The sequence below is a fragment of the Kribbella sp. NPDC054772 genome (genome assembly GCF_053611945.1).
In genome coordinates, this window is the sequence record NZ_JBSHBJ010000006.1 from 132,732 (window position 1) to 190,402 (window position 57,671).

The 57,671-nt window shown below is 69.3% G+C and carries 48 protein-coding genes (2 of these 48 cut by a window edge); 26 read left to right on the forward strand and 22 right to left on the reverse strand.

The window, feature by feature from the left end:
* The 5 genes from ACWGID_RS12820 to ACWGID_RS12840 form a co-directional block, all read left to right on the forward strand.
* On the forward strand, nt 1-239 hold the 3' portion of the coding sequence (locus tag ACWGID_RS12820) for an urease subunit alpha (protein ID WP_452196606.1). It extends 1,459 nt beyond the left edge of the window; 239 of the gene's 1,698 nt are visible here — the last part of the coding sequence; the start codon falls outside the window, past its left edge; it ends in the stop codon at nt 237-239.
* The gene (locus ACWGID_RS12825; RefSeq protein WP_452196607.1) at nt 239-1,660 is read left to right on the forward strand and encodes an urease accessory UreF family protein; all 1,422 of its coding nucleotides are present in this window, start codon (nt 239-241) and stop codon (nt 1,658-1,660) included. Before ACWGID_RS12820 ends, ACWGID_RS12825 begins: the two co-directional genes overlap by 1 nt.
* Nucleotides 1,653-2,369 carry an urease accessory protein UreG gene (ureG, locus tag ACWGID_RS12830; RefSeq protein ID WP_452196608.1) on the forward strand — a complete coding sequence of 239 codons (717 nt, stop codon included), beginning with the start codon at nt 1,653-1,655 and terminating at the stop codon, nt 2,367-2,369. Before ACWGID_RS12825 ends, ureG begins: the two co-directional genes overlap by 8 nt.
* Nucleotides 2,353-3,039, forward strand: a complete 687-nt coding sequence (locus tag ACWGID_RS12835) for an urease accessory protein UreD (RefSeq protein ID WP_452196609.1) — start codon at nt 2,353-2,355, stop codon at nt 3,037-3,039. The genes ureG and ACWGID_RS12835 overlap by 17 nt, the downstream gene beginning before the upstream one ends.
* A 74-nt stretch (nt 3,040-3,113) precedes the next feature.
* Nucleotides 3,114-5,900 (forward strand): ATP-binding protein, encoded by a 2,787-nt coding sequence (locus ACWGID_RS12840; protein WP_452196610.1) that lies wholly within the window; start codon nt 3,114-3,116, stop codon nt 5,898-5,900.
* On the opposite strand, the gene ACWGID_RS12845 is transcribed toward ACWGID_RS12840, so the two are convergent.
* Genes ACWGID_RS12845 through ACWGID_RS12855 form a run of 3 tightly spaced genes read right to left on the reverse strand, consistent with a single transcriptional unit; the run spans nt 5,897 to nt 8,477 of the window.
* The gene (locus tag ACWGID_RS12845; RefSeq protein WP_452196611.1) at nt 5,897-6,625 is read right to left on the reverse strand and encodes an SDR family oxidoreductase; all 729 of its coding nucleotides are present in this window, start codon (nt 6,623-6,625) and stop codon (nt 5,897-5,899) included. The genes ACWGID_RS12840 and ACWGID_RS12845 overlap by 4 nt on opposite strands.
* Before the next feature lie 32 nt (nt 6,626-6,657).
* Entirely contained in the window at nt 6,658-8,184 is a 1,527-nt protein-coding gene (locus ACWGID_RS12850) for a DHA2 family efflux MFS transporter permease subunit (RefSeq protein WP_452196612.1), read from the reverse strand.
* Complete coding sequence (locus ACWGID_RS12855; RefSeq protein ID WP_452196613.1) at nt 8,181-8,477, reverse strand: muconolactone Delta-isomerase family protein; 297 nt, start codon at nt 8,475-8,477, stop codon at nt 8,181-8,183. Before ACWGID_RS12855 ends, ACWGID_RS12850 begins: the two co-directional genes overlap by 4 nt.
* Nucleotides 8,478-8,663: 186 nt before the next feature.
* Between ACWGID_RS12855 and ACWGID_RS12860 the strand changes: the two genes are divergently transcribed.
* On the forward strand, nt 8,664-10,028 hold the full coding sequence (locus ACWGID_RS12860; RefSeq protein WP_452196614.1) for a dihydrolipoyl dehydrogenase family protein: 1,365 nt from the start codon (nt 8,664-8,666) through the stop codon (nt 10,026-10,028).
* A gap of 6 nt (nt 10,029-10,034) precedes the next feature.
* Here the strand turns inward: ACWGID_RS12860 and ACWGID_RS12865 are convergent, their stop codons facing one another.
* Nucleotides 10,035-11,972 carry a LuxR C-terminal-related transcriptional regulator gene (locus ACWGID_RS12865; RefSeq protein ID WP_452196615.1) on the reverse strand — a complete coding sequence of 646 codons (1,938 nt, stop codon included), beginning with the start codon at nt 11,970-11,972 and terminating at the stop codon, nt 10,035-10,037.
* A gap of 300 nt (nt 11,973-12,272) precedes the next feature.
* Here ACWGID_RS12865 and ACWGID_RS12870 point away from each other — a divergent pair, with 300 nt between their 5' ends.
* Genes ACWGID_RS12870 through catA form a run of 3 tightly spaced genes read left to right on the forward strand, consistent with a single transcriptional unit; the run spans nt 12,273 to nt 15,162 of the window.
* Complete coding sequence (locus ACWGID_RS12870; RefSeq protein WP_452196616.1) at nt 12,273-13,214, forward strand: LysR substrate-binding domain-containing protein; 942 nt, start codon at nt 12,273-12,275, stop codon at nt 13,212-13,214.
* Nucleotides 13,211-14,317, forward strand: coding sequence for a mandelate racemase/muconate lactonizing enzyme family protein (locus ACWGID_RS12875; protein ID WP_452196617.1), 1,107 nt, complete (start codon nt 13,211-13,213; stop codon nt 14,315-14,317). Before ACWGID_RS12870 ends, ACWGID_RS12875 begins: the two co-directional genes overlap by 4 nt.
* Nucleotides 14,318-14,319: 2 nt before the next feature.
* Nucleotides 14,320-15,162 (forward strand): catechol 1,2-dioxygenase, encoded by an 843-nt coding sequence (gene catA, locus ACWGID_RS12880; protein ID WP_452196618.1) that lies wholly within the window; start codon nt 14,320-14,322, stop codon nt 15,160-15,162.
* Here catA and ACWGID_RS12885 read toward each other — a convergent pair.
* Both ACWGID_RS12885 and ACWGID_RS12890 read right to left on the reverse strand, forming a co-directional pair.
* Complete coding sequence (locus ACWGID_RS12885) at nt 15,148-16,575, reverse strand: GntT/GntP/DsdX family permease (protein WP_452196619.1); 1,428 nt, start codon at nt 16,573-16,575, stop codon at nt 15,148-15,150. The genes catA and ACWGID_RS12885 overlap by 15 nt on opposite strands.
* A 121-nt stretch (nt 16,576-16,696) precedes the next feature.
* Entirely contained in the window at nt 16,697-17,806 is a 1,110-nt protein-coding gene (locus tag ACWGID_RS12890) for a heavy-metal-associated domain-containing protein (RefSeq protein WP_452196620.1), read from the reverse strand.
* A gap of 171 nt (nt 17,807-17,977) precedes the next feature.
* Between ACWGID_RS12890 and ACWGID_RS12895 the strand changes: the two genes are divergently transcribed.
* A complete protein-coding gene (locus ACWGID_RS12895; protein ID WP_452196621.1) occupies nt 17,978-20,218 on the forward strand; it encodes a family 43 glycosylhydrolase in 2,241 nt (746 codons plus the stop codon).
* Entirely contained in the window at nt 20,215-23,040 is a 2,826-nt protein-coding gene (locus tag ACWGID_RS12900) for an alpha-glucuronidase family glycosyl hydrolase (RefSeq protein ID WP_452196622.1), read from the forward strand. Before ACWGID_RS12895 ends, ACWGID_RS12900 begins: the two co-directional genes overlap by 4 nt.
* 89 nt (nt 23,041-23,129) lie before the next feature.
* Here ACWGID_RS12900 and ACWGID_RS12905 read toward each other — a convergent pair whose 3' ends face one another.
* Complete coding sequence (locus tag ACWGID_RS12905) at nt 23,130-24,143, reverse strand: LacI family DNA-binding transcriptional regulator (protein WP_452196623.1); 1,014 nt, start codon at nt 24,141-24,143, stop codon at nt 23,130-23,132.
* A gap of 67 nt (nt 24,144-24,210) precedes the next feature.
* Entirely contained in the window at nt 24,211-24,480 is a 270-nt protein-coding gene (locus ACWGID_RS12910) for a hypothetical protein (protein WP_452196624.1), read from the reverse strand.
* Nucleotides 24,481-24,518: 38 nt separating this feature from the next.
* Here ACWGID_RS12910 and ACWGID_RS12915 point away from each other — a divergent pair, with 38 nt between their 5' ends.
* Nucleotides 24,519-25,271, forward strand: coding sequence for a MerR family transcriptional regulator (locus ACWGID_RS12915; RefSeq protein ID WP_452196625.1), 753 nt, complete (start codon nt 24,519-24,521; stop codon nt 25,269-25,271).
* A gap of 3 nt (nt 25,272-25,274) precedes the next feature.
* Here the strand turns inward: ACWGID_RS12915 and ACWGID_RS12920 are convergent, their stop codons facing one another.
* The 3 genes from ACWGID_RS12920 to ACWGID_RS12930 form a co-directional block, all read right to left on the reverse strand.
* On the reverse strand, nt 25,275-27,233 hold the full coding sequence (locus ACWGID_RS12920) for an amino acid transporter (protein WP_452196626.1): 1,959 nt from the start codon (nt 27,231-27,233) through the stop codon (nt 25,275-25,277).
* Nucleotides 27,234-27,329: 96 nt separating this feature from the next.
* On the reverse strand, nt 27,330-28,646 hold the full coding sequence (locus ACWGID_RS12925) for a DUF4041 domain-containing protein (RefSeq protein ID WP_452196627.1): 1,317 nt from the start codon (nt 28,644-28,646) through the stop codon (nt 27,330-27,332).
* 440 nt (nt 28,647-29,086) lie between these two features.
* Nucleotides 29,087-30,916, reverse strand: coding sequence for a flavin-containing monooxygenase (locus ACWGID_RS12930; RefSeq protein ID WP_452196628.1), 1,830 nt, complete (start codon nt 30,914-30,916; stop codon nt 29,087-29,089).
* Between the two features lie 147 nt (nt 30,917-31,063).
* Here ACWGID_RS12930 and ACWGID_RS12935 point away from each other — a divergent pair, with 147 nt between their 5' ends.
* Nucleotides 31,064-32,260, forward strand: coding sequence for a GAF domain-containing protein (locus tag ACWGID_RS12935; protein ID WP_452196629.1), 1,197 nt, complete (start codon nt 31,064-31,066; stop codon nt 32,258-32,260).
* On the opposite strand, the gene ACWGID_RS12940 is transcribed toward ACWGID_RS12935, so the two are convergent.
* The gene (locus tag ACWGID_RS12940) at nt 32,253-33,410 is read right to left on the reverse strand and encodes an NAD(P)/FAD-dependent oxidoreductase (protein WP_452196630.1); all 1,158 of its coding nucleotides are present in this window, start codon (nt 33,408-33,410) and stop codon (nt 32,253-32,255) included. The genes ACWGID_RS12935 and ACWGID_RS12940 overlap by 8 nt on opposite strands.
* Nucleotides 33,411-33,484: 74 nt before the next feature.
* On the opposite strand from ACWGID_RS12940, the gene sigJ reads away from it, so the two are divergent.
* The gene (gene sigJ / locus ACWGID_RS12945; RefSeq protein WP_452196631.1) at nt 33,485-34,348 is read left to right on the forward strand and encodes an RNA polymerase sigma factor SigJ; all 864 of its coding nucleotides are present in this window, start codon (nt 33,485-33,487) and stop codon (nt 34,346-34,348) included.
* Between the two features lie 21 nt (nt 34,349-34,369).
* On the opposite strand, the gene ACWGID_RS12950 is transcribed toward sigJ, so the two are convergent.
* Together ACWGID_RS12950 and ACWGID_RS12955 are read right to left on the reverse strand one after the other, a co-directional pair.
* Complete coding sequence (locus tag ACWGID_RS12950; protein ID WP_452196632.1) at nt 34,370-35,431, reverse strand: Gfo/Idh/MocA family protein; 1,062 nt, start codon at nt 35,429-35,431, stop codon at nt 34,370-34,372.
* Nucleotides 35,428-36,255: a sugar phosphate isomerase/epimerase family protein gene (locus ACWGID_RS12955; RefSeq protein WP_452196633.1), complete on the reverse strand. Its 828-nt coding sequence runs from the start codon at nt 36,253-36,255 to the stop codon at nt 35,428-35,430. The genes ACWGID_RS12950 and ACWGID_RS12955 overlap by 4 nt, the downstream gene beginning before the upstream one ends.
* Before the next feature lie 131 nt (nt 36,256-36,386).
* Between ACWGID_RS12955 and ACWGID_RS12960 the strand changes: the two genes are divergently transcribed.
* A complete protein-coding gene (locus ACWGID_RS12960; protein ID WP_452196634.1) occupies nt 36,387-37,649 on the forward strand; it encodes a GAF domain-containing protein in 1,263 nt (420 codons plus the stop codon).
* Nucleotides 37,650-37,677: 28 nt separating this feature from the next.
* Here the strand turns inward: ACWGID_RS12960 and dhaK are convergent, their stop codons facing one another.
* The 5 genes from dhaK to ACWGID_RS12985 form a co-directional block, all read right to left on the reverse strand.
* Nucleotides 37,678-38,673, reverse strand: a complete 996-nt coding sequence (gene dhaK, locus ACWGID_RS12965) for a dihydroxyacetone kinase subunit DhaK (RefSeq protein ID WP_452196635.1) — start codon at nt 38,671-38,673, stop codon at nt 37,678-37,680.
* Nucleotides 38,670-39,323 (reverse strand): dihydroxyacetone kinase subunit DhaL, encoded by a 654-nt coding sequence (dhaL, locus tag ACWGID_RS12970; RefSeq protein WP_452196636.1) that lies wholly within the window; start codon nt 39,321-39,323, stop codon nt 38,670-38,672. Before dhaL ends, dhaK begins: the two co-directional genes overlap by 4 nt.
* Nucleotides 39,320-40,123, reverse strand: a complete 804-nt coding sequence (locus tag ACWGID_RS12975) for an HAD-IA family hydrolase (RefSeq protein WP_452196637.1) — start codon at nt 40,121-40,123, stop codon at nt 39,320-39,322. Before ACWGID_RS12975 ends, dhaL begins: the two co-directional genes overlap by 4 nt.
* On the reverse strand, nt 40,120-40,977 hold the full coding sequence (locus tag ACWGID_RS12980; protein ID WP_452196638.1) for a class II fructose-bisphosphate aldolase: 858 nt from the start codon (nt 40,975-40,977) through the stop codon (nt 40,120-40,122). Before ACWGID_RS12980 ends, ACWGID_RS12975 begins: the two co-directional genes overlap by 4 nt.
* A 67-nt stretch (nt 40,978-41,044) precedes the next feature.
* Nucleotides 41,045-41,605, reverse strand: coding sequence for a DJ-1/PfpI family protein (locus ACWGID_RS12985; protein WP_452196639.1), 561 nt, complete (start codon nt 41,603-41,605; stop codon nt 41,045-41,047).
* A 112-nt stretch (nt 41,606-41,717) separates the two neighbouring features.
* On the opposite strand from ACWGID_RS12985, the gene ACWGID_RS12990 reads away from it, so the two are divergent.
* Complete coding sequence (locus tag ACWGID_RS12990; protein WP_452196640.1) at nt 41,718-42,455, forward strand: VOC family protein; 738 nt, start codon at nt 41,718-41,720, stop codon at nt 42,453-42,455.
* Nucleotides 42,456-42,477: 22 nt separating this feature from the next.
* Here ACWGID_RS12990 and ACWGID_RS12995 read toward each other — a convergent pair whose 3' ends face one another.
* On the reverse strand, nt 42,478-43,563 hold the full coding sequence (locus ACWGID_RS12995) for a sensor histidine kinase (protein WP_452196641.1): 1,086 nt from the start codon (nt 43,561-43,563) through the stop codon (nt 42,478-42,480).
* A complete protein-coding gene (locus ACWGID_RS13000) occupies nt 43,556-44,239 on the reverse strand; it encodes a response regulator transcription factor (RefSeq protein WP_452196642.1) in 684 nt (227 codons plus the stop codon). The genes ACWGID_RS12995 and ACWGID_RS13000 overlap by 8 nt, the downstream gene beginning before the upstream one ends.
* A gap of 87 nt (nt 44,240-44,326) precedes the next feature.
* On the opposite strand from ACWGID_RS13000, the gene ACWGID_RS13005 reads away from it, so the two are divergent.
* From ACWGID_RS13005 to ACWGID_RS13050, 10 genes are all read left to right on the forward strand, one after another.
* On the forward strand, nt 44,327-44,938 hold the full coding sequence (locus tag ACWGID_RS13005) for a M15 family metallopeptidase (protein ID WP_452196643.1): 612 nt from the start codon (nt 44,327-44,329) through the stop codon (nt 44,936-44,938).
* Nucleotides 44,935-46,077, forward strand: a complete 1,143-nt coding sequence (locus ACWGID_RS13010) for a lipid II:glycine glycyltransferase FemX (protein ID WP_452196644.1) — start codon at nt 44,935-44,937, stop codon at nt 46,075-46,077. Before ACWGID_RS13005 ends, ACWGID_RS13010 begins: the two co-directional genes overlap by 4 nt.
* A gap of 79 nt (nt 46,078-46,156) precedes the next feature.
* Nucleotides 46,157-47,200: a D-isomer specific 2-hydroxyacid dehydrogenase family protein gene (locus tag ACWGID_RS13015; protein WP_452196645.1), complete on the forward strand. Its 1,044-nt coding sequence runs from the start codon at nt 46,157-46,159 to the stop codon at nt 47,198-47,200.
* Nucleotides 47,191-48,228: a D-alanine--(R)-lactate ligase gene (vanA, locus tag ACWGID_RS13020; protein WP_452196646.1), complete on the forward strand. Its 1,038-nt coding sequence runs from the start codon at nt 47,191-47,193 to the stop codon at nt 48,226-48,228. Before ACWGID_RS13015 ends, vanA begins: the two co-directional genes overlap by 10 nt.
* Nucleotides 48,225-48,836, forward strand: coding sequence for a D-Ala-D-Ala dipeptidase VanX (gene vanX, locus ACWGID_RS13025; protein ID WP_452196647.1), 612 nt, complete (start codon nt 48,225-48,227; stop codon nt 48,834-48,836). Before vanA ends, vanX begins: the two co-directional genes overlap by 4 nt.
* A complete protein-coding gene (locus ACWGID_RS13030) occupies nt 48,833-49,069 on the forward strand; it encodes a hypothetical protein (RefSeq protein WP_452196648.1) in 237 nt (78 codons plus the stop codon). Before vanX ends, ACWGID_RS13030 begins: the two co-directional genes overlap by 4 nt.
* A 420-nt stretch (nt 49,070-49,489) precedes the next feature.
* Nucleotides 49,490-50,794, forward strand: a complete 1,305-nt coding sequence (locus tag ACWGID_RS13035) for a globin domain-containing protein (protein ID WP_452196649.1) — start codon at nt 49,490-49,492, stop codon at nt 50,792-50,794.
* Nucleotides 50,742-51,287 (forward strand): DivIVA domain-containing protein, encoded by a 546-nt coding sequence (locus ACWGID_RS13040; RefSeq protein ID WP_452196650.1) that lies wholly within the window; start codon nt 50,742-50,744, stop codon nt 51,285-51,287. The genes ACWGID_RS13035 and ACWGID_RS13040 overlap by 53 nt, the downstream gene beginning before the upstream one ends.
* 6 nt (nt 51,288-51,293) lie before the next feature.
* Entirely contained in the window at nt 51,294-52,457 is a 1,164-nt protein-coding gene (locus ACWGID_RS13045) for a nitric oxide synthase oxygenase (RefSeq protein WP_452196651.1), read from the forward strand.
* A 152-nt stretch (nt 52,458-52,609) separates the two neighbouring features.
* Nucleotides 52,610-55,996 carry a beta-N-acetylglucosaminidase domain-containing protein gene (locus ACWGID_RS13050; protein ID WP_452196652.1) on the forward strand — a complete coding sequence of 1,129 codons (3,387 nt, stop codon included), beginning with the start codon at nt 52,610-52,612 and terminating at the stop codon, nt 55,994-55,996.
* A gap of 6 nt (nt 55,997-56,002) precedes the next feature.
* Here ACWGID_RS13050 and poxB read toward each other — a convergent pair whose 3' ends face one another.
* Nucleotides 56,003-57,671 carry the 3' portion of a ubiquinone-dependent pyruvate dehydrogenase gene (gene poxB, locus ACWGID_RS13055; RefSeq protein ID WP_452196653.1) on the reverse strand. It continues 125 nt past the right edge of the window, so the window shows 1,669 of its 1,794 coding nt (coding positions 126-1,794); its start codon lies off the right edge, out of view — the gene reads right to left on this strand; its stop codon occupies nt 56,003-56,005.

The window sequence follows — 57,671 nt, forward strand, 5'->3', positions numbered from 1 at the left end:
ACACGTTCGTGTCTCCGGCCGCGCTCGAGGACGGGCTCGGCGAACGGCTCGGGCTGCGGCGACAGCTGCTCGGGGTTCGTCCGACGCGGGACGTCGGCAAGGCGGACCTGAAGAACAACGATGCGCTGCCGGCGATCGACATCGATCCGGAGACGTTCGCGATCCAGATCGACGGTGATCTGGTGCAGCCGGCGCCGGCCGAGGTACTGCCGCTCGCTCAGCTCTACGCGATGTTCTGATGGGCGCCGCGGAGCTGGTCGCGCTGATGCTCGCCGACGGGAGGTTGCCGACCGGCGGGCACACGCAGTCCGCCGGTCTGGAGCCCGCGGTGCGCGCAGGGTTGGGTGCTGAAGGCAAGGAGTTGGCTGACGTGGCGGCGTACGCCCGAGCCCGCCTCCGCACGGTCACCCGCACCGACGCCGCGGTCGCCGTAGTAACCCGCCACCTCGCCCTGCAAGCCACCGCCGCCCACCCCCAACCGCCGAGTCGTGCGTTAAGGCGGGAGTCGGCTGCGTCGAGTCGTGGGGCACGGCTCGAAAACCCGGACCACGACTCACGACTCGACGAGCAGGTGGCCGCGGGACGGGTGGAGAGCGCGGAGGCGGCTGGGGTGGAGAGCGTGGTTGCGGCTCGGGTGGAGAGCGCGGCCGCGGGACGGGTCGAGAGCGTGGAGGCGAGGGCGCAGGCATCGGTCGTCGACGTGGCGACTCCGGACGTCCACGAGTCGGCGGTGAACGAGGCGACGCCGGGTGACCGCGAATCGGTGGTGAACGAGGCGACGCCCGGCGACCGCGAATCGGTGGTGAACGAGGCGACGCCCGGCGACCGCGAATCGGTGGTGAACGAGGCAGCGCCGGTCTTTGGGCCGGGTTCACCGAGTCGTGCGTTGTGGCGGGAGTCGGTTGCGTCGAGTCGTGTGTTTAGGCGGGAGGCCGTTCCGTCGAGTCGTGGAGCACGGTTTGAAAACGTGAGCCACGACCCACGACTCGACGAGCGGGCTGCGGCGGCAGGGGTGGAAGGCGCGGGGGCGAGCAATGGGGCCGGTGCGGCTGGTGCCGCGGGAGCGGACGGTCGAGCCGGAGCAGACGGTCGGGCTGGCGCGGACGGTGCGGACGGACCAGACAGTCGGGCCGGTTTCGACGGTCGGGCCGCGGCGGACGGTCGGGTCGGTGTCGACGGTCGGGTCGGTGTGGGTGGGGGCGGGGTGGAGTGGGTTGTTGGGGTTGAGGGGGCTTGGGCGGCTCGGACTCCTAGTCAGGTGCTGCGGGGGGTGGCTCGGTGGCAGGGGCGGGTTTTGTTGCGGGTGGTGGGGCGGGTTTGGCCTGCGGTGTTCGGGTATTTGCCGCGTGATGCGGAGATCGCGCGGCCTGTGGTGCTCGGGGTTGTGGGTGCCGTGACCGGGATGTCCGCCGAGCAGTTGGCGCGGGTTGTGGCGTACGACGACGTACAGACCGTGGTGTCGGCGTCGTTGAAGTTGCTTCCGGTGGATCCGGCGGAGGCGGCGACGTGGGTGGCGGGGTTGCATGACGAGATCGAGCAGCTGGTGGCCGACGTCGCGCCGCTGACCGAGGCCGAGAAGATCCCCGCCACCGGCGCACCGCAGATCGACGTCTTCGCCCACCACCATTCGATCGAGAGAATGAGGTTGTTCCATGCATGACGAGACCCGCTCCTTCCGGCTGGGCGTCGCCGGGCCGGTCGGCACCGGTAAGAGTTCGCTGATCGCCACCGTCTGCCGCGAGCTCGCCGACGAGCTGAACCTCGGTGTGATCACGAACGACATCTACACCGACGAGGACGCGCGGCTGCTGCGTTCGGCCGGTGTCCTCGACCCGGAACGGATCCGGGCCGTCGAGACCGGCGCCTGCCCGCACACCGCGATCCGCGACGACGTCACCCCGAACCTGATCGCCGTCGAGGACCTCGAGCGGGACTTCGCGCCGCTGGACGTCGTACTGGTCGAGTCCGGTGGCGACAACCTGACCGCGACCTTCTCCCCCGCGCTCGTCGACGCGCAGATCTTCGTGCTCGACGTGGCCGGCGGCGGCGACGTCGCCCGCAAGGGTGGCCCGGGCATCGCCCGCGCTGATCTGCTCGTCGTGAACAAGACCGACCTCGCACCGTACGTCGGTGTCGACGTCGACCGGATGGTCCAGGACGCCGAGGCGGCGCGCGAGGGGAAGCCGGTCCTCGCACTGTCGCGGACGGATCCGGCATCGGTCGCGAAGCTCAAGGACTGGGTGCGTTCGATGACCAACGTCGTACGGAACGGACAGCACACGCCCGTCGATCCGGGGCCGATGGCGCCGCATTCGCATGTCGGCGAGGACGGCGAGCTGATCACGCACACCCATGCCCACACGCATTGAGGTCGCCGCCGACCCGATCCGGGACCGCTGTCTGCTGACTACGGATCACCTGTCGCCGCGGCAGCTGCCCGGCCGGGCCGGCGTCGTACGCGTTGCTCTCGTGGCGGCGGGCGCACTGCTGCTCGCCGGCGACGAAGTACGCATCGAGATCGTCGTTCAAGGGCCGGTCCGGCTGGAGATCGTCGAGACCGCCGGCACCGTCGCCTACGGGATGCGCGGCGGCGCCGCGAGATGGGACGTCGACATCCAACTGACCGACGGCGCAAGCCTCCAGTGGTACGCCGAACCGTTCGTCGTATCCGCCGGCGCCGACGTGACCCGTACGACGACGGCACGTCTCGCAGCCGGCTGCACCGCGCACCTGCGCGAGTCCCTCGTGCTCGGTCGCCACGGCGAGGTGGGTGGCACTTTGCAGACCGTGACCCGCGCCTGGCTGGACCACAACCTCTTGCTCGCCGAGGATCTCGACCTGTCTCCCGACGCGCGCGTCAACTGGGCGATCCTCGGCCAGGCTCGGTGTCTGGACACTGTCACCACCCTCGGTTACCGCCTGCCCGACCATCCGCACACGCTCCAACTCGAAGGTCCCGGCTCGATCGCGCGGCAACTCGTGCACGACCAGCACGACAGCACCCTGAGCCAGTGGTCAACGGAGCTGCGACGGCCTTAGGCTGGTGCGGTTCGGCGGACCGCGGGGTGTCCGGATCGGTGCGTGTGCGCACCGCTTGGGAAGGCGGCGGACGGGTGGAACGTGGCAGCGGATTCCGCGGCCTGGACGCGGGACGAGCACGGGGATCGAGACTGCTTGGCCGGCGCTCGGAACGGGCCGTTCTCGATCGGTTACTGTCCGACGTTCGTAGCGGTACCAGCCGGGTGCTCGTCGTCCGAGGCGAGGCCGGGGTCGGGAAGAGCGCGCTGCTGCACCACGCGACCGAGTCCGCGCCGGAGCTGTTCACGCTGCGGGCGGTCGGCGTCCAGTCCGAGATGGAGCTGGTGTTCGCGGCACTGCACCAGTTGTGCGTGCCGCTGCTCGACCGGCTGCCCCGGATTCCCGAACCACAGCGTCGGGCGCTCGCGACCGTGTTCGGGCTGGCTCCAGGCCCGGCGCCGGACCGTTTCATGGTCGGACTCGCGGTGCTCAGCCTGATCTCGGATCTCGCCGAAGAACAGCCGGTACTGGTGGTCGTCGACGATGCGCAGTGGCTCGACACGGCGACCGCGCAGACGCTCGGCTTCGTCGCCCGGCGGGTCGGCGCGGAGGCCGTCGGACTCTTGTTCGGCGCGCGCGAGGTCGGCGTCGAGCTGCACGGTCTGCCGGAGCTCGAGGTCGACGGGCTGCCCGCCGACGACGCGCGTGCGTTGCTCGGGTCCGCGGTCGAGTTCTTGCTCGACGAGCCGATCCGCGACCGTCTGGTGGCCGAGACCGGCGGCAATCCACTCGCCCTGCTCGAGCTGCCGCGCGGCCTGACGGCGACGCAGCTCGCGGCCGGGTTCGGCCTGCTCACCGGACAGGGTCTGCCCGGCCAGATCGAGCAGAGCTTCCTCCGGCAGGCCGACACGCTGCCGGCGCCGATCCGGCAATTGCTGCTCGTCGCCGCGGCCGAACCGGTGGGTGATCCGGTCCTCGTACGCCGCGCCGCCGACCAGCTCGGCATCGACGCGGTGTTCGCCGAGATCGAGGGACTGCTGTCGCTGGGTGAACGGGTCACTTTCCGGCACCCGCTCGTCCGGTCGGCCCTCTACGGGTCGGCGTCCGCGACCGAGCGGCGCGCCGTACACCTGGCGCTGGCGGACGCGACGGACTCGGCCGCCGATCCGGACCGACGCGCCTGGCACCTCGCCGCGGCCGCGTCGGGGCCGGACGAGGAAGTGGCCCGCGAGCTGGAACGCTCGGCCGACCGCGCCCAGGCCCGCGGCGGGTTCGCCGCGGCGGCCGCCTTCCTGCAGCGGGCCGTCGCGCTGACCCGAGATCCGGTACGCCGGACCGAACGCGCGCTCGCCGGAGCGCACGCCAGCCTGCAGGCCGGAGCCTTCGGTACGGCGTGGGCGCTGCTCGCCACCGCCGAGGCCGGACACCTGGACGATCTCGGCCGCGCGCGGATCGACCTGCTCCGCGCCGAGGCAGCGTTCGCACAGCAACGCGGTCGGGACGCGCCGGGTCTCCTGCTACGCGCCGCCCGGACCCTCGAACCGCTCGACCGGCGACTGGCTCGCGACACCTACCTCGATGCCTGGAGCGCCGCGTTGTTCGCCGGGCAAATGGCCGAGGTGGTGGGGCTGCGCGAGGTCTCGCTGGCCGCGCGGGAGGCTCCGCGAGCCGGGACGGTGCCGCGAAGTTCCGACGTACTGCTGGACGGGTTCGCGCTGCTGTTCGCCGAGGGGCGCGAGCCGGCGGTGCCGATGCTGAAGGAGGCCGCGGTCGCGTTCGGCGGGGCGGACGCGACGACCGAGGAGGTACTGCGCTGGGGATGGCTGGCCACCGCGGCGGCCGCGACCGCGTGGGACTTCGAGGCCTGCCTCGCCACCGCCACCCGCCAAGTCGAAACCGCCCGCAGCGCCGGCGCGCTCGCCGTACTGGCGGTCGGCGTGAACGTGCTCGGGCAGGTGATCGCGATCGCCGGCGACTTCGCGGACGCGACCTCGCTGCGCGCCGAGGCCGACGCGGTCCGGGAGGCGACCGGCACCCACGTCGGGCCGTACGGCGCACTGGTGCTGACCGGGCTCCGCGGGCGACCGGACGAGGCGTTCCCGCTGATCGACGACGCGATCGCCAGCGGCACCGCCGAGGGGCAGGGTACGGCGGTCCAGTACGCGCGCTGGGCGCGGTCGATCGTCCTGAACGGGCTCAGCCGGCACGACGAAGCGTTGCTGTGGGCAACGATGGCGAGCGAGGACACACCAGAGCTGTTCGTGTCCTCCTGGGCGTTGAGCGAGCAGATCGAAGCCGCCGTCCGCAGCGGACGACAGCGCGAGGCGGTCGCCGCACTGGAACGGCTGCAGGACAAGACGGGCGACACCGACGAGGCCTGGGGCCGCGGAATCGAAGCTCGCGCGCGCGGACTGGTGCACGCCGACGAGACGGCGTACCTGGAATCGATCGAACAGCTGACACCGACCCGGCTGCGCCCCGACCTGGCCCGCGCCCACCTCCTGTACGGCGAATGGCTCCGGCGGAAGACTCGACGAGGTGAGGCCCGCACCGAGTTGCGCAGCGCCTACGACCTGTTCTCGTCGATCGGCATGGAAGCGTTCACCGAGCGCGCACGTCGCGAACTGCAGGCGACCGGCGAGACCGTCCGCAAACGAGCGGCCGCGCCGACGGCAGGCGACGAGCTCACCTCACAGGAACTGCAGATCGCCTTACTCGTTCGCGACGGGCTGTCGAACCCTGAAGTCGGCAGTCGGCTGTTCCTCAGCCCGCGCACGGTCGAATGGCACCTTCGCAAGATCTTCGACAAGCTCTCCATCAGCTCTCGTCGGCAGTTGCGGGAGGCGCTGCCCGAGGCAGGCTACGAGGCGGCGATCGGTTAGCCCGGCACCAACTGTTGGCCTCCGTCGACGTCGTACGTCGCACCTGTCAGCGCACCGTTGGTCATCAGGTGCAGGATCAGGTCGGCGACGTCGTCCGGGCCGACGACGCGCCGGATCGGCAGCGTGGCTCGCAGGTTCGCGCGGCGCTCCTCGAGCTGGTCCCCTAGCAGCCTGGCGGACAGTGGCGTGTCGACGAAGCCGGCCGCGACCGTGTTCACCCTGATCGGGGCGATCTCGAGCGCGGCGTTCGCGACGATCGCGGACAACGCCGCCGTACCGATGGCGGCCAGGACGAGGCCGACTCCGGGGCGCCGGGCACCGGTGCCGCTGATGAACGTGAGCGAGCCGCCCGCACGCACCCGGCCGATGCACAGTCTCGCGATGCGTAGCGATCCGACGAGATGTTCGTCGATGTTGCGCTGCACCTCGTCGAGGTCCATCTCCGCGATCGGCGCGTAGCAGGGCCCGCTACCGCTCACCAGAATGTGGTCGAGCCGATCGGGCAGCCCCGCGAAGAGCTGCTCGACCTGGGCCGGGTCGGCCAGGTCCAGCGCCACGCCGCGCTCGGCGCCTACGTCGGCGACGGCCTTGTCGAGGCGCTCCTGGTTGCGGCCGGCGAGGATCACCCGCGCGCCGGCCGCGCGCGCCTGCTGGGCCGTCGACAGACCGATGCCCGAACTGCCGCCGAGCACCACCACGACCTGCCCCTCAAGACTCTCGGTCATCGTCCTCTCCCCTTCCGTCAGGTCTGTTCAGATCAGGTTGTCACGGGTACCGCGCACCCGTGCACGCGCGGAGTCGCCGGCAGCTGGATGGTGGACGGGCGGCCGCGGGCGACGTACCCGAAGGTGATCGCGGCGGCGACGACGCTGAGGGCCGCCATCACGAGCATCGCGACCTGGTACCGGTCGGCGAGCGGTTGCGCGAGGTCGTCCGAGCCGCCGACACCGAGCAGCGCCGGGATCAGCGCGATCAGCACCACACCGCCGACGCGTGAGGCGGCGTCGTTGATCGCCGACGCCTCGCCGAGATCCGCGTCGTCGACCGCGGCGAGGACGCCGGCGGTGAGGGGGGCGACGGTCAGGCCGATGCCGAGACCCCAGAGCAGCGCGCCCGGGAGGATCGCCTGGGTGTAACTCTGACCGGGGCTCGCGGCCGACAGCCAGGCGAAGCCGCCGGCCACGATGAGGATGCCGAGGGTCATCGGCAGGCGGACACCGACCCGGGCGACGAGGCCGCCGACGAACGGCGACACGAGCAGGAAGACCGCCGACTCCGGGATCAGGGCCGCCCCGGCCGCGGTCGCGCTGTAGCCGAGCGTCAGCTGACAGTGCAGTACGACGAGGTAGCTGGCCGCCGAGAGTGCGCCGTAGAACAGGATCGTCGCGGCGTTGATGGCCACGAACTGTCTGATCCGGAAGAGCGCCGTCCGCAGCATCGGCGCCGACCGCCGTTGCTCCACTGGAACCAGCGCCGCCAAGCAGGCCACGCCAACCACTGCGGACACGAGTACGACGGGGCTCGCCCAGCCCGACGCGGGACCCGCGGTGAGCGCATAGATCACGCCACCCAACCCGACGACAGCCAGCACGGCCCCCGCGAGATCCAGCGACAGCGGGCGCCGCGGGCGGCTGACTTCCGGTACGCCGCGAAGTACCCACAACGCGGCGACGATCAGTGGCACGTTCAGCAGGAACACGTAGCGCCAGGACGCGTGGTCCACCAGCCAACCCCCGCCGTACGGGCCGAGCGTCGTACCGAGAGTCGACAGGCCCGCCCAGACGCCGATGCCCTTCGCGCGGTCCTCCGGGCGCAGAGTGCCGTTGAGCAGCGCCAGGCTGCTCGGCACGACCATGGCTCCCCCCGCGCCCTGCACGACCCGCGCGGCGATCAGCGCCTCGACGTTCGGTGCCGCCGCACAGCACAGCGACGCGACCACCATGACGAGCAGGCCGACGACGAGCAGCCGGCGCCAGCCGAAGTGATCGGCCAGCGCGCCGGCCAGCAACAGCAACGAGGCGACCGTCACCAGGTAGCCCGTCAGGATCCATTGCAGGCCGCTGACCCCGGTTCCCAGATCGCGCCCGATCGCCGGGATCGCGACGTTGATCATGTACGCGTCGATGAAGCCGACCATCGACGCCAGCACCGTCGCGGCCACGAGCAGCCCGCCGGCCCGCCCGCGCAACGCGACCCCCGTGCCGCCATACCCCATGCCGCCATTCCCCGTGCCGCCGTACGACGCTCCGCCGGTGACCGTGGGTTCGTCGTCCTGCGCGGTCATGCCCGAGCGCCGGGATCGTTGGGGTGCGGGGTCAGCGGGAGGACGTCGTCGGTGCGCCAGATCCGCAGCGGCATCGAGGCCAGAACCTTCTCCAGGTGGGCCGCGTCGTCCGCGTCGAACAGGCCGATCGTGCGCCACTCCCCCGGCGCCAACGGCGGACGCCAGAGTCGTTTGACCCGTCCCTGCGCGGCCAGCTCGGCGGATTGGGCGGCCTCCCGAGCACGTACTTCGGCTACTTCGGCCTCGGTGACGCCGTCGGGCACGTGCGTGGTCATCGTGACCAGGAATTCCATTCCCGCCTCCGTGTGGTGGCTGCCGTCGTGGCCGTGCTGTCTGGTCCACGATCCGCCCGCGCGCCCCGGGTTGGCCCCGGTGACGCTCACTGGTCGCCGCAGACCAGGGACACTCACTGGCCCAACCGGCGCGGCCCCCGCGGCAGCCTGAGGGTGAGCCGATCAGCTCGGCGGAAGGAGCACGCGATGGCTGGGGAGACAGGCAGGGACTATGACGTGATCGTCCTCGGCGCCGGCGCGCCAGGCGAACACTGCGCAGCGACATTGGCCAAGGGCGGTGCCCGCGTCGCCGTCGTCGAGCGTGAACTGCTCGGTGGCGAGTGCTCGTACTGGGCCTGCATTCCTTCGAAGACCCTGCTGCGGCCGGGCGAGGCGCTGGCGGAGGCGCTCGACGCGCCGGGCGCCCGCGAGGCGGTGACCGGCGCCCTCGACGTACCGGCTGCCTTGGGGTGGCGGGACTTCATGGTGTCGAGCTACGACGACGCCGGCCAGGTGTCGTGGGCCAAGAGCGCCGGCATCGAGGTACTACGGGGTCATGGCCGGCTCGCGGGTCCGCACACCGTCGCGGTCGACGATCGCACGTACAGCACCGACGCCGTCGTGATCGCGTGCGGCGCGGACCCGATCATCCCGCCCGTACCCGGGCTCCGGGAGCTACCGGGGGTGTGGACGAATCGCGACGTGACCGGGCTGGTCGACGTACCGGGTCGGCTGCTGGTGCTCGGTGGCGGCGCGACTGGCGTGGAGATGAGTCAGGCGATGGCGCAGATGGGTTCGCACGTGACACTGATCGAGATGAGCGAGCACCTGATGCCGCGGGAGCCCGCCGCGGTCGGCGAGGCGATCGGGGTCGCGCTGAGCGCCGACGGTGTGGACGTTCGGGTCGGCATCGGGGCGGAGCGGGTGCAGCTCGCGGGATCGTCGTACGTCATCGATCTCAGTGACGGGACGCAGGTCGAGGGCGACCGGGTGCTGGTCGCGACCGGGCGGCGGCCGCGGGTCGACGGGATCGGGCTGGAGACGGTCGGGATCGAGGCCAACCCGCGTGGTATCCCGGTCGACGAGCAACTCCAGGCCGCGCCGGGGATCTGGGCGATCGGGGACGTGACCGGGTTGTGGCAGTTGACGCATGTCGGCGAGTACCAGGGGCGCGTGGCGGCGAGCAACATCCTCGGGACCCCACGGACGGCGGACTACGCGGCCGTCCCCCGCGTCGTGTACTGCTACCCGCAGGCGGCGTCCGTCGGTGCGGCGGATGGTGCCTACACGAGCACGATCCAGCTCGCCGGCGTGCCGCGAACCTCGACGTACCTGCGGTCCTACGACACGCAACCTGGGTTCCTCACGCTGGTGTCCGACGGTTCGGTGCTCACGGGTGCGTACGCCGTTGGTCCGGAAGCCGGTGAATGGCTGCAGCAAGCGACGCTGGCGGTCCGGGCCAAGGTGCCGCTGCCCGTCCTGCTCGACGTGATCCAGCCGTTCCCGACGTTCTCCGAGGCCTTCCTCCAGGCGGTCCGCGACCTCACGAGGCAACTCGGCCGCATCGCCTGACGTCCTTCAGGAGTGCTTCTCGTTGGCCGCGCCGTGCAGTGCGGCGAGTTCGGCGCGGGTGGAGATGCCGAGCTTCGCGTAGACGCGCGTCAGGTGGTACTGGACGGTCTTGGTGGACAGGAAGAGCTGGGCGGCGACCTCACGGTTCGACAATCCGGTGGCGACGAGGCCCGTGATGGTCTGCTCCTGCGGGGTCAGATCCGCGGTACGACGTTCGGTTCGGGAGCCACCGGCGTTGAGTTCGCGGTCGCAGCGGGCGACGTACGTGGTGGCGCGGAGAGCCTCGAAGACCTCGCGGGCCGACGAGAGGTACGAGCTTGCCTGGCGTCGTTTGCCCGCGCGACGGAGCGCCTGGCCGTAGGCGAACTCGACCCGGGCGCGATCGAAGCGGAGCGGCGAATCCTCGAGCGCGGACAGGGCACGGTCGAACGAGTCCCAGGCGGCGTCGAGGTTCCCGAGCGCGGCTTGGAGGCGACCACGGGTACGGGCGAGCCGCGCGACGACCGAGGGATGATCGCGGGCACGTTCCTCGTGCGCACTCAGAACGGCTTCAGCGTAGTCGTACCTGTTGAGGGCGATCAGGGCGGTGGCGTAGGCCATGATCGGGCCGGTCAGCTCGATCTCGCTCCTGCGAAGCAGCGGCTCCGCGGCGGTGCAGGTGTCCAGCGCGCGGTCCCATTCACCCAGCAGGAACTGCGTGCGGCCGAGCCAGGCACTCGCCCACAGCGAGATCCGCGCGGACCCGCCGAGCACGCCGGTCGGCACCGCGCTCTCCAGCTCCGCCCGCGCGGCCTCCACGTCGTCGAGCGCGAGCTGCAGCCAGCCCGCGCCGAGTCGTACCCGCTGCACCTGCGCACCGAGCCGCACCTGCTCGGTGAGATCGGCGTACGTCGCCCGCGCCGCAGCGGACTCGCCGCGCGCGACCAGACCGAGTCCGCGAATAGCAGCCGCCTCGACGCCGGCGGGCTCGCTCAGGTCGGCCAGCTCGAGCGCCCGGTCCGCCCACGTGACGAGCTCTTGCCAATGGCAACGAGCCAGCGAGTGCAGGACGTAGCGCTGGGCGATCGCGGCGCCGACCTCGGGCGATCGCTCGACGTTGGTCAGCTCCCAGGCCCGCGCGAGCCAGACCTCCGCCTCGGCGCCCCGGCCGCGGAGAATCGCGAGATAGCCGAGGACGGCGTTGCGCAGCGGCGTCTCCCGGAGGCTCTCGATCGCGGGGATCAACGCGCGCGCACCCGGTCCGTCACCGGCGCCGAGGAGCGCATCGACGGCACTCGTCAGCCGTGCCTCGCGCAGCAGTCGATCCTCGGTCATCCGGCTGGACGCGGTCAGCAGGGCTGCCGCCTTCCCCCACTCGCCTTGTGCAGCACAGTCCTCCGCCAGCGCGGCTAGTTCACCCGCGAGCTCGGCATCCGGTCCTGTCGCGGCCGCCACGAGGTGCCGCAGACGCACCGCTGGATCGGTCGCCGTCGCGGCCGCTGCCCGGTGAATCTCCACCGTGCGCTGCCGCCCGAGCTCCGCCCGTACCGCAGCTGCGACCATCGGATCAGCCGGCTGGACGAGCTGCGCCCCGGGTACGCCGGACACAACGATGAGCCCGGCTCGCTCCGCCTCGTCGACCAAGCCCCACACGTCACCCGCAAGCTCCGCCTGGTCGGCGGCCACGCTCAACGGCTCTGGATCTCCCACCACGCCGACGGTTTGGACCAAGCGCCGAGCCGCGGCCGACAGACTGCCCATCGCCTCCCGTACGCGCGCCACGACCTCCGCAGGCGCTGGCAGGACTGGCTCTGCCTCGTCCCACACCTCGCGCGGCAGCTCGTCGAGCAAGGCCGTGCCGGCACCTGGCAGGCCGCCCGTGTGCACGCGCAACCGTTCAGCCACGCGAGCCGACAGGCACACCCCACGAGCCTCCGCGAGCAGCACAACCTCGCCCGCGGTCAACGGTTCCAGGGTCAACCGGTGCTCAGCCTCTCGAACCTCCAGCTCCCGCGAGGCGCCGAGAACGACCAAGAGATTGGCGTCGCGGTGATGACGAACTGCGCTGGACAGGACCTGCAGGGAGAACGTGGCAGCAGCGGAACACGACCGGCACCAGGGCACTGCCTAGTCCTGACCCAGGCAGGCATTAATAAGCACTGCCGATCAATCCGTCCGAAATGAGTACTTGTCCTGACTCAATATTCGTATCTACGGTGAATCAATCCACCCGATCCACCCATCAGCAGACCCGGAGGACGAGCGATGGAACTGCGCCACTTGCGGTACTTCGCGGCCGTGGCCGAGACCTGTCACTTCGGGCAGGCGGCCGAGCGGCTGCACATGGCGCAGCCCGCGCTCTCCCAGGCGATCCGCCAGCTCGAGGCCGAGCTCGGCGCCGTCCTCCTCACCCGGACGACCCGCCAGGTCCGGCTCACCCCGGCCGGCGAGTTCTTCCACGACGAGGCCCGCCGCATCCTCCAGCAACTCGACGACGCGGTGAGCGGGGTACGCCGGGTCGCCGACGGCCACCGCGGCCTGATCAGAGTCGGCTTCACCGGTACGGCGGCCTTCACGCAACTCCCACGCTTCGCCCGCATCCTGCAGAACCGCCTTCCGGATGTGGCGCTCGAGGTGCACGCCGACATGCTCACCCCCGCGCAGACCGAGGGCCTGCAGAACGGGAGCCTGGATCTCGCCGTTCTCCGGCCGCCGCTGCCCGGCGGCGACCTGGAGGTCCGCACCATCGAGATCGAGCCGCTCGTGCTCGCACTGTCCGTCGATCACCGGCTCGCCGAAGAGCCCGAGATCGCGGTCACCGACCTCGCGACCGAGCCGTTCGTCTTCTACTCGTCGAAGAACTCCGCGGTGAACGACGCGGTGCAGCGGGTCTGCCAGGAGGCGGGTTTCACGCCGCGCCGCGAGCACGAGGCGCCTGGCACCGCCGTACTGCTGCCGCTGATCGCCGCCGGGCTCGGCGTGGCGCTCGTCCCCGGATCGGTCCGGGCCGTCCCGCTCGACGGCGTGGTGTTCCGGGAGGTCGACGGCGCCGGCTCGATCGAGCTCGCGCTGGCCTGGCGCCGCGACGAGTCCTCACCGCTCGTCCGTTCCGTCCTCGCCGAGCTCGACGGCGCCGGCCTCTTCAACTCTGATCAAGCAGATGCCCAAGAAGATGCCCAAGAAGATGCACAGGAGGTGCCCCGATGAAGATCACCGCGATCGAAGCGATCCCCTTCGCGATCCCGTACCGCAAGCCGCTGTACTTCGCGAGCGGATCCGTCGAGGTCGCCCAGCACGTCCTGGTCCGCGTGCACACCGACGACGGCGTCGTCGGCATCGCCGAGGCTCCCCCGCGCCCCTTCACGTACGGCGAGACGCAGGCCGGCGTGATCGCGGTCATCGAACAGCTCTTCGCGCCCGCGATCGTCGGCACCAGCCTGCTCGAACGCGAGACGATCATGGCTCGCCTCAACCGCACGGTCGGCAACCCGGTCGCCAAGTCGGCCGTCGACATGGCGGTCTGGGACGCGCTCGGCCGAAGCTTGGACGTCCCCGTCACAGAACTGCTCGGCGGCTACTCCGATCGGATGCGGGTCTCGCACATGCTCGGGTTCGACGAACCCGCCGCAATGGTCGCCGAGGCCGAACGAATCCGGGACCAGTACGGCGTCCGCACCTTCAAGGTGAAGGTCGGACGGACGCCGTACCAGCTCGACACCGCTGTGGTGCGGGCGCTGCGCGAAGGGCTCGGCGACGACGTCGAGTTGTACGTCGACGGCAACCGTGGCTGGTCGGCCTCGATCGCCGCCCGCGCGATGCATGAGATGGCCGACCTCGGGTTGCTGTTCGCCGAGGAGCTGTGCCCGGCCGACGACGTGCTCGGACGGCGCTGGCTGGTCGGGCAGTGCGACGTACCGTTCATCGCCGACGAGTCCGCCGTCACGCCGGCCGACGTGACGCGGGAGATCCTCGGCGGCGCGGCGACCGCGGTCAGCATCAAGACCGCGCGCACCGGATTCACCTACTCGCAACGTGTCCATCACCTCGCCGAGGGCCTCGGTGTGGAGGTCGTGATGGGCAACCAGATCGACGGACAGCTCGGCACGATGTGCACGGTCGCCTTCGGTTCGGCGTTCCGGCTCACCACGCAGCGGGCCGGCGAGCTGTCCAACTTCCTCGACATGAGCGACGACCTGCTGACCGAACCGTTGCAGATCTGCGACGGCACGCTGGCCGTCCGCCCCGGCGCCGGGCTCGGCGTCGAGATCGACCCGGACAAACTGGCGCGCTACCGCCAGGACAGGAGCTGATGATGACCGAAACTGCTGCCGCCGCCGCATCCGGCGCCTCCGCCACCGAGCGGTTCAAGTCGGACAAGACCATGGGCTCGCAGGTTCCCAAGGAACGCGTCGACCTGCTGGCCCGCGAGGTCCTCGACGGGATCCACGCGACCATCCGCCGGAACAAGGTGACCTACGACGAGTACAACGCGCTCAAGGCGTGGCTGATCAAGGTCGGCGACGACGGCGAGTGGCCGCTGTTCCTGGACGTCTGGGTCGAGCACGTGATCGAGGAGGTCGCGACCGAGCACCGGCAGGGCAGCAAGGGCACCATCGAGGGCCCGTACTACGTCCCGGACGCGCCCGGCCAGGGCTCGCACGGTGCCGTACCGATGCGCCCTGACGAAGGCGGTGTCGCGCTGACCTGGACCGGTCAGGTCACGTCGACCGACAGTTCACCGCTCGCAGGCGCCACGATCGAGTTGTGGCACGCCGACAGCGACGGGTTCTACTCGCAGTTCGCCCCGGGCCTGCCGGAGTGGAACCTGCGGGCGACCTTCACGGCCGACGAGCAGGGCGCGTTCGAGGTCCACACGGTCCGGCCGGCGCCGTACCAGATCCCGACCGAGGGCGCGTGCGGTCGGCTGATCGACGCGGCCGGCTGGCACGCGTGGCGGCCCGCCCACCTGCACGTCAAGGTCACGGCGCCCGGCCACGAGCAGCTCACCGCGCAGCTGTACTTCTCGGGCGACGAGCACAACGACGACGACATCGCCTCGGCGGTCAAGCCGGAGCTGGTGCTGGACCCGAAGCCCACCGGCACTGGTGAGTCGGTGAGCTACGGCTTCGTCCTCGACCCGTCACAAGAAGGCTGACAACAGCAGCGTCAGCCCGAGACCCATCACCGAGATGATGGTCTCCATCACCGACCAGGTCTTGATGGTCTCGCCAACGGTCATCCCGAAGTACTCCTTGACCAGCCAGAAGCCGGCGTCGTTCACGTGCGAGAAGAACAACGAGCCGGCCCCGATGGCGAGCACGATCAGCGCGACGTGCGTGGCGCTCTCGCCGGTCGCGAGCGGCGCCACGATCCCCGCGGCCGTCACCGTGGCGACGGTGGCGGAGCCGGTCGCCAGCCGGATCAGCACCGCGACGATCCAGCCGAGCAGCAGCGCGGACAGGTTCGCGGCGATCGCGATCTTGGCGATCGCCGTCCCGGTCCCGCCGTCCACCAGGACCTGTTTGAAGCCGCCGCCGGCGCCGACGATCAGCATCACACCGGCGATCGGCAGCAGGCTCGCGGCGATCTTCTTGCTCAGTTCGGGGATGCCGAAGCCGACCGACGTACCGAAGGTGTACATCGCGAGCAGTACGGCGATCAGCAGCGCGACGACCGGGTCACCGATGAACTGCAGCACCGGGAAGAGCGCGGCGTCCTTGCTCATCCAGACGTCCGACGCGGCCTTGAGCAGCATCAGCACCACGGGGCTCAGGACCGTGACCAGCGTCGCGGTGAAACTCGGCGTCCGGGTCCGCGTCCGGACCTGCGTGCCGCCCGCGCCCTCCTCCGGGGCGCCGCCGCTCACCTCGAGCGCGGCGCCGGACGCGCCGATCGGCACCCACTTGGCCGCGAGCCGGCCGAACAGCGGCCCCGCGACGATCACCGTCGGGATCGCGACCAGCAGACCGAGCGCGAGCGTGATACCGACGTTGCCCTTGAGTACGCCGATCGCGGCCAGCGGACCCGGGTGCGGCGGCACGAAGCCGTGCAGCACCGAGAGGCCGGCCAGCGCGGGAATCCCGAGCAGCATCGCGCGGGCGCCGGTCCGCCGTACCGCGAGGACGACGACCGGGATCAGCAGCACCAGGCCGATCTCGAAGAACATCGGGATACCAATGATGAAGGCGATCAGCGCCATCTTCCACGGCAGCGCGGCGGGTCTGCCGCGCAGCAGCGTGTCCACGACCTGATCGGCACCGCCGGAGTCGGCGAGCAGCTTGCCGACCATCGCACCGAGCGCGATCAGCACGCCGACGTACCCGAGGACGCTGCCGACACCGGCCTCGTACGACTTCGTGACCAGGCCGGGGGCGATTCCGGAGCCCAGGCCGACGAACAGCGCGCCGATCGTGAGCGCTAGAAACGCGTGCATCTTCAACCCGACGATCAGTGCGACGATGATCGCGATCCCGATCGCGGCGACCACCAGCACCCGGGTGTCGTGCCCGTTCCACGGTGCGTTGAAATCCGCCTCGGCCACCAGACCGACTTCGTAAGCGAGACCCATAGCTTCACCGCTCCCTGGCCGCCAGTCACCGGCCGCCGCGCCACATGTTGTCGGCGGCAACTTTATTGAGGGGCCTCGGTCACACTACTCCCGCGACACGCCTGATCGCCATGGCCTGCGGTCAATCCGGCAGCGGTACGACGGTGTACCCGCGAGCGCGGATCGCCGCGAAACTCCGCGCACGGATCTCGGGCGAGGCGAAGACCGCGGTGACGCGCTTGCTGACCAGGTCGAACTCGGGTGGCTCGACACCGAACTCGGCCACCGCTTTCGTGATCGTCCTGATGCAGTGCTGACAGGTCATGTCCGGAACCTCGAATGCCGACGCCTCGCCATCGTCCGTCGGCGCCTGGTCGGCGATCTCGACGACGTCGAGCAGCCGGGTGAAGGTCTCGACGAAGCGGTCGGCGACGCGCGTCACCAGCGAGATCCGCCGACCGTCGATCACCTGCGGCGCGTGCGCGAGACAGCGCGGCTGCTCGCCGCTCTCGAGTGCCGCGTACTGCGTCGCGCTCGGATCAGTCCCGTCCGCGGCGCCGGCCACTCGCGCCTCCTTCATCGCGCGCAACGCCGCCACGCTGTCCGCCGAGTACGCGACTCGCCCACCGAAGCTGATCAGCTGCACCGGGATCAGTCCGCGCCGGTACGTCGACGCCTGCAGACCCCAGTGCCAGGTCCCCGCGACGGTCGTGAAGATCCCACTGTCCCGCAGTACGCCGGCGAAGGCCGCGGGATCGTCGTACGGCGTCCGCTCGGCAAGGTAGGCGTGCTGGACCAGGACGCGCGCCGCCGCGTCGATCCCGGTCCGGAGGATCGCCAACGGTTCCCGGTCCGTCGTCACGCGTTCGAGGAGTGCCCGGTCCGCGGGCTCCAACGCGTCGGCGCCCGCTCTGGGGTCGGTGTCGAGCATTCGCCAGAGCGCGAGTGTCGCCTCGCGCGCCACGATCGGCACGACCGCTCCGAGCGATCCGGTGTGCGCGACGTTCGAGACGCCGCCGCTGTCGGTCCACGACACCCGGCGCGGCGCCCGGGTGATCAGCCAGGGCGGGCAGTCGGCCAGCCGCGTTCGGAGGAACTCCTCGACGTCACCATCGACCGATTCTTCGCGGCAACCGATCCGGATCGGGGCGACCGCGACCGGTGTGTCGAACAGGTCGTGGGCCACGCCAACCAGCAGTCGCGCGGCCACCGCGCGGTCCGACAGGTCGGCCGGGGCGAGTTCAGCAGTCACGACGGGCTCCTCAGCTCGGCGGCACCACCTCCGATGCTAGGCAACACACGCCACGCCCGCTTCGCTACACAGCGTGTCGTCCGGTCAGGTCTTGCGGTCAAATTATCGATCACTTACTGTCTGGGTGATCGATAATCCGGTACCTCCCCCGCCCAGTGAGGACCCGTCGTCATGCCCCGAAAAGCCCCCCTGCGTCTGATCGTCACCGGCCTGGTAGCGGTGACGGCCAGCCTGCTCCCGACCCTCACGACCAGCGCCGCACCCCAAGCGGCGCCGGCGACGTACACGAACCCGCTGATGCAGGACGTCGCGCAGGCGTTCTCCGACGTCGGCCTGATCCGCGCCAAGGACGGCGCGTGGTACTCCTACGCGACCAACACCAGCCTGACCCGCGAGAACGCCGACAACCACGGTCCGGCGCACCTGCTGCCGATGATGAAGACGACCGACCTCGTGCACTGGGAGTTCCTCGGTGACGCGTTCAGCGAGGCGAACCACCCGCAGTGGCCCGGCTGGCCGCAGAAGGGTTACTGGGCGCCGGACGTCCGGTACGTCGACGGTCAGTACTACATGTACTACTCCGCCCCCGGCTCCACCTCGCTCGGCGCCGCCATCGGCCTCGCGACCGCGCCGACCCCGGCCGGTCCGTGGACCGACATCGGCCACCCGGTTGTGAACTTCGTCGCCGACAGCGAGGTGATGGAGATCGACCCGATGATGTTCATCGACGACGACGGCACGAAGTACCTGTACTACGGCTCGTTCCGCCGCGGTGGCATCCACGTCGTGAAGCTGTCCGCCGACGGCCGCAGTACCGTCGGGGAATCGCGCCAGGTCGTCGCCGGTGAGCGTGGTGAAGGCACCTGGGTCACGAAGCACGGGCCCTGGTACTACCTGTTCTACTCGGGCTACGGCTGCTGCATCGGCGACGTCGGCGGTGGCGGCTACCCGCTGCTCGTCGGCCGCTCGAAGTCTCCGGTCGGCCCGTTCCTCGACGAGAACGGGGTCTCGCTGACGGCCGACCAGCCCGGCGGCACGATCGTGAACTCGTACAACGGCAACTCGCTCACGGCCACCGGCCACAACGCGATCACCGTCGACCGCTCCGGTCAGGAGTGGAACCTGGTGAACTCCGACATCCGCGCCGACCACACCTGGGGCGGCCGCCCGCAGTCGATGGACCGCCTCGACTGGGTCAACGGCTGGCCGACCGTCCGCGCCGGCCAATGGACCTCCGACCAACCACAAGCCGCTCCTGCCTCGGAGCCCAAGCTCGGCGGCTCGTTCAGCAAGCCCACCGACCTCGCCGACTGGCGCACGGTCAACGGCAACTGGACGGTCACCAACGACGGGTACGTCGAGTCCGCCGATCAGTCCGGGCTCCTCGTCAGCAGCAAGACCGGCTCGGCGAACTACCGCATCGAAGCCGACCTCAGAACCACGAGCGGCCCGGCCGGACTCGTCTTCGGCTACCACTCACCGTCGACGTACGCGACCGCTTGGCTCGATCCCGCCCGTGGCGCGCTGCGCGTCGAGCAACGTGTCGCCGGGAAGATCGTCGGGACGTCGGAAACCAAGCTCTACAACGGGTTCCGCTACGACACCTGGCACTCGATCAGCGTCGAGACTCGCGGTGACCAGGCCACCGTCCAGGTCGCGCCCGCGCTCGGCGACAACCCACTCGGCGAACTCTCCGTCACACTGACCAAGCCGCTGCAGGGCCCGTCGAACTTCGGCCTGACCGGCACCGCTCAGGGCGACAACCTGAGCCTCGCGCAGCTCTACCAGCCGGTCACGCACAAGATCCCGGATCCTCGGCTCGGCCAGGAACTCACGGACTACAGCGACGAGTTCGACAGCGCGGATCCGAACTGGCAGTGGACCGGCTCGAACCAGGGCCACCTGGAGAACGGGCAGCTGGTCTGGGACACGCAGGCCAACGACCTGAGCAAGGAAGACAACCTCGCCACGGTCCTCCTGCGCGACGCACCGCAAGGCGACTACACCGTCGAGACCCGCGTCTCGCTCCCGTTCGCCGGGAGCACCGGTAATGCTCGCGCCGGTCTGATCGCGTGGGGTTCCAGGACCAACTCGTTGCAGCTCGCGCCGACCCGCACGAACGCCGTACGGCAGACGTTCCTGTGGCCTGGTCCGGACGCGACGCCGTGGGCTGAGGCGATCCAGCTCGGGCCGAGTGCGGACACGATGTGGCTGCGGCTGCGTCACACGACGAACCCGGCGACTGGTGAGCACCTCTTCCAGGCGGCGACCAGCCTGGACAGGAAGCACTGGCAGTGGGGCAGCTACTGGAACCTGCCCAAGGACTCCGGACCGCTCAAGCTCGGTCTGATCTCCATGGGCGGCGCCGGCAGCACCGCGCGCTTCGACTACGTCAGGACGTACCAGTCATGACCTTCACGCGACGAACGCTGCTCGCCGCGGGTGGAGCCGGAGCCCTCGCCGCCGGTCTCCTCCCCGGTACGACGTCCCACGCCGCCGCCGTCCCGCCGGACGAGGACGGCTACGACCTCTGGCTCCGCTACCGCCTCATCCCCGACCGCGACCTTCTGGACCGCTACCGCTCCGCGATCACCCACGTCGGTGTCCAGGGCAAGCACCCGGTGCTGCAGTCGGCCGGCTCGGAGCTCGCCCGCGGACTGTCCGGTCTGCTCGGACGCACGATCCCGGTGAACGACCAGCTCACGAAAGGCGCGGTCGTCGTCTCCGTGAGCGCCGGCGACCCACAAGGCACCGAGGGCTTCACGATCAAGCGCCAGGCCGACCGCGTGCAGATCACGTCGGCCGGCGAACGCGGCGCGCTGTACGGCGCCTTCCGTCTCCTGCAGCATCTCCAGCTCGGACGCCCGCTCGAGAAGCTCAACCAAGCGGATCGCCCGGCCTCGCCGCTCCGGATGCTGAACCACTGGGACAACCTCAACCGGTCCATCGAGCGCGGCTTCGCGGGCAAGTCGATCTTCGTGTGGGACGAACTCCCCGGCCTCCGCGAGCGGTACGTCGACTACGCCCGCACACTCGCCTCGGTCGGGATCAACCACACCGTCATCAACAACGTCAACGCCAGCGTCGAGTTCCTGCGCTCCGAACGATTGCCCGGTCTCGCCGCGCTCGCCGGACTCCTGCGCAAGTGGGGCGTGCAGCTGTGGATCTCGGCGAACTACGCCGGCCCGATCTCGCTGACGGCCGGCGATCCGGACCCGATCAAGGTGGCCGATCCGCTCGCCGCGCGGGTGCAGCAGTGGTGGCAGGACAAGATCGACGAGATCTACCGGCTGATCCCGGACTTCGGCGGCTTCCTGGTGAAGGCCAACTCCGAGGGACAACCCGGTCCGCTCGACTACGGCCGTACGCATGCCGAGGGCGCCAACATGCTCGCCGACCGCCTCGCGCCGTACGACGGGCGGCTGGTCTGGCGGTCGTTCGTGCATGAGGGGTTCGACGACTGGGCGGAGTACGAGTACCGGGTCTTCCATCCGCTCGACGGGCAGTTCCACGACAACGCCGTCGTCCAGACGAAGAACGGGCCGATCGACTTCCAGGTGCGGGAACCGGTGAACCCGTTGTTCGGTGGGCTGCCGAAGACCAACCAGATGGTCGAGTTGCAGATCACCCAGGAGTACACCGGGCACTCGACGCATCTGTGCTATCTGGTGCCGGAATGGAAGACGATCCTCGACTTCCCGACGTACACCGGGTCCGGGAGCGGGCCGACGGTGGCCGAGGTCGTCGACGGGACGGCGTACGGGCAGACGAACGTCGGGTTCGCGGGCGTGCTGAACTTCGGCGACGACCGGGACTGGACCGGGTACCAGCTCGGCGCGGCGAACACGCACGGGTTCGCGCGGCTGGCGTGGAACCCGAAGCTGTCGGCCGACGAGATCGTCACGGAGTGGATCGAGCTGACCTTCGGCGGCGATCGGCAGGTCGGGTCGGTGCTCAAGGCAATCATGCTGCAGTCCTGGGAGACGTACGAGAGTTACACGTCGCCGTTGGGGATGGGGTACTTGACCTATCCGCTCGGCGGGCATTTCCAGCCGGCGCCGACGACCACCCAGAATTTGTCCCACCACTCGACGGCCGAAGGAACAGGTTTCGACCGGACGGCAGCCACTGGTTCCGGATTCACCGGGCTTCTCCCCCAGCACTGGCAGGACATTTACGGTTCACTGGAGAACTGCCCGGACGAGTTGCTGCTGTTCATGCATTGGGTGCCGTACACGCATCGACTGCGTTCCGGGAAGACCGTCATTCAGCACATTTACGACAGCCATTTCGACGGGTGCGAGCGGGTGCTCGAGTTCCAGCGCTCGTGGAAACGCCTCGCCGGGCGGGTCGATCGAGCGCGGTACGCCGATGTCGCGGCCACGTTCGACGCTCACGTCATCGAGGCGGAGCGCTGGCGGGACACGATCGTCGCGTACTTCTTCGGGTGGTCGCGGACCGTGTCGAGCCGCTCCGGGTGGGTGCAACTGGCCTACCCGAACGGACGGCTGCTCTTCGGTGGTCGTGCCAATCAACTCGCTGTGGAAGTCACCAACGCGACGTCGGCGGATCAATCGGTCACCGCCGCCGTGCACGCGGTCGACTCGAGCTGGCAGGTCGGATCGGCGACGGTCGCGGTTGGCTCGGCACAGTCGGCGAGTGTCGACGTACCCGTGACTCCCCCGCTGATCGCCGATCACGTGGACCTGGCTGTCGACATCACGCCTGGTCAGATGGCGTTGGGTTCTCGGCATCAGACCTTCGTGATCACCCCGGACCCCGCGCAGTGCCATCTGGCGTTGGATGTCGGGACCGCGGACAGCCCGCTGGTGCCGGGCTACACGCGGCTCGCGAACAACACGGCGTGGAGCGAGGCCCGTGGGTTCGGGTGGGTCGGGACCGGACCGCAACCGCGCGACCGGGGCAGCCTGTGGGACGCCCTGCAGCGCGACTTCGTCGGCGACTACCCCGCACGGACTCTCCGCATCCGGATCCCGGCCGGACGCCAGAAGCTCTCGGCACTCGTCGGCGATGGCGGCCCCGACTGCCCGCCGACGATCATCAGCGAGGGTACGACGGTGCTCGCCACGTCACCCGAACTCCCGGGCGGCATCTTCACCTGGGTCCACGCCGAACTGGACGGCGGTGCAGCCGGTCGCACCGTCGACCTCATCCTCGACAGCGAACCCGACCGGTTCTGGCACCTCGGCGCGCTGGTGATCACCGCGGCGTGAGCGCCCCCCTAGAACGACGCCGGTGGTCGGGTCTCCCCTTTCCCGATCACCGGCGTCCAATCACTCGCGTCGAACAACCTGGTGCTGGATCACCGGCGTGAAATGACGGTGGTGCTGCGCGGTGCGACGGTCGTCTCGCGGAAGAGGATCTCGGTGGGTGCCGCGGTCATCGGTTCGGGGTCGGGGTCGCCTCGGAGTGCGGCGATCAGGCGGCGCATGCCATGCCGCCCGGAGGTCTCGCGGTCCACGCGCACGGTCGAGAGCGCCGGCGTGCCGTAGCGGACGGTCTTGAGGTCGTCCCATCCGGTGACGCTCAGGTCCTCGGGGACGCGCCAGCCACGGCGTACCGCTGCGTGCATGACGCCGACGCCGATGTGGTCGCTCGCCGCCACCACCGCGGTTACCGGGGTGTCGTCCGGCAGTGATCGCACCGCCTCGACACCCGTCTCGGGATCCCACGGGCCGTCGTACACACCGTGCGACCGCAGCCCTCGCCGTTCGCAGGCCTTCAGGTAACCGGAGCGCCGCAGTTGCGCCGACAGCCAGTCCTGCGGGCCGGCCGCATGGAAGAAGTCGCGATGCCCGAGATCCGCCAGCCGGCCGATGATCTCGTCCATCGTCGCCTCGTCCTCGGCCACCGCCTCGACCGACCGCAGCCGCGCGTCGAACTCCTCGGTCTGTACGACGACCTTCTCGTCCGCCGCCCGCACCATCAACGGCGTCGCCGACAGCACGCCGTCCACCTGACCGCGCGCCAGGATGTCCTCCGCGAGCCGGCTCAACGCGGCCGGAGTCTGCTCGACCCCGATCACGATCTCCACCTCGTACCCGAGCCGCCGCGCCTCCTCGCTCGCCGCCGCCACGCTCCGCTCCGGCCCGGACCACCCCGGCAGGATGATCGCGACCACCCCGGTACTCCGGGTCCGCATCGCGCGGGCCATCAGGTTCGGCCGGTACCCGAGCTCGTCGACCGCCGCCTTGATGCGCGTCATCGTGTCCGCACCCACCGTCGGATCGGCCCGCAGGTACCGCGACACGGTCTGATGCGAAACACCGGCAAGGGCGGCAACGTCGTACATCGTCGGGCGGCGCTGAACGCTCATACCGCCACGATACTTGTGAAAGCGGCCTTCGCCCCCACTGTTGCCTACGGCCCCGACGCGATCCAGCTCAGCTGTCCTCGCGCGCGAGTAATCCGTCGAGTACGTCGGCGGCCTCGTCGTAGCCGGCGTCGGCGATCCGTTGCAGCTCGAGAAGATCGCGGGTCGCGGCCGCCCGGCGCGTCAGCAGCTCCCCTGCGTGCTGGCAGCCCTCGTCGAGCAGGTCACTCAGTTCCGGTACGTCGTCGCGCGCGTCGGCGAGGTCCGCGAGGCGGTCCATGGCTCGCTCGTTGCCCTCGTCGGCCAAGGCGCGCAGGGTTTCGCGGTCAAAACTCGTCATACCCCGATCCTGCGACGTTGCCCCTGGGGAGAGGTCAAGTGCGAGACGCTGGGGTCGTGATCACCATCGGCCAGCTGGCGCAGTACGTCGGCGTCTCGACCAAGACGATCCGGGTCTACCACGCCAAAGGCCTGCTCCCGGAGCCGCCGCGGGACGCGTCCGGTTACCGCCGGTACTCCGCGCAGGATCTCGTCGAGCTCATCAAGATCCGCACCCTCGCCGAGGCCGGCCTGCCGCTCGCCACCATCGCTCAGCTCGCTGAAGCCTCCCCCGCCGAGCTCCGGTCCGCGGCCACCGCGGCGGAGACGGAGCTGACGGCCCGGATCGAGCGGCTGGTCAGCACACGGACAAGGCTCCAGCAGTTGGCAGCCGGCCACAGCCCGTTCCTGCCCGCCGAGGTCGAGCAGCACCTGCAACGGCTCGACGACCTCGGATTCTCTAAGCGCTGGATCGCGATGGAACGCGACCTGTGGATCCTCACGTACGCGACGTACCCGGACACCGCACACCGCTACTTCACCGACCAGACCGAAGCCCAAGCAGACCCGGAGCTCGGCCGGCTGTACCTGGCGTACGACCAGGCCCACGACCTCGACCCCGACGACCCGTCCCTCATCGACCTCGCCGACCGCATCGTCACCGCGTCGCTGGCCCGCTACAACCCCGCCGACCTCCACGACCAAGCGGTCGACACCGACCTCCCACACCTCGTCCAGTCCAGCCTCAACGCGTCGTCGCCGGCCTGGGAACGGCTCGACACCTTGATCCGTCGAGGACTGCGGCAGGGCTGACCGTCAGGCGACGTGCACCCACGGACGGTTGGACCGAGTGGGTTCGGCACGACGCAGCACCTCGCGGGTGACCGGCGGTACGTCGTCTTCGCCCGAGATCAGGTACCGCAGCAGGAAGTACAACGGGTTGCCCTCGGCCCAGGCGAAGTAGATGTGCGGCATGATCTGCCAGTCGTCACGGATCTTCAGCAGCAACGCCGCGATCGCGTTCGGCACGCTGGGGCTCTCGACGCACAGGATCTGGTACCCGAAGCGCTCCTCGCCGCGCACGTCCAGCTCGGTCTCGAACTGCGACGCGTCCGTCAACGTCACCTCCAGGAACAGGATCGGCGGCCCCACCGGCAGGTTCCGCACCTCCCGCTGCTCGGCCTCCTTCTCCCGGTACTCCGTGGCGTCGCGATCGTCCGGTTCGTTCGCGATGATCCGCAGCTCACCGTGACTCGCCGCGTCCGAGATGATCCGGCACGCCTGCTCGTCGAACCGCACCTCGGTCGCACGCAGCTCGAGCGACCGCGTCGCCCGGGAGATCAGCGACGTCAGGATGATCGCGACGATGAAGAACGAGGCGATCTGGACACCGTCCGGCCGCTCGATGATGTTCGCAATCGTGGTGTAGAGCAGCACCAGGCTGATCACCCCGAACCCGACCGCGCGGAATCGTTCCCCCTTGCGCCGCGCCGACAGCGTCACCGCGATCGACGCCGACATGATCAGCACCAGGACGCCGGTCGCGTACGCCCCGCCCTGCGCCTCCACATCGGCCTTGAACAGCACCGTGATCACGAACGCGATCACCGCGAACACGATCACCAGTGGGCGGGTCGCCCGGGCCCAGTCCGGGACCATCCCGTAGCGCGGCAGGTACCGCGGCACGATGTTCAGCAGGCCGGCCATCGCCGACGCGCCCGCGAACCAGAGGATCAGGATGGTGCTCACGTCGTACACGGTGCCGAAGACGCTGCCGAGGTGCTCGTGCGCGAGGTACGCCAGGGCGCGGCCGGACGCTTCGCCGCCGTCCTTGAACTTGTCCTCGGGGATCAGCACGATCGTCGTGAAGCTGCTGGTGATCAGGAAGCCGCTCATGATCAGCGCGGCCGTGGTCAGCAGCTTGCGGGTGTTGCGGATCCGCGTCTCCGGGTGCGCGGGGTCGTCGCCGGCCGCACCGTCCACCTGCGGCATCACGGCGACACCGGTCTCGAACCCGGACAGGCCGAGCGCGAGCTTCGGGAAGACCACCAGTGAGATCCCGATCATCACCCAGATATTCGAATGTTCGGTGACCAGCATGCCGCGCCAGTTCGTGACCAGCGAAGGCGCGGTGACCACGTTCCACAGCGCATTCGTGACGACGACCAGATTCAGTCCGAGATAGACGACCACGAGGGCGACCGCGATGCCGATCGCTTCGCCGAAACCGCGCAGGAAAACGCCCGCGAGCAACGCGAGCAGGACGATCGTGATGATCACTTCCTTGCCCTCGAGCCAGTGCGGCACATACGGATTCTCGACGACGTGTGCCGTCGCGTCCGCGGCCGACAGCGTCATCGTGATGATGAAGTCGGTCGCCATGAATCCGAGCAGCACGAGGATCGTGAGCTTGCCCTTCCAGCGGCCGAGCAGGCGGTCGAGCATCGCGATCGATCCCTCGCCGTGCGGGCTCTCGGCCGCCACCCGGCGGTAGACCGGCAGCGCCCCGAGCAGCGTCAGCAGCACCAGGATCAACGTCGCGACCGGCGACAGCAGATCGACCGCCGCCGCCGCGATCGCCGGTTGGTACCCGAGCGTCGAGAAGTAGTCGACACCGGTCAGGCACATCACCTTCCACCAGCGGTGCGTGGGATGCGGCGTCGGTCGATGCGGTCCCGAATGCCCCGCGGGACGGTCGTGCAGCAGCCAGGCCGCCAACCGTCCGTGCGCCGGAGCCGGTCCGCCGACCGTCTCGTTCTCACGCGTTTCTGTCACCGGCCGGAGCCTAGCCAGCGCTCGCCACCGAACCCGCCGCCTCTAACACACCTCTAACGCCCCTGTGCGGACAACCACGTCGACGCCGCAGAGCCCTCAGGCTGGTGAGCCAGTCGTGCTGCCGGCCGTGTCCTGACCGCCGCTGGCTCGCCATTCGAGGGCTTCGGGAAGGTCGTGGTACTCGAGGAGGTGCTGGCCTGCGATGCGGGCGAGCTGGTCTCGTACCTCCGCGGGTGTCGCGTGGAAGTACTCCCGTCGGAGATTGACCTTGTTGACCCGTTGCTCGGCGAACGCGGTGTGCAGCGCGCTCTCCAGTCCGAGCGCGTCCTCGCTGAAGATCACCGCGTGGACGTCGAACCTGAACGGCACCGACGCATCGCCCAACTCGCGGACCCGGTCCAGCGGATCGAGTCGTCGGGTCATCCCGATCTTGATCATGTTCTGACCGAAGGAGCCGATGTTCGAGATGATGTAGACGTACCCGGCGCGGATGTTCGCCTCGCGCTCCTCGACGCCGGTGATCGACGCCTCGATCTCGGCGACCTGTGCCTCGAGCTTCTCGATCGCGGCCGCGTCACCTGACGCTCGTACGCGGGCCAGCGCCGTCTCGTAGTGGGTCCGTTCCTTCAGCAGCCGGGCCTTCTCGCGTTCGAACTCGCGGCGGGCCGCCTCCTCCTCGCGCTGCTGCTCGCGCTGCGCGCGGATGCGTTCCTTCTCCTCGTCCACCTTCGAGAGATAGTCGGCGGTGAGCAGGACTTCTTCGACGCGCAGCGCGTGGTAGTCCTCGCTGATCCGGATGCTCATGCTCTGTCCCAGCCGCGCGATCGTCTCGCGGGCCTTCGTCAGCCGTTCGACACTCGCCGCTCGACGGTGCGGGCGGACCGTCCGTACGCAGTTGTCGGCCTCGGCGTTGTACGCGCGCAGCATCAGCTTGGAGACCTCGCGCACCATCTTCGCGCCGGCCCGCGCCGAGTTGTTGACCTGCCAGTCCGTCGTCGCGGTGACCGCACCGTCGCCTCTGGCAAGAACCTTGTAGCGGTCCTTCAGGTCGCTGAGGCGCGCCTTGTACGCGACCGCGTCCTGCAACGGATGCGAGTACTCGTAGAGCCCGACTTCCTGGAGCGTCGCAACCTCGTTGGTCTCGATGATGCCTTGCCGTACGGCGGCCAACTCGGCCTGGGCGTTGGCGACATCGAGCCGGGCGCTGCTCACCGCCGATCGGACCTGGTCGAGCTCGCCCCGCAGCCGATCCGTCTCGGCGGCGATCGTCAACGCGTCCATCCCGCCGAGCTGCTCGACAAGCCCCCGAAGCTGCTCGTTCTCCTGCTCGAGCCGCTTCTTCCCACCGAACAACCCACCACCATCACGCCCACCCGAACCAACCGAGGGTACGAGGATCCGCGCCTCCCCCACTCCAGCACCTACCGGCGCCGCATGCCTCCCCTGAACCGGCGCCACCTTCACTGGCGTGGTGGCTGGTTGGCCGGCGTCTGGGATCCACAGTTGCCAGCCGGGTGGTGCCGGGGGCCAGCTCGGGTCGGGTTTCCATGTCGGGCCGGGGACGAATCCGGCGGGCGGCTGCGGCCAGTTCGGCGGCGGATTGAATCGGAACGACATCCAGCTGACTCCCCCAGTACGGACCGGCCTCGATCGGCACGATCGCCTCCGCGCAGGCCCCGTACCCCCAGCCGCTGTCCTCCCCGACAGCGACCACCCGCGTTGCCTCCATATCGCAACCAGCCACCCCTCCGTTACACCCCGTCCCTCGACGCGGACTGGACAGGCGCATGTGTACGCCGTAGCAGGCGCGTGGAGGAGGGGTCGCGCCTGCTACGGGCACCTGGGGGCTGGAGCTACTTCAGGTGATGAACCTGCTGGAGGGCGTACACGGGGGTGGGGATGTTCTCGTGACGGGCCTTCAACTGCAACGCGAGGTACAGGGAGTAGTGGCGGGACTGATGGAGGTTGCCGCCGTGGAACCAGAGCGCCTCCTGCTGGGTCGGCTTCCACATGTTGCGCTGTTCGCCCTCCCAAGGACCCGGGTCCTTCGTGGTGTCCGACCCGAGACCCCAGCACTTGCCAACGGTGTCCGCGACCTCCTGCGAGATCAGGTCGGCCGCCCACCCGTTCATCGACCCGTACCCGGTCGCGTAGACCACGAGATCGGCCGGCAGCGAAGTCCCGTCCTCCAACACCACCGCGTCCTCGGTCAGGTGCGAGACCTGCCCGTGCGCCAGCTTCACATCGCCGTTCGCGACCAGGTCCGCGGCGCCTACGTCGATGTAGTACCCAGAGCCGCGCCGCAAGTACTTCATGAACAACCCAGACCCGTCGTCACCCCAGTCGTGCCGGAAACCTGACGCCTCCAACCGCGCGTAGAAGTCCTTGTCCTTCTCCGCCATCGCCTGGTACGCCGGGATCTGGAACTCGTGCAGGATCCGATAAGGCAGCGACGCGAAGATCAGATCCGCCTTCTCCGTCGTCACCCCGGCCGCGAGCGCGCGCTCGGAGTACAGGTCACCAAGGCCGTACTCCATCAGCGAGTCGCTCTTCACGATGTGCGTGCTGGACCGCTGCACCATCGTCACGTCGGCGTCGTGTTCCCACAGTGCGCCACAGATGTCGAAGGCGCTGTTGTTCGACCCGATCACGACGCACCGCTTCCCGGCGTACGCGTCCGGCCCGGGGTGCGCCGACGAATGGTGCTGGTCTCCGCGGAACACCTCTTGCCCAGGCAATGTTGGCACGTTCGGCTTCCCCGACATCCCGGTCGCCAGCACCAGCTGACGAGGCCGCAACGTCAACGGCGAACCGTCGCGCTCCACGAGAACCGTCCACTCACCGGTCTCCGCCGAGTACGTCGCCGACTTCGCCACCGTGCTGGACCAGTACGGCACCTCCATCGTCTTCACGTACGACTCGAGCCAGTCACCGATCTTGTCCTTCGGCGCGAACACCGGCCAGTTGTCCGGGAACTTCAGGTACGGCAGGTGGTCGTACCAGACCGGATCGTGCAGACACAGCGACTTGTACCGGTTCCGCCACTGGTCCCCCGGCCGCGGCTGCTTGTCGATGACCAGCGCGGGTACGCCGAGTTGCCGCAACCGCGCTCCGAGCGCGATCCCGCCCTGTCCGCCACCGACCACCAGCACGTACGGCTGCTCGGTCGACCCGAGCGATTCGGCCTCATCCTGCCGCTTCTCCTTCCAGGTCCGGCGATTCTTGTCAGCCCCGTGCTGTGCACCCATCGGACGCCGGACGCCGCGAGACTCCTCGTGGCCCTTCAGCTCGCGCAGCGTCGTGAGCAACGTCCACGCCTTGTCCTGCCCGTCCTCGTCGACGTGCCGCACCAGTCCGAAGCCCCGGCCGACGCCGGTCTCGAACTCGAACCACGCGGTGATGACACCGTTGTCCTCGCCCGCCGGTTCGGACAACCGGAACCCGCTCGGGTCGGTGCCGTCGAGCGTGTGCGTCAACAGGTCGGCGACACCGTCGGGGTTCTCGACGGTCTTCAGGTTCCAGGTGAACGCGATCAGGTCGCGCCAGAAGCTCGTGGTCGCGAACAGGCCGGCGGCCCGAGGTACGTCGCGCGCCTGCAACGCGTCCTCGAAGGCGGTGAGCCAGTTCGTGGCCCGGTCGTCTGCCGACAGCTGGGACGTCGGCTTCTCCTCGGTCTGGGTCATGGGGTCAGGACACCGCTCGCACCGCCACACGGACCAGGGTTGCAACACGTTGCACGGTGACGACGCTCACGAAACCGTCCTACGATGATCGAGCCAGTGTCCTGAGTCGCGCCTCCGACTGAAGACACTCAGGAGTGAGGAGTGCCCATGACCGCAGCGACGCCCGCGTTCGGAGCGATCATGCCGGGGACCGACCTGTCGCTCCGCGCCCGGGAACTGGTCCGGATCCACGACGCCGTACTCAGCGGCGTCCGGCCCCCGGAACGCCCGCGGGCTCTGGTGGCCCGGTCCTGGTCGCGGGTGATGAGCCTCGGCCTCGCCGCGGACCACGTCAACGCGCGGAAGCCGATGAGCGGCGAGGACCTGCTGCGCCGACGCAGTACGTCGCGGTTGTCGCTCGTGATCGACGAGCTGCGCCGGGTGCTGACGAGCGTCGCGGACGCGTCGCTGTTCCTGATGGTCGTGTGCGACGCGGACGGGGTCGTGCTGTGGCGCGAGGGATCACCCCGGGTGCAACTGACCGCGGACCGGCTTGGGTTCCTCGAAGGAATGGTGTGGACCGAGCAGGTGGTCGGCACCAACGCGATCGGTACGGCGCTCGCGGAGGCCGCGCCGGTGCAACTGTTCTCGGCCGAGCACTACGAGAACTATCAACATCCCTGGTACTGCACCGCATGGCCGATCCACGACCCGCGCGACGGGCAACTGCTCGGCGTCGTCGACGTGAGCGGACCGGCCCTCACGTTGCATCCCGCGATCGCCGCGCTGGTCGAGAGCGCGGTCCGGCTCGCCGAGACGTCGCTGTGGCGCCATCACCAGGAACGCCTGGAGAGCCTTCGCCGCTCCACCGAGGCAGTCGTCGGTACGACGAACGGTCCGCTGCTGGTCGTCGACGATCACGGCTGGGTCGCGCACCATTCCGGCATCGCGGCGCGCGACCGCATCGACGTACCGCGGGCCGACCGCGCGGTCGCCGTACCGGGTCTCGGGCTGTGTCTGCCGGAACGCCTGGGGGCCGGGTGGCTGGTGCGGCCTCGCGAGCCCGGCGTCACCGTGCATGCCCGGCTGTGCCCCGGCCCCGAGCCGCGCCTGGAGGTTGTCCGCGACGGCGAGCCGTGGCGTACGTCGCTCACGCGCCGGCACGCGGAGATCCTCACCGCACTCGCCGCGGCCGGCCCGCACGGTCTGACCGCCGCCGAGCTCAGCACCAGGCTGTACGGCGATTCGCAGCACGAGGTGACCATCCGCGCGGAGATCTCCCGCCTCCGCCGCGTCGCCGGCGCTCTCGTCTCCACCCACCCCTACCGCATCGCCAACGGCGTCGACCTCCAAGTCATCAACTGACCGTCTGCGTGGCGTGGCGGGGCGCTGCCTTGGGCCAGCTCATCGAGCCGGGGTCGTTGGCCTCCCGCCGGATGCGTTTGTCCACCACGAACCGGCAGGCCGTCTCCTTGATGAACGCTCCGGGACGACCGGCGATGTACAGATTCACCGCAGTGTCGTCCTTGCGCGCGAGTTGCCGAAGCCCGGCGTGGCGACCAAGGCTCAGGCAAGCTCCGGTGAAGGCAAGGTCCAGCGGCGCCGGCGCAGTTCCGGCGATACGGCTGATCACGGTATCGGCGGCCCGCGCCCCGAGCGGGCCGGCGGCGTACGTACTCATCCGCAACGGACGCCCCGACGGCGCGGCCGCATCACCCGCCGCCACGATGCGCTCGTCGTCAACACTCGTCAGCGTCTCGTCGGTCAACAGGCGACCCATCGCGTCCGTCCGCAGCCCGCTCGCGGCCGCCAACTCCGGTACGCCGAATCCGGCGGTCCAGACGGTCAATGCGCTCGCGTGCACGCTCCCGTCCGTGAGGACAACGGCGTCCGCACGCACCTCGGTCACCGAGTCGGCGACCCGGACGTCGACGTGATTCCGGGTGAGCCACTTCGCGATGTGCCGCCGAGCTCCAGAGCTGAAAGTCGAAGCCAGCGCCCCACCACAAACCAGGGTGACCTTCCGCCGTTGTTCCGCGAGCTCCGCGGCCGTCTCGATGCCGGTCAGCCCGCCACCGACGACGGTGATCGGGGCATCGAGCGGCAGATCGTCCAGCTTCGCGCGCAGCAGTTGCGCGGACTCGAACTCGGCGAAGGAGACCGCGAAGTCGGCCGCCCCCGCAACCGTCGGCGGCACCGCCCGACTGCCGACCGCGTAGATCAGGTAGTCGTAGCCGAGAACGTTGCCCGAGGCAAGCTGCACGGTCCGGGCACCGGCGTCGATCCGGGCGACGCTGTCGACCACGAGCCGGATACCGTCGCCGAGCAGCGTGCCGTAGTCGAGAGTCGCCTCGCCGGTGCGGGCGACGTACTGGTGCAGGCGGATGCGTTCCACGAAGTCGGGGCGAGGGTTCACGAGCGTGACGTCGACGTCGTCACGAACCCGCAGACGGTTGGCGGCGAGCGTTCCGGCGTACCCGCCGCCGATGACGATGACCTTGTGTTTGTGAGTCATACCGACCCGACCAGGCAACCCCGCGAAACGTCAGGCCGACGTCACATTTCGCCGCGCTGCCGTGTCGGATGGGCATGATCGTCAGCGAGCAGAAGCAGTTGATCAACGTGGCGTACCGGCTCCTCGGCTCACTCGCCGACGCGGAGGACGTCGTCCAGGAGGCGTACACCCGCTGGTACGCGATGACACCGGCCGAGCAGCAGTCGATCGAGAACCCGGCCGCCTGGCTGACGAAGGTCACCAGCCGGATCTGCCTGACCCAGCTCACCTCGGCCCGGGTACGGCGTGAGACCTACGTCGGCGAATGGATCCCCGAACCGCTCCCCGACCCCACGGACCGGACTACCGCGCGCGCCGACCCTGCCGACCGGGTGACGCTCGACGAGTCGGTGACGATGGCGTTCCTCGTGGTCCTCGAGTCGATGACGCCGGCCGAGCGGGTCGCGTTCGTCCTGCACGACGTCTTCGGCTACCCGTTCGCCGAGGTCGCCGAGATCGTCGGCCGCTCCCCCGCGGCGTGCCGGCAGCTGGCATCGTCGGCTCGCCGCCGGATCCGCGCAGCGCAAGCCCCCGTGACCCCGGCCGCCCGGCAGGCCCGCGTCGTCAGGGACTTCAAGCAGGCCTGGGAAGCCAAGGACCTCAAGGCCCTCGTCGCTCTCCTGGACCCCGACGCCTCGGTCATCGCCGACGGCGGCGGTCTCGTCGGCGCGGTCCTGCGGCCGATCGCCGGCGGCGAACAGATCGCCCGCTCGATGGTCAGCTTCGCGGGAAAGTTCAGCGACCTGACGCTCGTGGAGCGCACCGTCAACGGTCAGCCCGGTCTCGTGGCCCAGCGCGACGGCGTCACCGTCACGGTCTACGCCTTCGAGATCTCCGGCGACCGCATCAAACACATCTGGGGTGTCCGCAACCCCGGAAAGCTCCGGCCCTGGACCTGAGTCCGGGGCCGGAGCTGTGGGTCAGAGCGAGACCGGCTTCCCGGTCTCGGCCGACTCGTAGATCGCCAGCACCAGGTCCAGCGTCCGGCTGCCCTCGGCAACCGTCACCAGCGGCTCCCGGCCCGTGGCGATCGCCTCGAGGAAGTCGGCGTACTGGGTCGAGTGCGCGTTCGACAACGCCGACGGATCGGCACCGGCGGTCTGCGCCGGGGCGTCGGCCGCGAGGACCTGTGCGGCCTGGTTGGTGTCGCCACCGCCGTACGCACCGGCCTCCTTGGCACCACCGGCGGCGTGGAAGTACTCCAGCTTGTCGCCATCGATGACCGCCGAGCCGCGCGTGCCGTGCACCTGTACGCGGGCGCTCACCCCTGGGTACGCCGCGGTCGTGCCGTGGATCGTCGCCAGCGCGCCGTTGGCGAACTTGACGATCGCGACCGCGGTGTCCTCGACGTTGATGCGGTCGTGGGCGAGGCGAGCGGCGTGCGCCGTGACCTCGACCGGCTGACCGAGCATCCAGACCAGCAGGTCGATGGTGTGGATGCCCTGGTTCATCAGGGCGCCGCCGCCGTCGATCTCCTTGGTACCGCGCCACGCGCCGGAGTCGTAGTACTCCTGGCTGCGCCACCACGCGATGCTCGCCACCGCCGACGTCAGCTCACCGAGCTTGCCCGACGTCACCGCCGACCTGACCACCTGGCTCGCCGGGTCGAAGCGGTGCTGGCTGATGACGGTCGCCTTGCCCTTCGACGTCCGCTCCGCCTCGGCGAGCTCGGCCGCGGCCTCGGCGGTGATGTCGATCGGCTTCTCGACCACGACATGCTTGTCGGCCCGCAGTACGGCGATCGCCTGGCCGGCGTGATCGCCGCTCGGGGTGCAGACCGCGACACCGTCGATGTCGCCCAGCGCCAGCACGTCGTCCAGCTTCCCGTACGCCGGGACGCCGTACTTCTCCGACAGCGCCCGCGCCGCCTCCGGGTCGATGTCGACGACCGCCGCCAGCTCGGCACCGGCCAGCCCGTCGATCACGGCCGCGTGATGCTTGCCGATCACGCCGCAGCCGAGGACCGCGAATCGCACCGTCACGCGAACTCAATCCCTTCGGCGGTCAGCAGGCCGGTGAACGCCTTGTGCGCGCGCTCGAACTGGTCGGCGCCGGAGTAGCCGCCGAACTTGCCGGCCGACTGCAGATGCGGCTCGAGCGAGAAGTACCCGTCGAACCCGTCGGCCTTCAGCGCGCGCAGCGTGTCCAGCATCTCGCCGTCGCCCTCGCCGGCAGGCACGACCTCGCCGCTGGCCAGGATCGCGTCCTTGATCTGCACGTACTCCAGGTACGGACGCAGCTGCGCGAAGCCCTCGGTGTGCGGCCGCACGCCACACTGCACGAAGTTCGCCGCGTCCCAGGTCGTCCGCAGCTTCTCCGACCCGACCGACTCGATCAGGTCGAGGCAGCGGCTCGGGATGTCGCCGTAGATCTCCTTCTCGTTCTCGTGCGCGAGCACGACCGGCCGGTTACCGACCTCGGCCGCGAGCGCGGCCATCCGGCGCAGCACCTCGTCCCGGTACTGGGCCGGGTCGTCGTCCTGCGGGATGAAGAACGAGAAGATCCGGATGTACGCCGTCTGCAACGTCTCGGCGACGTCCAGCGCGTGGCGCATCCGCTCCAGGTGCGGCTCGAACGGGTCGTTGATCCCGATCTTCCCGATCGGCGAACCGAGCGCCGAGACAGCGATCCCGTGCCGGTCCAGCAGCGTCTTCACCTCCGCCAGCTGCTCGTCGGTGAGATCGAGGACGTTCACACCCCAGGCGCTGCGGAACTCGACGTTCTTCACGCCGAGCTTCCCGAGCACCTGCAACTGCGTCTCGAAGTCTTTGTCGATCTCGTCAGCGAATCCCGACAGGGTCCACATATCCCGTTCCTTCACGCATCGTCCGGTGACTGACTATCGCCGGTCCATGCAATCACAGATGGAAATCGCTTTCCAGTGCGTCTTACGGAGCGGCCTGGACTTTGGCCGGGTTCGGCAGTTCCCTTGGAAAGGTGGAATCGATCGACCGATGGCTGCATCGGCGACACGAGGACTTCCTCGGGGGTGCGGGGCAACAGCCCGTGCGGGGCCTGGTCGCGGCCTCCTGGGACCGCTCGGTCGCGGCCGGGCTGCACGCCGACACCGCGGCCCCGTTCGCCTTCCGGGCCGACGAACTCACGGCGTACCGGGACGAACACCCGCTGTCGGCGGTCATCCCGATGCTGTACGACGTCCTCGGGCGAGCTGCCGTGGACAGCGACTGCGTGATGGCTGTCGGTGACAGTGACGGCCGGCTGCTGTGGGTGTGCGGGCGTCCCGACGTCCTGCGCGCCGCGGACAGCATCCACTTCAGCGAGGGCGCGTGGTGGGCCGAACGGCAGGTCGGCACGAACGCGCTCGGCACGTCCCTGGAGGTGGCGACACCGGTGCAGATCCGGTCGGCCGAACACTTCACGGTCCTGGTGCAGCCGTGGTCCTGCGCGGCGGCTCCGATCTACGACCCGGACACCCAGCGCGTGCTTGGCGTCGTCGACATCACCGGTGGCGTCGACGCCGGTTCGCCGCAGTCGCTCGCCCTCGTCCGCGCGGCCGCCCGGATGGCCGAGGCCGAGCTCGGCCGGCTGACCATCCTGCGCAGGCTCACCGGCGAGTCCGCCCGGCGGATGCGGATCGTCGCGCTCGGCCGACCGGACGCCGAGGTGTCCGGCGACGGGCGGGACCTCCGGCTCAGCCGCAGGCACAGCGACATCGTCGTACTGCTGGCCGAGCACCCCGAGGGCCTGACCGCCGAGGAGTTGTCGGAGGCGCTGTACGGCGCCCGGTACGGCGAGGCCGACCATCGTTCCTCGCTCCGCGGCGAGATGACCCGGCTGCGCGCCCTCCTCGGCTCCGGCGTCGTCGAATCACGCCCGTACCGGCTGCGTCACGACATCGCCGCGGACTGGCTCGAAGTCGGCGACGATCTCGACTCGCATCTGCTGTCGTCGGCCTTGCGCCGCTACCCGGGTCCGCTGCTGCCGCAGTCCGACGCGCCCGGAGTCGTGGCGTCCCGGAACCGTCTCGACAACCGCGTGCGCGCCGCCGTACTGCGGACGCAGGACGTCGACCTCGTCGTCGCGTGGACCCGCTCGTACGCCGGCGTCACCGACCTGAGCGCGTGGGAACACCAGCTGGCGCTGCTCTCACCCGCCTCACCGCTGTGGCCGTCGACGCAGTCCGAGGTACGGCGACTGCGCGCGGACTACGGAGTCGACGCGGCGGGGACCGAGGGCTGAGCAGCACCCACGGTCCCCCGGGACGAACTCAGAACACCCGGATGGCGATCTCGGCCGGTGCCTCGAGCAGTCCTTCGATCTCGTCGTCCAGCTTCACCAACGTCACCGACGCCCCGGCCATGTCCAGCGAGGTGCAGTACTCACCGACGTAGTTGCGCCGTACGTTGATGCCCCGGTCGGTCAGCACCTGGTGGGCGCGCCCGTAGAGCAGGTACAGCTCGCTGATCGGCGTACCGCCGAGCCCGTTGATCATCAGCGCGACATTGTCACCGGACTCGTACGGCAGGTCGGAGCGGACCGCCTCGAGCATGTAGTCGATGATCTCGTTGGCCGAGGCAAGTTTCTCGCGGCTGCGCCCCGGCTCGCCGTGGATGCCGACGCCCATCTCCATCTCGTCGGGACCGAGCTCGAACAGCGGCGAGCCCTTCGCCGGCGGCGTACAGGCCGTCAGCGCCATCCCCATCGTGCGGGTGACCGAGTTGACCTTCGCCCCGATCCGGACCAGCTCGTCGAGGTTGGCGCCCTGCTCGGACGCCGCGCCGACCGCCTTCATCACGAAGAAGTTGCCCGCCACCCCGCGCCGGCCGACCGTGTACGTCGAGTCCTTCACCGACACGTCGTCGTCGATGATCAGCGTCCGCACGTCCAGCCCGTCCGCGGCGCTCAGCTCCTGCGACATGTCGAACGCCATCCGGTCGCCGGTGTAGTTGTTCACCAGCAGCAGCACGCCCTTCGGCGACGCGAGCAGCTTCGTCGTCTCGTACACGTACTCCATCGGCGGCGCCGCGAACACGTCCCCCGGGCAGGCCGCGTCGAGCATGCCTGGGCCGACGGCCATCACGTGCGCGGGTTCGTGCCCAGAGCCCGAGCCCTGCACGATCGACACCTTGTCGTCGCGCGGCGCGTCCGTCCGCATGATCAGGTTGTACTCCGGGACGTACCGCAGCGTCCCGGGATTGGCCAGCGCGATACCTTGCAGCATCTCCGGCACGTAGTTCTTGGGATCGTTGACAAACTTCTTCATCCCGAGTCCCTCCCCTTCCAGTTCTGTGCGATCTGCTCCATCAACACCGCGACCGCGATCGCCCCGGCATCGACGGATCCCCGGCTGCGCTCGCCGGTGTAGGCGGCCCGGCCGCGTTTGGCGACCATGCCGACCGTCGCGTCCGCGGCCGACCGGGTGGCCACCGCGGCACGGTCCACGATCTCGGCGCTGCTCAGCCCGGCCGCCAACCCCTCCTCGACGGCGTCGGTCAGCGGCACCAGCGCGTCCAGGAGTGTCTTGTCGCCCAACTCGGCGCCGCCGCGCGCCTTGATCCCCTCGATCGCGGCCCGCAGCATCGCCACCACGGTCGCCCCGTCCAGTGCGGTGGCGTTGCCGGCCGCCATCCCCGCGCGCAGGAACCCGGTCCCCCAGATCGGACCCGACGTCCCGCCGATCCGCGACGTCACCAGCATCCCGACCTTCTTCAGGAACGTCCCGATGTCGGTCCGGTCGAGTTCGCCGTACTGCGCCTGCAGCTTCTCGAAACCGCGCGCCAGCGAGTACCCGAAGTCGCCGTCACCGACCACCGAATCGAGGTCACCGAAGTATTTCTCGTTGGCGAGGCACGTGTCGATGATCGTGTTCATCACCAGGTCGATGTCACTCCAGCTGTCAGAACTATCCGTCACGTCAGCCCCTCCTTGAATGCCGTACTCGACCGATCCAGCAGCCGAGTGAGATCGGCGAGCTCCAGCGCGCCGGACGGACCGATCCCGAAGGGGTCCGCGAGTACCTCGAGCGCCTCGCCGTCCGGATCGCCCAGGCTGCTCAGGACCAGCGCCGCCCCGGTGAAGTCCTCGTCCCGCGTGTATCCGCTGACCGTCACCACCGTGCGCAACCCGGCACCAGTCGCCGCCAGCAGGCCGTTCCGCGAGTCCTCGACCACGAGCGTCTCGGCCGGATCAAGCCCGAGCTCCTGCACCGTCAGCTCGTACACCGCCGGGTCGGGCTTCTTCCGCGGTACGACGTCCCCCGCGAACACCGGGATCGTCGCCGCCCGATCCGCACCGACCGCTCCCGCGAGCACCGCCCGTACCGACGGCTCGGCCGACGTGGACGCGACGGCCACCGTCCAGCCCGCGGCGAGCGCGGCGGTGATGGTCCGCCGTACGCCGGGACGCGGCGGGACCACGCCCGCGGCGATCAGGTCGGTGAACGTTTTGGTCTTCGCGCGATGCCAGGTCGCCACCACGTCGGCACGCTCCTCGGGCGTCGCCGGCGATCCCGCCGCACGCCACACCGCCGGGTCGTCGAGCGCGGTCGCCAGCCGCTCCTTGCCGCCCCCGATCCGCAGCAGCCGCCCGTACTCCTCCACCGACCACCGCACCGGCAGGCCGAACTGCTCGAACGTCGCGTTGAAGGCCGGCAGGTGCCCGTCGCGTTCGGTGTCACCCAGTACGCCGTCGCAGTCGAACACGAGCGAGGTCATACCCGGCCACCGCTCCCGAACATCTCGATGTGCTCGGCCGCCATCGCCCGTACGGCGGTGTGGATGTGCCCGAACAACGACGGTGGGTCCCATTTGTCCGTCGCCCGCGCGTGCTCGAGGTGCTCCAGGGAGGACGTCATGTACGCGACCTTGAGCGCCGTCGAGATGTTCACCTTCGAGCAGCCGCGGCCGATCAGGTCCTGGAACTGCGCGGGTGTCAGGCCCGAGCCCCCGTGCAGGGCCATCGGGATCCCGGTCGCCGCGACGAGATCCGTGATCCGCTGCGAGTCCAGTTCCGGTGTGGAGTGGTACATGCCGTGGGCGTTGCCGATCGCCGGCGCGAACACGTCGACGCCGGTTGTCGTCACGAACCACGTCGCCACGTCGAGGGACTGACGCTCCGACTCGGTGTCCGATCCGACCCCGTCCTCGACCCCCGTGATCCCCTCGATCTCACCTTCGACGTGGGCGCCGTACGTGCGGGCCTCGGCGACCACCTCGACGGTCTGGCGCTGGTTCTCCTCGACCGGGAGCGAGGAGGCGTCGAACAGCACCGAGTTCCAGCCGGCTTCCAGGCACGAGCTGATCACCGCGCGGTCCGGGCAGTGGTCGAGGTGCAGCGCGACCGGCACCGGTACGGGCGCGACGGTGGCGTCGAACATCGCCTTCAGCACGTCACGCCCGACCGACTTCACGGTCTTCACCGAGGTCTGCACGATCAGTGGCGACCGCAGCTCGACCGCGGCGTCGACCACGGCGCGCAGGCTCAGCTCGTCGACCACGTTGATCGCGGGCACGGCGTACCCCTTGGCCAGTGCCTCGTCGACGAGCTCCTTCAACGGTGCGACAGGCATACTCACTCCCCCCGTCGGCTGCGTCCACCCTGCCTCTCCGAACGCTGCACGAACGCTGCACGCTGGGTCAGGCGGGTGCGTGCTCCTTCAGGATCGCCATGAACGCGCGCATCCAGCCCGGGTGATCGGGCCACGCCCGACCGGACACCACGTTGCCGTCGACCACCGCGTCACCGTCGACCCACTCCGCTCCGCTGGCCCGCATGTCGACCGCGAGCGCCGGGTACGCCGACGTCTTGCGCCCGCTCAGCACCCCCGCGGCCGCCGGGATCAGCGGTCCGTGACAGAGCTGGGCGACCGGCTTCGACTCGCCGTAGAAGTGCTTCACGATCCGCTGGCAGTCCGGGTCGTTCCGGATGTACTCCGGCGCGCGACCGCCCGGGATCACCACGGCGACGTACTCCGACGGATCCACGTCGGCGAACGCCACGTCCGCCGGCCAGGTGTGCCCCGGCTTCTCGGTGTACGTGTCGAACCCGTCCACGAAGTCGTGCACCACGAACTGCAGCTTCCTCGCCTCGGGCGCGGCGATCGTTACGTCGTACCCCTCCTCCAGCAACCGTTGGTACGGGTACATGACCTCCAGATCCTCCGCGGCGTCCCCCGTGAGAATCAGTACCTTCGCCATCACGCCATCTCCTCTCGCTGCTACTCCTCTCACTCGTCAGCCTCCGCCGCGGCCGCTCAGCCGTCAACGCCGGGCCCAGCGGCCTGAACCGGGCGGGCTTAGGATCCGCGGTATGACGACGCGGTTGGTCCAGGTGACGATGAAGGCGGGCGACGATGCCGCGCTCGGGCGGTTCTGGGGGGCCGCGCTCGGGTGGAACGTCACCGGTGACGAACCCGGTGTGACCAGCCTGGAGCCGGCGGGGTTCGACTATCCCGATCCGAGTGCCGTCTGCCTCGACATCCTTCCCGTCCCGGAACCGAAGACGGTGAAGAACCGCATCCATCTCGACCTCGCCTCCACCTCCGCGGCGCATCAGCAGGAGCTCGTCGCCCGGCTGCAGGACCTCGGCGCGACACCCGTCGACATCGGACAGGGCGACGTACCGTGGACGGTGCTCGCCGACCCGGAGGGCAACGAGTTCTGTGTGCTCGAGCCGCGGGAGATCTACCGCGACACCGGCCCGATCGCTGCGGTCGTCGTGGACTGCGCGGACCCGCGCGAGATGGCCCGCTTCTGGGGTCAGGCAATGGACTGGACCGTGCACGAGGTGACCAACGACCAGGCCACGCTGCGCTCCGCGAAGGGTGTCGGGCCGTACCTGGAGTTCCTCCGCAATCCCGACCCGAAGGTGGGCTTGAACCGCCTCCACCTCGACGTCCGCCCGTATCCCGGCGACGCCCCGGCCGCCGAGGCCGACCGGCTCCGGGGGCTCGGCGCCACCGACGCCGACGTCGGCCAGGGCGACGTACCGTGGACGGTCCTCGCCGACCCCGAGACCAACGAGTTCTGCCTCCTCGCCCCCCGCTGACACGAGGCCGTCTCGCGCGGGCTCAGCGGTCGTTGCGGGCCGCGGCAGTGGGTAGCTCGACTGCTACCCGGAGGCCTCCCGTGGGGCGGGGTGTGAGGGTCAGGGTGCCGTTGTGGGCTTTGGCGATGCTCTTGACGATGGCCAGGCCCAGGCCGACGCCGGCGTGGTCGGTGCGGATCCGGGCCGAGCCACGCTGGAACGGCTCGACCAGCGTGGCGACCACATGCCGGTGCAGCTTCTCGCCGGTGTTCTCGACCGTGAGCTGCACTGTCTGCGGGCTGAACGTGGTCGTCACCCACACCGTGCCCTCCGGCAGGTTGTGGACGATCGCGTTGTGCACCAGGTTCGTCGTCATCTGCAGCAGCAGCGCATGTGAACCAAGCGTCGGAGCGACATCACCCGACGTCTCGAGTGTCAGCCCCCGCTTCTCTGCCAGCGGGAGCAACGTCTCCGTAGCCTCCTCCGCGATCAGCGACAGGTCGACCGGTTCGCGGGCGAACGACCGTTGGTTGGCGCGGCTGAGCATGAGCAAGGCCTCGGTGAGGTCGATCGCCCGGGTGTTGACGAAGTGCAGACGCTCGACCAGCTCGCCGGTGTCGCGGTTCGAATCCTTGCGCGCCACGTCCAGCAGCGTCTGCGTGATCGCCAGCGGAGTCCGCAGTTCGTGCGAGGCGTTGGCCGCGAACCGCTGCTGTTCGGCGTCGTTCGCCTCGAGCCGGGCGAGCATCGTGTCGAAGGCGTCCGCGAGTTCCCGGAACTCGTCGTTGCGACCTTCCAGCTGGATCCGGTGCGACAGCGATCCGTTCCCCGCCAGGCGGGTGGCGTTGGTGATCCGGGTCAACGGCGAGAGCATGCTGCCGGCCAGGATCCAGCCACCGACCAGGCCGAAGACCAGCAGGAACACCATCATCAGGGTCGCCTTCGGCACGAACGCGCGGAGCAGGTCGTTCCGATCCGGCATCCGCATCGAACCGGCGATCACGTCGGGCACGTACCGCAGCAGGAACAGCCACACCACGGCGAGCAGCAGGAAACCCGCGAGCATGATGAACCCGGCATAGCTCAGGGTGAGTTTGAGCCGAACGCTCAGCCCGGGCTCCCTATCCACGCTTGTCGTCCCCCCGCTCGGCGTCGATCCGGTAACCGGCACCGGCGACCGTCGCGATGATCCACGGTTCCCCGAGCCGCTTGCGCAGTGCCGAGACAGTGATCCGTACGGCGTTGGTGAACGGGTCCGCGTTCTCGTCCCAGGCCCGTTCCAGCAGTTCCTCGGCGCTGATCACTCCGCCCTCGGCCGCGACGAGCACCTCGAGTACGGCGAACTGTTTGCGGGTCAGCGCCACGTAGCGGCCGTCGCGGTACACCTCGCGGCGGAACGGATCCAGCCGCAGGCCCGCGATCTCCCACACCGGCGGCCGGTTGTAGGCGCGCCGACGGTCCAGGGCCCGGAGCCGGAGTACGAGCTCCTGGAGCGCGAACGGCTTGGTGAGATAGTCGTCGGCGCCGAGCTCGAACCCGGATGCCTTGTCGTCGAGCCGGTCCGCGGCGGTCAGCATCAGGATCGGCATACCGCTGCCGGAGGCAACGATCCGCTCGGCGATCTCGTCGCCCGAAGGCCCCGGGATGTCGCGGTCGAGCACCGCGATGTCGTACGAGTTGACGCTCAGCATCTCCAGCGCGGTGTCACCGTCCCCGGCGACGTCGGCCGCGATCGCCTCCAGACGCAGGCCATCACGAATCGCGTCCGCCATGTCGGACTCGTCCTCGACGATCAGTACCCGCACTGTACTGATGCTACGAGGCCGACCATATCGTCGGCATATCGAAAACCTCATACGTGCTGTTAACAGCGCGTTGCGTTGACTGACGGCATGTCCACGAGCGAATCGGCAGCCCCGGCGGGCCGCCGTACCAAAATGACCCTCCGCGCGGCGTTCGTGGTCGCGAACGTGGCGCTCATCGGCGTGTTCGTCCACCAGACCCTCGCGTCCTCCTTCCCCACCGCATCGCCGAGCAGCACCCGGCAGTCCCTCGGCGAGGCCGACGGTGTCGTTCCGCAGGGCGTGACGGTTTTCGACTCGGTGCCCGCGGTGAGCAATCTCGATCCGGACCTGCTCGGTGCGCTGCGTACGGCCGCGAAGGATGCCGCCGGCGACGGGATCGAGTTCTTCGTCAACAGTGGCTGGCGTTCCCCGGCGTACCAGGAACAGTTGCTCCGCGAGGCGGTCTCGAAGTACGGCTCGCGGGAGGAGGCCGCGCGCTGGGTCGCCACCACGGAGACGTCGCCGCACGTGGCGGGGCTCGCGGTCGACATCGGGCGCCCGAACGCCGCCGCGTGGCTGTCCGAGCACGGCGCCAGGTACGGGCTCTGCCAGATCTACAAGAACGAACCCTGGCACTACGAGCTCCGCCTGGCGGCGATCGATCACGGCTGCCCACCCATGTACGCCGACCCGACGCACGACCCGCGGATGCAACGGTGACCACTGCGCACGACCTGACCATCGCGCCGATCAGCGCCGCGGAGCACCTCGCGTTCGTCCGGACCCGCCGATCGGTCAGCTTCCTGCAGACCCCGGCCTGGGCCCACGTCAAAACCGAGTGGAACAGCGACTCCCTAGGTTGGTACGACGGCCCGCGGTTGGTCGGCGCCGGACTCGTCCTGCACCGCCCGGTCCCGCGCCTCGACCGCTACACGCTGGCCTACCTGCCCGAGGGCCCGGTCATCGACTGGTCCGGCGACCTCACCGCGTGGCTCGAACCGTTGGCGGCGTACCTGCGAGCGCAGGGCGCGTTCGCGATCCGGCTCGGTCCACCGGTGCGCACGACCGCGTGGAGCGCCGTACAGGTCAAGGAAGGCATCGCGGACCCGGGAGTCGAGCGGCTCACTGACATCCCGAGCCAGCAGATCGACCCGGTTGGCGCTCGCGTGACCGACCAGCTTCGGAACGCCGGATGGCTTCCGCAGAACCCGGACGTCGGCTTCGGGACCGGGCATCCGCAGTTCACCTTCGAGCTCCCACTCGCCGGCGCGACCGAGGACGGTCTGCTCCGCGGGATGAACCAGCTCTGGCGCCGCAACATCAAGAAGGCCGCCAAGGAAGGTGTCGAGGTCACGACCGGCGATGACCTGAAGGCGTTCCACGATCTCTACGTCCACACCGCGGAACGAGACCACTTCACGCCGCGGCCGCTGCGGTACTTCGAGACCATGTTCGCGGAGCTGCGTGCCGAGGACCCCGAGCGCATCCGGCTCTATCTCGCGCACCACCAGGGCGACCTGGTCGCGGCGACGATCCTGGTCCGCGTCGGCGCGCAGGCGTGGTACTCGTACGGCGCCTCGTCCACCGAGAAACGCGAGGTGCGCGGCTCCAACGCGTGTCAGTGGGCGATGATCCGCGACTCGCTGGCGGCGGGCTGCGAGGTCTACAACCTGCGCGGCATCACGCCGACCGTCGACGCCGACGACTCGCACCTCGGGCTGATCCAGTTCAAGGTCGGCACCGGCGGTCAGGCCGTCAGGTACGTCGGCGAGTGGGACCTGCCACTGCGACCGCTGGTGTACCGCGCCTTCGACCTCTACATGAAGCGGCGCGAGGTCCTCCGGCGGCGCGGTCGCTGAGCTGACATGCCCTGACATTTCGTCCGCATATCAAAAACCTCATACAGCTTGGCAACACCACACTGAATTGACTGGAGACATGAACTACAGCGAACCAGCACGATCGGGAACCGGCACCGCCGGATCGCTGGCGTCCTGGTGCTCCGCGGCCGTCCCGGAACGGGGAATCACGATCTACGGCTGCGAGCCCGACGAGGCCGCTTTGTTCCGGGAGTTGGCGCCGCGCTTTCGCGTCGTACCGACGCTCACCACGGCCGCCGTGTCCGAGGCGACCGTCGAACTGGCGATCGGGAACCGCTGCATCAGCATCGGCCACAAAACCCGGATCACCAACGCGACATTGCTCGCCCTCGGTCGGGCCGGGGTGGAATACATCTCGACGCGAAGCATCGGCTACAACCATCTCGACGTGAACTATGCAGTGAGTGTCGGCATCACCGTCGAGAACGTCGCGTATTCGCCGGACAGTGTCGCCGATTACACCTTGATGCTGATGTTGATGGCGGTCCGCAACGCGAAATCAATGCTTGATCGCGTGGCCGCTCAGGACTACCGACTGAGCACCGAACGCGGCAAGGACGTGCGCGATCTGACCGTCGGAGTCATCGGAACGGGACGCATCGGCGCCGCCGTACTGGACCGTTTGCGGGGTTTCGGCTGCCGGGTGCTCGCCTATGACAAGCACGCCAGAACGACCGCGGATTATGTGCCTCTCGAGGATCTGCTGGAACTCAGCGACATCATCACGCTGCATACGCCACTGACCGCGGACACTCACCATCTTCTCGACCGCCGGCGGATCAACCAATTGCGACGCGGCGCCTTTGTCATCAACACCGCACGTGGCGCACTCATCGACACCGACGCGCTGACCGCGGCTTTGGAGAGCGGCAGGTTGGGCGGCGCGGCCCTGGACGTCGTCGAAGGAGAGGAAGGAATCTTCTACTCCGACTGCAGGAATACCGCCATCGAAAGCGATCCCCTGGCGCGACTGCGGAAACTGCCGAACGTGATCATCAGCCCGCACACCGCCTATTACACCGACCGTGCGCTGCGCGACACCGTCGAGAACTCACTCGTCAACTGCCTGGAATTCGACAGAAGAAAGCTGGAATGGATATGAAGATCGGCATCATCTTCGGCGGCCGGTCCGAGGAACACCCCGTCTCGCTCAAGTCGGCGCAAATGATCGCCGCCGATCTCGACACCCGGAAGTACGAGCCGTTCTGGATCGGCATCACCACGAGCGGCGCCTGGATGCTCTGCGACGGCCCGTCCGCCGACTGGGAGAACGGCGAGTGCCGTCCCGCGGTGCTCTCACCCGACAGCACCGTGCACGGGTTGCTCGTGCTCGACGAGGGCCGCAGTACGACGGTCCGCCTGGACGTCGTACTCCCGGTCCTGCACGGCACACTCGGCGAGGACGGCGCGATGCAGGGCCTGCTGGAACTCGCCGGCATCCCGTACGTCGGCTGCGACATCCAGAGCTCGGCCCTCTGCATGGACAAGTCACTGACGTACACGGTCGTCGCCGACGCAGGCATCGCGACACCGAAGTTCTGGACCGTCACGCCCGACGAGAAGGTCGATCTCGAGCAACTCAGCTACCCGGTCTTCGTGAAGCCGGCCCGTTCGGGGTCCACGTTCGGCGTCAGCAAGGTCGCCGACGAGTCGGAGCTCGCGAGCGCGATCGAGACCGCGCGGCAGTACGACTCGAAGGTGCTGATCGAGGAGGCCGTCGTCGGCAGCGAGGTCGGCTGCGCGGTCCTCGGGAACGAGGACGAGCTGACGCTCGGTGAGCTGGACCAGATCAACCTGACGCACGGCTTCTTCAAGATCCATCAGGAGCTCGATCCCGAGAGCGGCTCCGAGAACTCGACGGTGACCGTTCCCGCGGACATCTCCGCCGAGTCTCGCGCGCTCGTCCGGGAGACCGCGCAGGCGATCTACCGCGCCCTCGGTTGCCGAGGGCTGGCCCGCGTGGACATGTTCCTCAAGGACGACGGGACGGTGATGCTCAACGAGGTCAACACGTTCCCGGGCATGACGTCGTACAGCCGCTACCCGAGGATGATGGCGGCCGCCGGGGTGTCGTTGACCGAGCTGATCGACCGGATGGTGTCGCTGGCAGTGTCGCCGAGGGTCCGGTGAACGCCGACTTCGTCTTCGTGGACGAGTTCGTCAGCGGGATCCGCTGGGACGCGAAGTACGCCGTCTGGGACAACTTCACCGGGAAACCGGTGGACGGCTACCTGGCGAACCGGATCGTCGGCACGAAGGCGCTGTGCGTCGCGCTGGACGCGGCACGCGAGCAGGCCGAGACGCTCGGCTTCGGTCTGCTGCTCTGGGACGGCTATCGCCCGCAACGCGCCGTGGACCGGTTTCTGCGCTGGTCCCGGCAGCCGGAGGACGGCCGCACGAAGCGGCGGCACTATCCGAACATCGAGCGGACCGAGATGTTCGAGAAGGGGTACGTCGCCGCGAAGTCCGGCCACAGCCGCGGCAGCGCGGTCGACCTGACCCTCTACCACCTGGCCACTGGTGAGATCGCCCGCATGGGCGGCGACCACGACCTGATGGATTCCATCTCACACCACAACGCCCACGGCATCACACCGACCGAGGCCCGCAATCGCCAGCACCTCCGCACCGTCATGGAGTCCAACGGCTTCGACTCCTACGACTACGAGTGGTGGCACTACACGCTGAGAAACGAACCCTACCCCGACACCTACTTCGACTTCCCGATCACCCCATGAACATCCGACCGGCCCACGCCGCCGACGCCACGGCTGTCAACGAACTGTTGCGCCAGCTGGGCTATCCACAAGAAGGTACGGCGACCACGGCCGGCCGAATCCAGGACTGGAGTGACGACTCCGCCGGCGCGGCGTACGTGGCCGATGACGACGGCGACCTACTCGGCCTGATCGCAGTGCACCTGACGTGGGTACGTCGACCAGCGCGGGATCTCCTCCCGATTTCTCCGTGACCTTGACACCCCGGAGGCACCGGCGTGGCGCTCTGACGAGACGGCACGTGGGTGATATAGGGCACTGTGTTGGCGACGCCAACAATCGTTTGAATGGTTGTTGGCGGGGCCAATGATTGTTACCAGCACGTCGCGTAGTGGGTTCATTGCGATGGGTCGCAATACGCTGTAGTAACAGGGGTTCCCGTGGTTCTGGGGAGTTATCCGAGACGATAGAGTCCGTGCGCCGGTTTCAAGCCGGTGGGCCGAGGGTAGGTCCGAGAGGCGCACGACAGACACAGACTCGGGGAACTGGAAATGGGAGGGAACCCTTGTCAACGCGGTACCCGTCGGCACCCGCCGATGCCAAGCAGTACGTGATGCCCCCTGACGGATCGTCGATTCCGGTCGAGGAGCGACCTCCCCGAGACGGATAGCGCCATGGATTCCTACGCCCTCCAACGCAGCTGGGACCAGGTAACGAAGCACGGGGACCAGGTCGCGCTGTATTTCTACTCACATCTGTTCGTGTCACATCCCGAGGTACGGGCGATGTTCCCGATCTCGATGTCGAACCAGCGAGACAAGTTCGTCAGCGCGCTCGGTCGGGTCGTCAGCCATGTCGACGAGATCGAGCGCGACGAGGCGTTCCTGCGACACCTCGGCCGCGACCACCGCAAGTACGCCGTCATCGCGGAGCACTACAACGTGGTCGGCGTGTCGTTGTGCGCAACCCTGAAACACTTTCTGGGGTCGGAGTGGGACGAGGACCTCGCCATGCAGTGGACGGCCGCGTACCAGGTGGTCGCCCGGATCATGGTCGAGGCGGCCGAGACGTCCTCGGACACGGGTCCCGGGTGGTGGGACGCCGACGTGGTCTCGGTCGAGCGGCGGACGATGGACCTGACCCTGCTCAGAGTCCAGCCCCGCAGTGCGTTCGATTTCCTTCCCGGCCAGTCGCTGTCGATGGAGATCCCGCAGCGCCCACGCATGTGGCGGTACTTCAGCCCGGCCAACGCCCCGCGCCGGGACGGCTCGATCGACCTGCACGTCCAGCAGATCGACGGCGGTCAGGTGAGCCCGACCGTGGTGCGGACCCTGCAGGTCGGCGACACCGTGAAGCTCGGGTCACCGGTCGGTGAGCGGCTGACGCGGCGCCCGGACGACCCGCGGGACCTGTTGATGGTCGCCGGCGGTACCGGACTCGCCCCGCTGCTCGCGGTCCTCGAAGAGATCGACAACCAGTGGCAGCGCACCCGGATGGCACCGCGGGTCCAGCTGCTGCACGGCGTACGGATGGCCTGGCACCTCTACGAACGGCCCCGGCTCCGGGAGCTGGCCGAGAAGCGGCCGTGGTTCGACTACACCGAGGTCGTGTCGGGAGACCCCTCCTACCCCGGCGCCCGCGGGAAGGTCGGCACTGTCGCGGCCCGGCAGGCGCTGGACGGGCGGCTGGCGATGGTGTGCGGCGGCCCGCAGATGGTCGCGCACACGCTCGAACAGCTGTCCGCGGCCGGTATGCGCCCCGACAACATCCAGTACGAGAACTTCTACTACGCCGCCGCGGACGACCACACCGCCGGACCGGCGCTCTCAGGTCAGGAGACATCAAGTGACGCACAGCAGCCACCGACGCGACTCTCCGCGCTCCCAGACGCCCGACACGATCCGGGGTACGACCTTCCAGCGCCGGATGCGGGGCCTCGACGCGGGTCAGGTCTACGGATTCCTCGATCAGCTGGCTGACCAGGCACAGGCCGCGGAGCAGGAGCGAAAAACGGCCCAGCACGAGAAGGAACGCCTCGAGGTGGAACTGCAGCGCGTGCGGGGCGAACTGCAGCGCGTCCGGGGCGAGCTCGAGGAGTACGAGCAGGTCGGCGAGCGCGTGAACGAGCAGGTCGTCCAGCTGTTCAGCCAGGCGCAACTGGTGGCCGAGGAGATGGTCCAGGACGTCAGCCGGGACGCTCGCGAGCGGATCAGCCAGGCGCGCGCCCACGAGCGCCAGATCGTCGCGGAGGCGATGGACACCGCCGGGGAGCAGGTGCGGTCGTACGCACGCACGGCCCATGTGCAGATGCAGTCGCTCGTGGACTCGTTCGCCAGCGAGGTGGATCGGCTCGGGAGTTCGCCGGCGACCCCGGATCCGGCGTACCAGAAGGATCCGTTGTACGACGACCTGCACGACCGGCAGATCCGCTCCCGGCACGGGAGTGGACCGGAGTTTCCGGGCTCGGACTGATCGGCCGTGAGCCAGCCCGCCCCCGAACGTTGTCCCTGGAGCAACGAAATCCAGTCGGTCCGGACCAAGGCCACGGACTTCCTCGAACTCTTCCACGCGGAGAACCCCGACAGCGGTCCGGCCGCACCGCGGATCGCGGCGGTGATGCGCGAGATCGACCTGACCGGAACCTACTGGCACACCACCGCCGAGCTGGCGTTCGGCGCCCGGGTCGCCTGGCGGAACAACTCCCGCTGCATCGGCCGGCTGTATTGGCGCAGCCTGCGGGTGCGCGACCTGCGGACCGTCTCCGACGCCGGCGAGGTGGCCGCGCATTGCTTCGACCACCTGCGTGCCGCGCACAACGGCGGCAAGATCCGCCCGATGATCAGCGTGTTCGCCCCCGACACGCCGTTCCGACCTGCCCCTAGGATCTGGAACGAGCAGCTCATCCGGTACGCCGGATACGCCCAGCCGTCCGGTCGCGTGATCGGCGATCCGCGCTACCAGTCATTCACCGAGGAACTGATCCGGCGCGGATGGCAGCCGCCTGTCCTCACCGGCGACTTCGACGTCCTCCCGCTCGTGGTGGAGACCGTCGAGGACGGACCGCGGATGTTCCATGTCCCCGACGACGCGGTGCACGAGGTCCCGCTCGAGCATCCCGAACTGCCGTGGTTCGCCGGTCTGGGAGTCCGGTGGCACGCGGTGCCGGTGATCAGCAACAACACGCTGGAGATCGGCGGGGTCTCCTACCCGGCCGCGCCCTTCAACGGCTGGTACATGGGCACGGAGATCGGGGCCCGCAACCTCGCCGACAACGACCGCTACGCGTTGGTTCCGGAGGTCGCGGAACGGATGGGGCTGGACACCTCGGACGAGTCGACGTTGTGGCGCGACCGGGCGCTGGTCGAGATCAACCGTGCGGTCCTGCACTCGTACCAGGTCCACGGCGTGACCATCACCGACCATCACACCGAGTCCCGCCGGTTCCTCCTGCATCTCGAACGCGAGGAACGGGAGGGCCGCCAGTGCCCGGCCGACTGGAGCTGGATCGTGCCGCCGATGTCCGGCGCGCAGACCCCGGTCTTCCATCGGTACTACGACACCGAGGTCGACGGACCGAACTTCACCGCCGATCGCGAGACCACCCAGCGGGGACTACACGGCACCCCAACCGCTTTTCGCTGACTCCCGCTGAAATTGCCTGGAGTTGACCGACCCGACGCCTTGACGAGCAGTTCTGCGCAGGGGCTAACTAGGGCGTGTCTTCCAATCCCGCGCAGTAGGCGGGGGATTGGAAGACACGCCCTCGCTGCACTCCCCCCGCCTGAGGAGACTCGATGCGCCTTCTCGTGTCCGCTGTCAGCCTGCTCGCCTTGGCCTCGCCGCTCGCACTGGTCGCGACGGAAGCAACCGCCGTACCCGCGGCGAAGCCGGCCATCACTCCACAACCGCAGCAGGTCGTCGAACGCAGTGACGGCTTCCCGGTCACTCCCGTCGTCGGCCTGGTCCGTACGTCGCGCTCCGACGCGGACGCCGAGCGGGTCGTCCGCGAGGCGCTGACGCGTGCCGGCGTGAAGACCGTCCAGACGACGGACGGCACTGATCCCGGTACGCCAACCACCATCTGGCTCGGCCGTTCCGCGCCCGTGTTGTCCGCGCTGCAGGTCAAGGACAGCACCGGGCTCCCCGCCGAGGGCTACGTGCTCGCCGCTGGACGCGATCGCAACGACCGCGCCCAGATCGTGCTCGACGGAGTCGACGGCGACGGCACGTTCTACGCCGCCCAGTCCCTCGCGCAGCTGGTGCAAGCGCGGCCGGGCCAGGACTGGATGCCCGGGATCGCCGTCCGGGACTGGCCGACGATGCGCTACCGCGGCTCGATCGAAGGCTTCTACGGTACGCCGTGGTCGAACGCCGACCGCCTCGATCACCTCAGCTACCTCGGCGCGCACCGGATGAACACCTACGAGTACGCACCGAAGGACGACCCGTACCACCGGGAGCGCTGGCGGGATGCTTATCCGGCCGACAAGCTCGCGCAACTCGGCGAGCTGGTGACCCGCGCCCGGCAGAACAAGGTCGACTTCACCTTCGCCCTCTCCCCCGGTCTGTCGATCTGCTACACCTCGGAGGCCGACTTCCAGGCCCTGATCGCGAAGTTCGAGTCGCTGTACGCACTGGGCGCCCGATCGTTCAACGTGCCGCTCGACGACATCGACTACAACACCTGGCACTGCGACGCGGACCGCGCGAAGTACGGCACCGGAGGCGCGGCCGCGGGCCGGGCGCAGAGCGATCTGCTCAACCGGGTGCAGCGCGAGTGGGTCGAGTCCAAGCCGGACGTCGCTCCGCTCCAGATGGTGCCGACCGAGTACTACAACGTCAGCGAAACGCCGTACAAGAAGGCGTTGCGCGAGCAGCTCGACAGCGATGTCGTCGTGCACTGGACCGGGATCGGCGTCGTACCGAAGACGATCACGGCGGCACAGGCGGCGCAGGCGAAGGCCGTGTTCGGCCACGACATCCTGATCTGGGACAACTACCCGGTCAACGACTACGCGGCGGGCCGGTTGCTGCTGGCGCCGTACACCGGCCGCGAAGCGGGGATCGCGGACAGCGTCGTCGGCGTGATCTCCAACCCGATGAACCAGGCGGCGGTGAGCAAGCTCGCGCTGTACTCGTTCGCCGAGTTCGGCTGGAACCCGGCGCGGTACGACGCGACGCCCGTCTGGCTGCGAGCGATCAGCGAACGCGCCGGCGGCGATCCGCGCACGATCGACGCGCTGCGGGTCTTCGCCGACCTCAACACCTACGACGGGACCCTGCACTCGGACAGCGCACCGGCCTTCGGCGCCGCGGTCGACGAGTTCTGGCAGCGGTGGCGCGCCGGCGAACGCACGCAAGCGATCGCCTTCCTGCAGCCGAAGGTCGCCGCGATCACCACCGCACCGGCGACGATCCGGGCCGGCGTCGCCGATCCGGCGTTCGGGGACGAAGCGGAATCGTGGCTCAAGGCAACCGAACTCTGGGGACAGGCGATGAGCCGCGCCCTCGACCTGCTGACTGCACTCGAGGCCGGCAACGGTCCGGCGGCCTGGACCGCGCGGCAGCAGATGACCGCACTCGTCACGCAGGCCAAGGCGATCCGGGACAGCCGCGCGCCGCACGACGGGACCTACCCGCGGATCGGTGAGCGGGTCGTCGACGAACTGATCGCGGAGACCGGCCGCGTGCACGACCGCTGGCTCGGCGTCACCCCGGGCAAGACCGCGACGACCAACCTGGGCACCTACCAGGACAATGTGCCGGCGCGCATGGTCGACGGCGACGCGAACACCTTTTACTGGAGCAACGGCAACCCCGGTCCTGGTTCGGAGATCCGGGTCGATCTCGGCTCGGCGGTCTCGATCGGCGCCATCGCCGTCCTGATGGGCAAGACGTCGAGCCCGAACGACTACATCCACTCGGGTGCACTGGAGTACTCCGTCGACGGTACGCGCTGGACCGAGCTCACCCGCGCGACCACCGCCGACGTACGGTTCACCGCTCCGGCGGGGACCACGGCGCGGTACGTGCGGTACCGGTCGTTGACCGCGAGCGACTTCTGGCTCGTGGTCCGCGAGTTCTCGGTCGAGACGATCGGCGGTACGACGACGACGCTGACCGCGAGCGGTACGCCGACGCCGGCCGCGGGCTCGTCGTACCAGCGGGCCGTGGACGGCAACGTGGAGACCGCGTATGTCCCTGCAACCGCACCGAACGCGGGCGATGCGTTGGTCGCGACGTTGTCGGCGCCGCGGGCGCTGGCTCGGCTGACAGTCCTGCAGCCGTCGTCCAGTGTGGGCTCCGCTGACATCGAGGTCCGGGTCGGCGGCGTGTGGCAGCGAGTCGGGAGCTTCTCGTCCGCGTACGCCGAGGTGCCGGTCGGCGATCTGCCGGCCGAGGCCGTACGCCTGGTGTGGAAGGGCGGCAGCCCCGCCGCCGTCGCCGAGCTCGTACCGCTGTGGACCGACACCCCGCAGGTCACGCTGCGCACGAGCGAGGATCGGACCGATGTGGTGCGCGGAGTGGCGTCGAGCTTCGTGATCGACGTCGCTGCAGGTCTGAGCAAGGACGTGACCGGGACTCTCCAGATCGCTCCTCCGGCCGGCTGGTCCGCCGCTCCAATCACGACCCCGATCGCGGTGAGGCGCGGCTTCACCCAGTCGGTCACCGTGAAGCTGACGCCGCCGGCCGACGCGGCTCTCGCCGACGTCGACATCCCGGCGACTCTGACCGGCAGCACCACGAGTAGCGCCGTACTCCGGGTCGCGGTCCGCCCGCGCACCTCGGACACCAACAGCGCACTGCACCGCCCGGTCGTTGCCTCAAGCACCGAACCCGGTACGTCCTTCACCGCGGACCTGGCCGTCGACGGCAACGCCGGCACCCGCTGGGCGTCGGGGTACGACGACGCGTCCTGGCTCCAGATCGACCTCGGCTCGCCCACCCGCCTCGGCAAGGTCGTGCTCCGCTGGGAGACCGCCTACGGTTCCGCCTACAAGATCCAGGTCTCCGACGACGCGAACACCTGGACCACGGCCGCCGAGGTCACCAACGGCGACGGCGGCACCGACACCGTCTGGCTCGATGCCGCCGGACGCTATGTCCGCGTCCAGGGCGTCCACCGCGCAACGCAGTACGGCTACTCGCTCTACGAAGCGGAGGTCTACCCGGCGGTGTGAACCGGGCTACTCGTGGGCGAGTTGCCGCAGGTTGGTGCGGGCGACCTCGAGCACTGCGCTGGCGTCGCCGTTCAGCACGCTGCGGGTCGCCCAGAGCGTGAAACCGGCGGCCTGGTTCAGCGCGATGCGCGGCGGGATGGCCACCTCGTGGCGCAGGGTGTGGACGTCGACCAGCGCGGGACCAGGATGGGCGAACGCCTTCTGCAGCGCGTCGTCCAGTTGGGTCGCGTCATCGACGCGGAGGCCGTGCACGCCGACGGCCTCCGCCACCGCCGCGAAGTCCGGGTTGTCGAGGTCCGTGCCGAAGTTGACGATGCCGTCGGCCTTCATCTCCAGCTCGACGAAGCCGAGCGCACCGTTGTTCAGCATCACGACCTTCACCGGCAGTCCGAGCTGACGCAACGTCAGCAGCTCGCCCATCAACATGGCCAGCCCGCCGTCGCCGGAGAACGCGACGACCTGTCGCTGCGGGAAGGCGGACTGAACACCGATCGCCTGCGGTAACGCGTTCGCCATCGTGCCGTGGGTGAACGAACCGATCAGCCGGCGCCGACCGTTCATCCGGAAGTACCGCGCGGCCCACAAGGTCGGCGTACCGACGTCTGGAATCAGTACGGCGTCGTCCGCGGCCAACCGGTCGATCGCCGTCGCGACCGTCTCGGGATGCAGCGCGCCGCGTCGCCGGCCCGGTTCGGCCAGCTTGTCGAAGCGGCTGCGGGTCCGCTGGTAGTGCGCGGTCATGGTCTTCAGGTGCTCACCGTCCGAGTGTTCCGCGAGCAGTGGCAGCAGCGCCTGCACGGTGTCCTTCACCGTTCCCACCAGCGGTACGTCGACCGGCGTACGGCGGCCGATGTTCTCACCGCGGACGTCGACCTGGACGATGTGCGCGTGCTCCGGGTAGAACGGGCGATACGGGAAGTCGGTGCCGAGCATCAGCAACGCATCGCAGTGCTCCATCGCGCGATAGCCGGACACGAACCCGAGCAGGCCCGTCATGCCGACGTCGTACGGGTTGTCGTACTCGACGAACTCCTTGCCTCGCAGGGCATGCACGACCGGGGCCTTCAACCGCTCGGCGATCGCGACCACGTCGTCGTGTGCACCCGCGCAGCCCGCGCCGGCCAGAATCGTGACCGCCTTCGCGTCGTTCAGAACGCCCGCGGCATTGGCCAGGTCGTCGTCAGCAGGAAGCACCTGAGCCGAGGCCGCCCAGACGGGGTGCACAGTGTCCTCCGGAGCGTAGGCCTTGAACACCTCACCCGGTACGACGACCACCGCCACGCCACGCCGCTCGACAGCAGAGCGCATCGCCACGCGCAGGATCCGCGGAAACTGTTCGGCAGCGCTCACCAACTCGACGTACACACTGCACTCGCGGAACAACTCCTGGGGATGAGTCTCCTGGAAGTACCCGCTGCCGATCTCTGCCAACGGGATGTGCGCGGCAATGGCCAGCACCGGCACGCGGCTGCGTTGCGCGTCGAAGAGCCCGTTGATCAGGTGCAGGTTCCCCGGCCCGCAACTCGCCGCGCAGACCGCCAGCTCGCCGGTCGTCGCGGCCTCGCCGGCGGCCGCCAACGCTGCCGCCTCCTCGTGCCGGACGTGCTGCCAGTCCAGCTCACCGTCGCGTCGCAGCGCGTCGGTGAGTCCGTTGAGCGAATCGCCGGGCAACCCG

Coding starts and splice junctions, on each gene's coding strand:
- ACWGID_RS12955 (WP_452196633.1), bottom strand. CDS start 36,255: ATGTGGACCCTGTCGGGATTCGCTGACGAGATCGACAAAGACTTCGAG.
- ACWGID_RS12980 (WP_452196638.1), bottom strand. CDS start 40,977: ATGCCTGTCGCACCGTTGAAGGAGCTCGTCGACGAGGCACTGGCCAAG.
- vanA (WP_452196646.1), top strand. CDS start 47,191: ATGGATATGAAGATCGGCATCATCTTCGGCGGCCGGTCCGAGGAACAC.
- ACWGID_RS13015 (WP_452196645.1), top strand. CDS start 46,157: ATGAACTACAGCGAACCAGCACGATCGGGAACCGGCACCGCCGGATCG.
- ACWGID_RS13040 (WP_452196650.1), top strand. CDS start 50,742: ATGCGGGGCCTCGACGCGGGTCAGGTCTACGGATTCCTCGATCAGCTG.
- ACWGID_RS12910 (WP_452196624.1), bottom strand. CDS start 24,480: ATGACGAGTTTTGACCGCGAAACCCTGCGCGCCTTGGCCGACGAGGGC.
- ACWGID_RS12975 (WP_452196637.1), bottom strand. CDS start 40,123: ATGACCTCGCTCGTGTTCGACTGCGACGGCGTACTGGGTGACACCGAA.
- ACWGID_RS13030 (WP_452196648.1), top strand. CDS start 48,833: ATGAACATCCGACCGGCCCACGCCGCCGACGCCACGGCTGTCAACGAA.
- ACWGID_RS13050 (WP_452196652.1), top strand. CDS start 52,610: ATGCGCCTTCTCGTGTCCGCTGTCAGCCTGCTCGCCTTGGCCTCGCCG.
- ACWGID_RS12835 (WP_452196609.1), top strand. CDS start 2,353: ATGCCCACACGCATTGAGGTCGCCGCCGACCCGATCCGGGACCGCTGT.
- catA (WP_452196618.1), top strand. CDS start 14,320: ATGACCGAAACTGCTGCCGCCGCCGCATCCGGCGCCTCCGCCACCGAG.
- sigJ (WP_452196631.1), top strand. CDS start 33,485: ATGATCGTCAGCGAGCAGAAGCAGTTGATCAACGTGGCGTACCGGCTC.
- ACWGID_RS12985 (WP_452196639.1), bottom strand. CDS start 41,605: ATGGCGAAGGTACTGATTCTCACGGGGGACGCCGCGGAGGATCTGGAG.
- ACWGID_RS12935 (WP_452196629.1), top strand. CDS start 31,064: ATGACCGCAGCGACGCCCGCGTTCGGAGCGATCATGCCGGGGACCGAC.
- ACWGID_RS12900 (WP_452196622.1), top strand. CDS start 20,215: ATGACCTTCACGCGACGAACGCTGCTCGCCGCGGGTGGAGCCGGAGCC.
- ACWGID_RS13035 (WP_452196649.1), top strand. CDS start 49,490: ATGGATTCCTACGCCCTCCAACGCAGCTGGGACCAGGTAACGAAGCAC.
- ureG (WP_452196608.1), top strand. CDS start 1,653: ATGCATGACGAGACCCGCTCCTTCCGGCTGGGCGTCGCCGGGCCGGTC.
- ACWGID_RS12825 (WP_452196607.1), top strand. CDS start 239: ATGGGCGCCGCGGAGCTGGTCGCGCTGATGCTCGCCGACGGGAGGTTG.
- ACWGID_RS12855 (WP_452196613.1), bottom strand. CDS start 8,477: ATGGAATTCCTGGTCACGATGACCACGCACGTGCCCGACGGCGTCACC.
- ACWGID_RS12885 (WP_452196619.1), bottom strand. CDS start 16,575: ATGGGTCTCGCTTACGAAGTCGGTCTGGTGGCCGAGGCGGATTTCAAC.
- ACWGID_RS12905 (WP_452196623.1), bottom strand. CDS start 24,143: ATGAGCGTTCAGCGCCGCCCGACGATGTACGACGTTGCCGCCCTTGCC.
- ACWGID_RS12845 (WP_452196611.1), bottom strand. CDS start 6,625: ATGACCGAGAGTCTTGAGGGGCAGGTCGTGGTGGTGCTCGGCGGCAGT.
- ACWGID_RS13005 (WP_452196643.1), top strand. CDS start 44,327: ATGTCCACGAGCGAATCGGCAGCCCCGGCGGGCCGCCGTACCAAAATG.
- ACWGID_RS12875 (WP_452196617.1), top strand. CDS start 13,211: ATGAAGATCACCGCGATCGAAGCGATCCCCTTCGCGATCCCGTACCGC.
- ACWGID_RS12895 (WP_452196621.1), top strand. CDS start 17,978: ATGCCCCGAAAAGCCCCCCTGCGTCTGATCGTCACCGGCCTGGTAGCG.
- ACWGID_RS12990 (WP_452196640.1), top strand. CDS start 41,718: ATGACGACGCGGTTGGTCCAGGTGACGATGAAGGCGGGCGACGATGCC.
- ACWGID_RS12930 (WP_452196628.1), bottom strand. CDS start 30,916: ATGACCCAGACCGAGGAGAAGCCGACGTCCCAGCTGTCGGCAGACGAC.
- ACWGID_RS12860 (WP_452196614.1), top strand. CDS start 8,664: ATGGCTGGGGAGACAGGCAGGGACTATGACGTGATCGTCCTCGGCGCC.
- ACWGID_RS12870 (WP_452196616.1), top strand. CDS start 12,273: ATGGAACTGCGCCACTTGCGGTACTTCGCGGCCGTGGCCGAGACCTGT.
- ACWGID_RS12850 (WP_452196612.1), bottom strand. CDS start 8,184: ATGACCGCGCAGGACGACGAACCCACGGTCACCGGCGGAGCGTCGTAC.
- dhaK (WP_452196635.1), bottom strand. CDS start 38,673: ATGAAGAAGTTTGTCAACGATCCCAAGAACTACGTGCCGGAGATGCTG.
- ACWGID_RS12940 (WP_452196630.1), bottom strand. CDS start 33,410: ATGACTCACAAACACAAGGTCATCGTCATCGGCGGCGGGTACGCCGGA.